This window comes from Mesorhizobium sp. 113-3-9, from assembly GCF_016756515.1.
Lineage (GTDB): Bacteria > Pseudomonadota > Alphaproteobacteria > Rhizobiales > Rhizobiaceae > Mesorhizobium.
Map to the genome: position 1 here is coordinate 7,500,432 of NZ_AP023246.1, position 57,671 is coordinate 7,558,102.

50 protein-coding genes, 1 tRNA gene and 1 riboswitch (1 of these 52 only partly in view) are annotated in these 57,671 nt (G+C 62.9%); of the genes, 21 read left to right on the forward strand and 30 right to left on the reverse strand.

Annotated features, from left to right (window positions below):
* The first annotated feature begins 45 nt into the window (after positions 1–45).
* The 8 genes from MesoLj_RS35800 to MesoLj_RS35835 all read left to right on the forward strand — a co-directional run bounded on the left by MesoLj_RS35800 (position 46) and on the right by MesoLj_RS35835 (position 7,996).
* Complete coding sequence (locus tag MesoLj_RS35800) at positions 46–720, forward strand: response regulator transcription factor (RefSeq protein ID WP_202324615.1); 675 nt, start codon at positions 46–48, stop codon at positions 718–720.
* Positions 721–745: 25 nt separating this feature from the next.
* Positions 746–2,146, forward strand: coding sequence for a sensor histidine kinase (locus MesoLj_RS35805; protein WP_244735254.1), 1,401 nt, complete (start codon positions 746–748; stop codon positions 2,144–2,146).
* A 112-nt stretch (positions 2,147–2,258) separates the two neighbouring features.
* Positions 2,259–3,347, forward strand: a complete 1,089-nt coding sequence (locus MesoLj_RS35810) for a glycosyltransferase family 2 protein (RefSeq protein ID WP_244735255.1) — start codon at positions 2,259–2,261, stop codon at positions 3,345–3,347.
* A 10-nt stretch (positions 3,348–3,357) separates the two neighbouring features.
* Complete coding sequence (locus tag MesoLj_RS35815) at positions 3,358–3,828, forward strand: GtrA family protein (protein ID WP_244735256.1); 471 nt, start codon at positions 3,358–3,360, stop codon at positions 3,826–3,828.
* 102 nt (positions 3,829–3,930) lie between these two features.
* Positions 3,931–5,421: a hypothetical protein gene (locus MesoLj_RS35820; RefSeq protein WP_202324619.1), complete on the forward strand. Its 1,491-nt coding sequence runs from the start codon at positions 3,931–3,933 to the stop codon at positions 5,419–5,421.
* 203 nt (positions 5,422–5,624) lie between these two features.
* The gene (locus tag MesoLj_RS35825; protein WP_202324621.1) at positions 5,625–7,511 is read left to right on the forward strand and encodes an acyltransferase family protein; all 1,887 of its coding nucleotides are present in this window, start codon (positions 5,625–5,627) and stop codon (positions 7,509–7,511) included.
* 97 nt (positions 7,512–7,608) lie between these two features.
* Positions 7,609–7,682: transfer RNA gene (locus tag MesoLj_RS35830), tRNA-Gly, on the forward strand.
* 80 nt (positions 7,683–7,762) lie between these two features.
* Positions 7,763–7,996: a hypothetical protein gene (locus tag MesoLj_RS35835; RefSeq protein ID WP_202324624.1), complete on the forward strand. Its 234-nt coding sequence runs from the start codon at positions 7,763–7,765 to the stop codon at positions 7,994–7,996.
* A 133-nt stretch (positions 7,997–8,129) separates the two neighbouring features.
* On the opposite strand, the gene MesoLj_RS35840 is transcribed toward MesoLj_RS35835, so the two are convergent.
* A complete protein-coding gene (locus MesoLj_RS35840) occupies positions 8,130–8,414 on the reverse strand; it encodes a PRC-barrel domain containing protein (RefSeq protein WP_140775424.1) in 285 nt (94 codons plus the stop codon).
* A 73-nt stretch (positions 8,415–8,487) separates the two neighbouring features.
* Positions 8,488–9,027, reverse strand: coding sequence for an inorganic diphosphatase (locus MesoLj_RS35845; RefSeq protein WP_202324627.1), 540 nt, complete (start codon positions 9,025–9,027; stop codon positions 8,488–8,490).
* A gap of 131 nt (positions 9,028–9,158) precedes the next feature.
* Between MesoLj_RS35845 and MesoLj_RS35850 the strand changes: the two genes are divergently transcribed.
* Complete coding sequence (locus MesoLj_RS35850) at positions 9,159–9,380, forward strand: hypothetical protein (protein WP_202324628.1); 222 nt, start codon at positions 9,159–9,161, stop codon at positions 9,378–9,380.
* A 15-nt stretch (positions 9,381–9,395) separates the two neighbouring features.
* On the opposite strand, the gene MesoLj_RS35855 is transcribed toward MesoLj_RS35850, so the two are convergent.
* The gene (locus MesoLj_RS35855; RefSeq protein ID WP_202324630.1) at positions 9,396–9,596 is read right to left on the reverse strand and encodes a hypothetical protein; all 201 of its coding nucleotides are present in this window, start codon (positions 9,594–9,596) and stop codon (positions 9,396–9,398) included.
* Between the two features lie 144 nt (positions 9,597–9,740).
* Between MesoLj_RS35855 and MesoLj_RS35860 the strand changes: the two genes are divergently transcribed.
* A complete protein-coding gene (locus MesoLj_RS35860; protein ID WP_202324632.1) occupies positions 9,741–9,908 on the forward strand; it encodes a hypothetical protein in 168 nt (55 codons plus the stop codon).
* Positions 9,909–9,998: 90 nt separating this feature from the next.
* Here the strand turns inward: MesoLj_RS35860 and MesoLj_RS35865 are convergent, their stop codons facing one another.
* The 6 genes from MesoLj_RS35865 to MesoLj_RS35890 all read right to left on the reverse strand — a co-directional run bounded on the left by MesoLj_RS35865 (position 9,999) and on the right by MesoLj_RS35890 (position 20,107).
* A complete protein-coding gene (locus tag MesoLj_RS35865; RefSeq protein WP_202324633.1) occupies positions 9,999–10,760 on the reverse strand; it encodes a Stf0 family sulfotransferase in 762 nt (253 codons plus the stop codon).
* A gap of 322 nt (positions 10,761–11,082) precedes the next feature.
* The gene (locus tag MesoLj_RS35870; protein ID WP_140775427.1) at positions 11,083–11,403 is read right to left on the reverse strand and encodes a protamine-2 (modular protein); all 321 of its coding nucleotides are present in this window, start codon (positions 11,401–11,403) and stop codon (positions 11,083–11,085) included.
* Positions 11,404–11,582: 179 nt separating this feature from the next.
* Positions 11,583–16,196 (reverse strand): autotransporter domain-containing protein, encoded by a 4,614-nt coding sequence (locus MesoLj_RS35875; RefSeq protein WP_202324634.1) that lies wholly within the window; start codon positions 16,194–16,196, stop codon positions 11,583–11,585.
* Between the two features lie 435 nt (positions 16,197–16,631).
* Entirely contained in the window at positions 16,632–18,356 is a 1,725-nt protein-coding gene (locus MesoLj_RS35880; RefSeq protein WP_210346664.1) for a sensor histidine kinase, read from the reverse strand.
* 5 nt (positions 18,357–18,361) lie between these two features.
* The gene (locus tag MesoLj_RS35885; RefSeq protein ID WP_244735257.1) at positions 18,362–18,949 is read right to left on the reverse strand and encodes a LuxR C-terminal-related transcriptional regulator; all 588 of its coding nucleotides are present in this window, start codon (positions 18,947–18,949) and stop codon (positions 18,362–18,364) included.
* Between the two features lie 168 nt (positions 18,950–19,117).
* Positions 19,118–20,107 carry a LysR family transcriptional regulator gene (locus MesoLj_RS35890; protein WP_056570074.1) on the reverse strand — a complete coding sequence of 330 codons (990 nt, stop codon included), beginning with the start codon at positions 20,105–20,107 and terminating at the stop codon, positions 19,118–19,120.
* Between the two features lie 309 nt (positions 20,108–20,416).
* Here MesoLj_RS35890 and chvE point away from each other — a divergent pair, with 309 nt between their 5' ends.
* From chvE to araD1, 4 genes are all read left to right on the forward strand, one after another.
* Positions 20,417–21,487 carry a multiple monosaccharide ABC transporter substrate-binding protein gene (gene chvE / locus MesoLj_RS35895; RefSeq protein ID WP_140775431.1) on the forward strand — a complete coding sequence of 357 codons (1,071 nt, stop codon included), beginning with the start codon at positions 20,417–20,419 and terminating at the stop codon, positions 21,485–21,487.
* A gap of 100 nt (positions 21,488–21,587) precedes the next feature.
* The gene (gene mmsA / locus MesoLj_RS35900) at positions 21,588–23,120 is read left to right on the forward strand and encodes a multiple monosaccharide ABC transporter ATP-binding protein (RefSeq protein ID WP_140775432.1); all 1,533 of its coding nucleotides are present in this window, start codon (positions 21,588–21,590) and stop codon (positions 23,118–23,120) included.
* Entirely contained in the window at positions 23,117–24,403 is a 1,287-nt protein-coding gene (gene mmsB / locus MesoLj_RS35905) for a multiple monosaccharide ABC transporter permease (RefSeq protein ID WP_140775433.1), read from the forward strand. The genes mmsA and mmsB overlap by 4 nt, the downstream gene beginning before the upstream one ends.
* Before the next feature lie 292 nt (positions 24,404–24,695).
* The gene (gene araD1 / locus MesoLj_RS35910; RefSeq protein ID WP_140775434.1) at positions 24,696–25,688 is read left to right on the forward strand and encodes an AraD1 family protein; all 993 of its coding nucleotides are present in this window, start codon (positions 24,696–24,698) and stop codon (positions 25,686–25,688) included.
* A 37-nt stretch (positions 25,689–25,725) separates the two neighbouring features.
* Here araD1 and MesoLj_RS35915 read toward each other — a convergent pair whose 3' ends face one another.
* The gene (locus tag MesoLj_RS35915) at positions 25,726–26,820 is read right to left on the reverse strand and encodes a 2'-deoxycytidine 5'-triphosphate deaminase (protein ID WP_202324636.1); all 1,095 of its coding nucleotides are present in this window, start codon (positions 26,818–26,820) and stop codon (positions 25,726–25,728) included.
* Between the two features lie 98 nt (positions 26,821–26,918).
* Positions 26,919–26,996: riboswitch (SAM riboswitch) on the forward strand.
* A 57-nt stretch (positions 26,997–27,053) separates the two neighbouring features.
* On the opposite strand from MesoLj_RS35915, the gene MesoLj_RS35920 reads away from it, so the two are divergent.
* A complete protein-coding gene (locus MesoLj_RS35920; RefSeq protein ID WP_202324637.1) occupies positions 27,054–28,244 on the forward strand; it encodes an O-succinylhomoserine sulfhydrylase in 1,191 nt (396 codons plus the stop codon).
* Between the two features lie 33 nt (positions 28,245–28,277).
* On the opposite strand, the gene MesoLj_RS35925 is transcribed toward MesoLj_RS35920, so the two are convergent.
* Positions 28,278–29,429, reverse strand: coding sequence for a ceramide glucosyltransferase (locus MesoLj_RS35925; RefSeq protein WP_202324638.1), 1,152 nt, complete (start codon positions 29,427–29,429; stop codon positions 28,278–28,280).
* A gap of 298 nt (positions 29,430–29,727) precedes the next feature.
* Between MesoLj_RS35925 and apaG the strand changes: the two genes are divergently transcribed.
* Entirely contained in the window at positions 29,728–30,120 is a 393-nt protein-coding gene (apaG, locus tag MesoLj_RS35930) for a Co2+/Mg2+ efflux protein ApaG (RefSeq protein WP_027146773.1), read from the forward strand.
* A 224-nt stretch (positions 30,121–30,344) separates the two neighbouring features.
* On the opposite strand, the gene MesoLj_RS35935 is transcribed toward apaG, so the two are convergent.
* The 3 genes from MesoLj_RS35935 to MesoLj_RS35945 form a co-directional block, all read right to left on the reverse strand.
* Positions 30,345–31,376, reverse strand: a complete 1,032-nt coding sequence (locus tag MesoLj_RS35935; RefSeq protein WP_140775438.1) for an Hsp33 family molecular chaperone — start codon at positions 31,374–31,376, stop codon at positions 30,345–30,347.
* 100 nt (positions 31,377–31,476) lie between these two features.
* Positions 31,477–32,388, reverse strand: a complete 912-nt coding sequence (gene argF / locus MesoLj_RS35940; protein WP_140775439.1) for an ornithine carbamoyltransferase — start codon at positions 32,386–32,388, stop codon at positions 31,477–31,479.
* Between the two features lie 16 nt (positions 32,389–32,404).
* A complete protein-coding gene (locus tag MesoLj_RS35945) occupies positions 32,405–33,604 on the reverse strand; it encodes an aspartate aminotransferase family protein (RefSeq protein ID WP_140775440.1) in 1,200 nt (399 codons plus the stop codon).
* 357 nt (positions 33,605–33,961) lie between these two features.
* On the opposite strand from MesoLj_RS35945, the gene MesoLj_RS35950 reads away from it, so the two are divergent.
* Positions 33,962–34,480 carry a GcrA family cell cycle regulator gene (locus MesoLj_RS35950; RefSeq protein ID WP_202324639.1) on the forward strand — a complete coding sequence of 173 codons (519 nt, stop codon included), beginning with the start codon at positions 33,962–33,964 and terminating at the stop codon, positions 34,478–34,480.
* Between the two features lie 61 nt (positions 34,481–34,541).
* On the opposite strand, the gene MesoLj_RS35955 is transcribed toward MesoLj_RS35950, so the two are convergent.
* From MesoLj_RS35955 to MesoLj_RS35965, 3 genes are all read right to left on the reverse strand, one after another.
* Complete coding sequence (locus MesoLj_RS35955; protein ID WP_140775442.1) at positions 34,542–35,549, reverse strand: magnesium and cobalt transport protein CorA; 1,008 nt, start codon at positions 35,547–35,549, stop codon at positions 34,542–34,544.
* A gap of 97 nt (positions 35,550–35,646) precedes the next feature.
* Positions 35,647–36,372 (reverse strand): phosphate signaling complex protein PhoU, encoded by a 726-nt coding sequence (gene phoU, locus MesoLj_RS35960; RefSeq protein ID WP_202324640.1) that lies wholly within the window; start codon positions 36,370–36,372, stop codon positions 35,647–35,649.
* Between the two features lie 114 nt (positions 36,373–36,486).
* A complete protein-coding gene (locus tag MesoLj_RS35965; protein WP_140775444.1) occupies positions 36,487–37,752 on the reverse strand; it encodes an ATP-binding protein in 1,266 nt (421 codons plus the stop codon).
* A 221-nt stretch (positions 37,753–37,973) separates the two neighbouring features.
* On the opposite strand from MesoLj_RS35965, the gene ppk2 reads away from it, so the two are divergent.
* Entirely contained in the window at positions 37,974–38,882 is a 909-nt protein-coding gene (gene ppk2, locus MesoLj_RS35970; RefSeq protein ID WP_202324641.1) for a polyphosphate kinase 2, read from the forward strand.
* A gap of 49 nt (positions 38,883–38,931) precedes the next feature.
* On the opposite strand, the gene MesoLj_RS35975 is transcribed toward ppk2, so the two are convergent.
* The 3 genes from MesoLj_RS35975 to MesoLj_RS35985 all read right to left on the reverse strand — a co-directional run bounded on the left by MesoLj_RS35975 (position 38,932) and on the right by MesoLj_RS35985 (position 41,155).
* Positions 38,932–39,678 (reverse strand): enoyl-CoA hydratase-related protein, encoded by a 747-nt coding sequence (locus MesoLj_RS35975; protein WP_202327612.1) that lies wholly within the window; start codon positions 39,676–39,678, stop codon positions 38,932–38,934.
* A gap of 8 nt (positions 39,679–39,686) precedes the next feature.
* A complete protein-coding gene (locus tag MesoLj_RS35980) occupies positions 39,687–40,325 on the reverse strand; it encodes an acyl-homoserine-lactone synthase (protein ID WP_056570040.1) in 639 nt (212 codons plus the stop codon).
* A 98-nt stretch (positions 40,326–40,423) separates the two neighbouring features.
* A complete protein-coding gene (locus MesoLj_RS35985) occupies positions 40,424–41,155 on the reverse strand; it encodes a helix-turn-helix transcriptional regulator (protein ID WP_140775446.1) in 732 nt (243 codons plus the stop codon).
* Between the two features lie 299 nt (positions 41,156–41,454).
* Between MesoLj_RS35985 and MesoLj_RS35990 the strand changes: the two genes are divergently transcribed.
* Positions 41,455–42,267, forward strand: a complete 813-nt coding sequence (locus MesoLj_RS35990) for a transporter substrate-binding domain-containing protein (RefSeq protein WP_446720349.1) — start codon at positions 41,455–41,457, stop codon at positions 42,265–42,267.
* A 65-nt stretch (positions 42,268–42,332) separates the two neighbouring features.
* Here the strand turns inward: MesoLj_RS35990 and MesoLj_RS35995 are convergent, their stop codons facing one another.
* Positions 42,333–42,746, reverse strand: a complete 414-nt coding sequence (locus tag MesoLj_RS35995; RefSeq protein ID WP_056570030.1) for a tellurite resistance TerB family protein — start codon at positions 42,744–42,746, stop codon at positions 42,333–42,335.
* A 173-nt stretch (positions 42,747–42,919) separates the two neighbouring features.
* On the opposite strand from MesoLj_RS35995, the gene MesoLj_RS36000 reads away from it, so the two are divergent.
* Positions 42,920–44,566, forward strand: coding sequence for a lysine--tRNA ligase (locus MesoLj_RS36000; protein ID WP_202324643.1), 1,647 nt, complete (start codon positions 42,920–42,922; stop codon positions 44,564–44,566).
* Here MesoLj_RS36000 and MesoLj_RS36005 read toward each other — a convergent pair.
* The 9 genes from MesoLj_RS36005 to MesoLj_RS36045 all read right to left on the reverse strand — a co-directional run bounded on the left by MesoLj_RS36005 (position 44,532) and on the right by MesoLj_RS36045 (position 54,543).
* Positions 44,532–45,392, reverse strand: coding sequence for a thermonuclease family protein (locus tag MesoLj_RS36005; RefSeq protein ID WP_446720281.1), 861 nt, complete (start codon positions 45,390–45,392; stop codon positions 44,532–44,534). The two genes, MesoLj_RS36000 and MesoLj_RS36005, sit on opposite strands and share 35 nt — an antisense overlap.
* Before the next feature lie 10 nt (positions 45,393–45,402).
* Positions 45,403–46,041: a S24 family peptidase gene (locus MesoLj_RS36010; RefSeq protein WP_056570027.1), complete on the reverse strand. Its 639-nt coding sequence runs from the start codon at positions 46,039–46,041 to the stop codon at positions 45,403–45,405.
* A gap of 125 nt (positions 46,042–46,166) precedes the next feature.
* Positions 46,167–46,712: a thioesterase family protein gene (locus MesoLj_RS36015; RefSeq protein WP_202324644.1), complete on the reverse strand. Its 546-nt coding sequence runs from the start codon at positions 46,710–46,712 to the stop codon at positions 46,167–46,169.
* Positions 46,713–46,777: 65 nt separating this feature from the next.
* The gene (locus MesoLj_RS36020) at positions 46,778–48,997 is read right to left on the reverse strand and encodes a 3-hydroxyacyl-CoA dehydrogenase NAD-binding domain-containing protein (RefSeq protein ID WP_202324645.1); all 2,220 of its coding nucleotides are present in this window, start codon (positions 48,995–48,997) and stop codon (positions 46,778–46,780) included.
* Between the two features lie 13 nt (positions 48,998–49,010).
* Entirely contained in the window at positions 49,011–50,219 is a 1,209-nt protein-coding gene (locus MesoLj_RS36025) for an acetyl-CoA C-acetyltransferase (protein WP_202324646.1), read from the reverse strand.
* A 33-nt stretch (positions 50,220–50,252) separates the two neighbouring features.
* Positions 50,253–51,422, reverse strand: a complete 1,170-nt coding sequence (locus tag MesoLj_RS36030) for an acyl-CoA dehydrogenase family protein (protein ID WP_202324647.1) — start codon at positions 51,420–51,422, stop codon at positions 50,253–50,255.
* Positions 51,415–51,858 (reverse strand): hypothetical protein, encoded by a 444-nt coding sequence (locus MesoLj_RS36035; protein ID WP_202324648.1) that lies wholly within the window; start codon positions 51,856–51,858, stop codon positions 51,415–51,417. The genes MesoLj_RS36030 and MesoLj_RS36035 overlap by 8 nt, the downstream gene beginning before the upstream one ends.
* A 156-nt stretch (positions 51,859–52,014) precedes the next feature.
* A complete protein-coding gene (locus MesoLj_RS36040; protein WP_202324649.1) occupies positions 52,015–53,805 on the reverse strand; it encodes an acyl-CoA dehydrogenase in 1,791 nt (596 codons plus the stop codon).
* Positions 53,806–54,081: 276 nt separating this feature from the next.
* Positions 54,082–54,543: a MerR family transcriptional regulator gene (locus MesoLj_RS36045; protein ID WP_202327613.1), complete on the reverse strand. Its 462-nt coding sequence runs from the start codon at positions 54,541–54,543 to the stop codon at positions 54,082–54,084.
* Between the two features lie 458 nt (positions 54,544–55,001).
* Between MesoLj_RS36045 and MesoLj_RS36050 the strand changes: the two genes are divergently transcribed.
* Positions 55,002–57,671, forward strand: the 5' portion of a protein-coding gene (locus MesoLj_RS36050; RefSeq protein ID WP_202324650.1) for a peptidoglycan-binding protein. It continues 1,368 nt past the right edge of the window; 2,670 of the gene's 4,038 nt are visible here — the first part of the coding sequence; the start codon lies at positions 55,002–55,004; its stop codon lies beyond the right edge, outside the window.

Below are 57,671 nucleotides of genomic sequence, written 5' to 3' on the forward strand. Positions count from 1 at the left end.
CCGCGGCCGCAGGTCCCGACCGGCCGCGGATAAAGGAGAATATTTATGCGCGTCCTGTTGATCGAGGACGAACCGGAAATGGCCTCCGTGCTGAAGGCCGCGCTCGAGCGCCTGGACATCATCGTCGACCATGCCGCGACATTGGCCGATGCCGAGGCGGTGGCGCGTCTGGGCTATCACGACGCCGTGGTGCTGGACCGCCGGCTGCCGGATGGCGACGGTCTCAGCCTCATACCGCGCCTGCGTGCCTTGCACTTGGATGTGCCTGTCATCGCGCTGACGGCGATGAGCGGGTTGGACGACCGGGTCGCCGGGCTCGATGCCGGCGCCGACGACTACATGGTCAAGCCCTTCGCCACGGTGGAACTGGTCGCGCGGCTTCATGCCTTGCACCGGCGCGCGTTCACCTCGCGCGCCAACCAGACGATGGTCGGCCGCCTCACCTATGATTTCCGTCACCGCGAGGCGCTGGTCGAGGACCAGGCGCTCGATCTGCCGCGGCGCGAAAGGCTGGTGCTCGAGACGCTGATCCGCCGGCCGGGCCGAACCATCATGCGCAGCGCGCTGGAGGAGGCCGTCTACGCGCTGGACGACGAGATCGGCTCCAATGCGCTCGATGCGCACATTTCGCGGCTGCGCCGCAAGCTCGACGATGTCGCCGCCGGCATCGATATCCGGGCGATCCGCAACCTCGGCTATCTCTTGCGGGCGGCCTCGTGAAGGAGGTCCGCACGCGCTCGCTGCAATGGATCCTGGTCCGGCGGCTGATCCTGCTGCAGCGGCGACGCTGCTCATCTTCATCGTGCTTTGCGCGGCCGCGTTGTGGATCGCCAATCCGCGCCTTTTGATCGACAACGAGGCTGCTGTCGCGGCGGTCAAGGATGCGGTCGACCGGGACAAGGATGGCAGGCTGATCGTGCGTGAAACGGAGGAACTCACCGCGTTTCGCGAGGGCTTCCCCAATGTCTGGTACATCGTTCGCGATGGCAGTGGCGAGAGCGTGCGCTCGGGCAACGTACCTGACATCTACACCAAAAGCTTCGGCGACCTGCTTGGCGGGGCCGATCACGCCACGATCGGATTCTCCGACAAGGACATGCGGCCGGAAGCCTATATCGAAAACGCTTCGACCAGGGCCGGCACGGTGCAGATCATCGCCGCGACACAGTCGTCGCGCCAGCAGACCGACGGCCTCGAAATCAACATTTCGGCCACCGTCGAAGTCGCTCGCAATCCCGACGGCAGCAGGAACTGGGAGCGCGCCCTGCCGGCACTCGCGGTCGTGATCGCGATCCTGCTTCTGCCGATCATCCTCGTCATGGGCGCGACGACGCTGGTGACGACGCCAGCCGTGGTGCGCCGATCCTTCGTCGGCCTTGTCGAAACGGTCCGCCAGGCCGCGCGCATCGACATCGGCACCCGCGCCATGCAGCTGCCGGTCAAGAACGTGCCGCAGGAGATCGCGCCGCTGGTGCACGCCTTCAATGAGGCTTTGGCCCGGCTGGCGCAGGGTTATGATCGGCACAACCGCTTCGTCACCGACGCGGCGCATGAGCTGCGCACGCCGATCGCCATCCTGCGCACGCGCGCCGAACTCTTGAAGCAGGAGCCGCAAAGCACGCGACTGCTGCATGACATCGAGCGCCTGTCGCATATTGCGCAGCAACTGCTCGACCATCAGCTGCTCGACCGCCCGACGGACCAGCGCCAGATCGTCGACCTCCGCGACCTGGTCAGCCGGGTCGCCGCCGACTTCGCCCCGCTCGCCATCGAGGCCGGCTATGACCTTGCCTTCGAGCCGCCACCCGGCAAGGCCGAGGTGGAGGTTAATGTCCTGCAGATCGAGCGCGCGCTCGCCAACCTGGTGCGCAACGCCATCGAGCATGGCGGCGGCAGCGGCACGATCACGATCGCCATCGACGCGACCGGAGGCATCGAGGTGCGCGACGAGGGTCCGGGCATTCCCGCGGAAGAGCGCGGGAACGTGTTCGAGCCCTTCTACCGCTTGCAGCCGCAGTCGCGCGGGGCGGGGTTGGGACTGAATCTTGCCCGGCAGATCGCGCTGCTGCATGACGGCACGATCCGGATCCTGGCGGGTTCATGGCGCGGCGCCCGCATCCGCATGGAGTTGCCGGTGCGTTCGTGACGGTGCCGAGATGCATGACGGTCGGCCGGCCAATGGCAGTTCTTCCCTCTGATTTATCTGTTTTCTAACCAATTGCCGCTATTGCCATTGCAAGAGCGGGAGCCAGGCTTTGGTGGGAACGGGAAAAATCGGCGCGCACCGCGCGCTCATGCTGTCGGTTGTCGTGCCATGCTATAACGAGCGCGATGGCGTGGCCGAGCTTCACCGACGCGTGAGCGCCGCATGCCTTGAGCAGAACGCTTCCTACGAGATCGTGCTCGTCATCGACGGAGCGACCGACGGCACCCGCGAAGCCATTTTCGAACTGGCCGAAAAGGACGACCATGTCGTCGCCATCGACCTTGCCCGCAACTACGGCCATCAGATCGCGCTCAGCGCCGGGCTGGAATTCTGTCGCGGCGAGCGCATTCTCATTCTCGACGCCGACCTTCAGGATCCGCCCGAACTGCTCAGCGCGATGATGGCCAAGATGGATGAAGGCTTCGACGTCGTCTACGGCCAGAGGGTGAAGCGCGACGGCGAAAGCTGGTTCAAGCGGGCTTCGGCCTCGATGTTCTACCGATTGCTCGGCCGGATGGTCGATGTCGAGATCGCGTCGGACTCCGGAGACTTCCGGCTGATGAGCCGCCGTGCGCTCGACCATCTGAACGCGATGCCCGAACGCTACAGGTTCATTCGCGGCATGGTGAGTTGGATCGGCCTGAACCAGGTCGCCTTTCCATATGAGCGGCACCGGCGTTTTGCCGGCACCACTCACTACCCGCTGAAGAAGATGGTTCTTCTGGCGGTCGACGCGATGACCAGCTTTTCGATCGTGCCTTTGCGGTTTGCCTCGCTGCTGGGGATGATGTTCGGACTGCTCGGCATGGTCGTGCTTGGCTATACGCTGTTCGAATGGTCCAGGGGCAACGTTGTGCCCGGCTGGACGAGCCTTGCCGCGATCATGCTGATCATGGGCAGCGTCCAGCTTCTGGTGCTTGGCATCTTCGGCGAATATCTCGGCCGCATGTACATGGAGACGAAGCGGCGGCCGCTGTACTTCGTCAATGAGATCGTTTCGCGCGACCAGCCCACCAGGGACAGCGACCTACCCATCCATCGCCTGCAGGAGATGGCGAAAGGGTCGCGCCTGGCTGAGGCGAAGGTCGACCGGATGCAACCGAAACGGCGTGGGCGGCATGCGGTCGGCTCTTCCATCTGATGTCTCGCGGATGCTGCGCTTTGGCGCTGTCGGGCTTCTCAACACGGCGCTCGGATATACGCTGATCCTGGCCGGGCTGGCGCTGGGCCTTGGCGATATCGTTTCCAATGCGGCAGGCTATGCCGCTGGCCTCACCCTTGGTTTCTCTCTCAATCGCCGCTGGACGTTCGGACGTGCAGGCGGCTTTCGCCCCGGCGCGGTTGCTCGATACGCGATGACCTTCGTCGTTGCCTACGGCGCCAATCTGGGCATCGTCATTGCCGCCATGTCAGCCGGCTTCATCGAGAACCCGTTCGTCCACCTGGCGGGAAACTGCCTCTACTCGGTCATCTTCTATCTCGGTTCGGCCCGGTTCGTCTTCGTCGGCGCGGATGATCCTGACGCCTTCGCCGCGACGAGCGCGAAATGGCCCGGGAGCCGTGACATGAACCAGGCCACAGCAGTCGTGACGGCGACCCCGTCACCCGGAGCCGTGACATGAACCAGGCCACAGCAGTCGTGACGGCGACCCCGTCACCCGGAGCCGTGACATGAACCAGGCCACAGCAGTCGTGACGGCGACCCCGTCACCCGGAGCCGCAACATGAGCCAGGCCGCTGCAATCGCCACGGCGACGCCTTCGCTGGGCGACGCGCAACGCATCAGGCTGATATTCTGCCTTCTGTGCGCCTGCATCGTGGCTTGTGTGCTCAGCGCCCTTGCCAGCGCGATCCTGCAGGATCCCGACAATTGGTGGCAAGTGAAAGTCGGCCTGGACTTCCTGGAACGCGGGACGTTTCCGCTTGTCGATCCCTATTCCTATACGTTCGGCGGCCAGCCCTGGATCGCCAAGGAATGGCTGGGACAGGTCTTTCTGGCGCTTGCCTACCGCGCGGGCGGCTGGAATGGCGTCGTCGCACTGATCATCGCCACCGTCGGCCTGACGGTCTTCCTGATGGGATGGTTCCTCAGCGCATGGCTGAAGCCGATACTGGCGATAGGGCTGACCTTCGTGATGGCTTTCCTGATCGCCCCGATCTATACGGCACGCCCCCACGTCTTCACCTTGCCGATCATCGTCGCCTGGACGGCAATGCTGTTTGGCGCCGCGCGGGAAGAAAGGGCTCCACCCCTGTGGCTGCTCATACTTGTCGTCTTGTGGGCCAACCTGCACGCCACATTCACCCTGAGCTTCGTCATCGCCGCCTTTGCCGGGCTTGGTCTGCTGGCGCGCTCGGGCCTGTCGAAACCCGTTCTCCTGGCGAAATGGGTGGCTTTCGGCCTGCTCTGCCCAGTCGTGAGCCTGATGCATCCCTATGGCGTGAAAGCCATCCTGGCGACATTCACCGTGGCCTATGGCAACGAGGCGGTGCCACTCATCCTGGAGTGGCGGCCGTTCAATGCCCAGGAGCAGATCTTCGAGGAAGCGGTGATGCTGTTGGCGCTTTTCGGGCTTCTGGTGTCGAGGCTGCGGATCGGCTGGGCCAAGGCGCTATTCGTCGTCTTCGCCTTGCATGTCTATCTCACCCATCTGCGATTTGTGTATCTGCCCTTCCTGCTGATTCCCTTGGTGATCGCCGTCGAGGTCGCACAGCAATACCCTTCGCTCTCAACCACGACCTGGCTGGTGGAAAAGCGTGACGGGCTGGAAAAATTCTTCGCCAACCGGTTCTACGCTGTCTGCGGCACCATGGCCGTCTTGCTGGTCGCGGCGGCAGCAATCCTCGGCAATGCCTATCAGGTGGCACCGAGCCCGAAGACATCCGCCAGCGGTGCCCTCGCATTCGCCGGGGAACACCACCTGTCGGGCAACGTGCTGAATTCCTACAATTTCGGCGGCACACTGATCTTTCACGGCATCAAGACTTACATCGACGGCAGGACAGATCAGCTGTTCCTGGGCGGTTTCACGAAAACCGATGACGCAACAGGGCGCAGCGACGGAAAACCACTGCTCGAGGCCCAGTTAAAGAAATACGCCATTGGCTGGGCACTGCTTACAGCCGACGACACCCGCATCCCCTTCTTCGCGGAGTTGGGCTGGAAGCGGGCCTATGCGGACGATTATGCCGTGATCTACCTGCCCGGCACCTGATCTACAGCGTCCCGAGGGGCCGGCGCAGCCGGCACCCAAACCCCGGCATTCGGCTTGACATGGATATTGCAGTGCAGCAAACTTATGCTGCAAGGCACAGTCCGTGAAAATCACGAGCCACGATTTTTTGTACGACGGGGACATCGCAGCATGAGGAGCATGTCAGGTTCCGAGGCACGAGCCACGGCGTATGGATCGGCCGAATGAACTACAGGCGCGATATCGATGGCCTGCGGGCCGTTGCGGTGCTGCCCGTCGTGCTCTTCCATTTCGGCGTGTCCGCCATTCCCGGCGGCTTCACCGGCGTCGACATCTTCTTCGTGATATCGGGCTATCTGATCAGCGGCAGCCTGCTCGACGATCTCGAGCGCGGCCAGTTCTCGATTGGCCGCTTTTACTGGCGCCGCGCACGGCGCATCCTGCCGGCGCTGACCTTCGTCATCCTGCTCGCGAGCATCGCCGGCTGGTTCATCCTTCTGCCGTCCGACCTTCACGAATACAGTCTCAGTGTGATCGCGGCCTCGACCTTCTGGTCGAACATCTATTTCTGGAAGACGACCAACTATTTCTCCATCGACGCGGAACTGCGGCCCCTGCTGCACACATGGTCGCTTTCGGTCGAGGAGCAGTACTATATCTTCGCGCCGATCCTTGTGTATCTGATCTACCGATACGCCTCGAAGCGCTGGCTGACGATATTGCTGCCGATTACCATCGGCAGTTTTGCCCTGGCGGTGATGGCAACCACGCTGGCGCCGACCGCCGGCTTCTACCTCCTGCCGACGCGCGTCTGGGAACTGGCGCTGGGCGCCATGCTGATGCTTAGAAAGCCCCCGGCACTTGCCAGCCGTCCGCTGACGGAACTGATCGGCCTCGCCGGTTTTGGCCTGCTTGCATTCGGCTTTCTGACGATTTCGGAGAGCGACCCGTTTCCGGGCTACAATGCCCTATTTCCCTGCATCGGGACGGCGCTGCTGATCTATGCGGGCCAGACCCACCCGGACAGACCTGTCCCTGTCGCCACCCGCGTGCTTCAGCTCGCTCCACTGGTCTGGGTCGGCCTCATCTCCTATTCGCTCTACCTCGTTCACTGGCCGATCAATTCGTTCGTCCACTATCTCTCGCTGAAAGCCATCGGCGTGCCGACGATCATCGCAATGATCGTGGCGAGCGTCGCCCTGGCGACGTTCTCCTGGAAATATGTCGAGCAGCCGTTCCGCCGGAAAAGCACCTTCACGGCGCCGCTGCCCATCTTCGCCTTTTCGGCGACGGCGATCGTCCTTTTGTGCGTCGGCGGTTTGGCCGGTGCGCTCGGCAAGGGGTTTCCGCAACGGTTCCCGGACTTCTCGACGGAGCGAGTGCTGGTGGGTGACTGGCGCAATGGCGTCTGCTTCAACGAGGGCGCGAGCCGGATCGAGAACTGGAACCTCGCCGACTGCACCCGAACGCATGGCTTTCCAACCAATGTGCTGTTGTGGGGCGATTCCTTCGCCGCTCACTACGTATCGGGGCTGGAGGCCAACGCGCAGAAAATCCAGGCCAATGTCATCCAGTACACCTACGCCGGCTGCCCGCCCAACCTGAGCTACTTCTCCTATGCCCGGCCGGCCTGCACGCGCTTCAATGAACGGGCGCTGTCGATCATCCGCGATGCCAACATCCAGGCCGTGATCCTGAGTGGCCGGTGGACCGACTACCAGGCCAGGGGCTTCGACGGCCTGCAGAAGACGATCGACCGGCTCAACGGGATGGGCGTCAAGGTCTATGTCATCGGACAGTCTCCGGAATTCATCGCCGACGTGCAGAAAATCGCTTTCTTCGCACGGCGAGAGCACGTGGCGAACACATCCTGGCCGATGGCCATGGATCCGGACATCAACAAACAGGTGCTGCCTTTCGTCAAAGGGGCAACTTTCATCGATCCGCTGGCCTATCTGTGCGGCGCGGCCGGCTGTTCCTACGCAGACGCCGGCACCAGGCAATTTCTCTACTTCGACTACGGTCATTTCTCTTCGGCGGGCGCGATACTCGCCATCTCGAAATACTGGCCGAGCTTTACCGCCAGCAACAAGGTCGCGAAGGCAAAATAAAAACGCAGGCCCGCGCCGGGGGAACCGCTGAAGAGTGCGTTTCGAGAGCCGCTTTGCGATTGCCCGAAGGCCGAACCTCATGGTAACGAGGGCACGCGCGGGTATGATGTAATGGTAGCCTGTCAGCTTCCCAAGCTGAACGCGCGGGTTCGATTCCCGCTACCCGCTCCAAGCTTTCGGCACACCATCCAGACAACAGACGGATAAGGCGGCACTTTTCAAAGCCGCCGCCCAAACAAAGGACGACACCTGTGAGCAAACCAACCGTGGCCGAGGCGACCGAAAATATCTATGCTTCGCTACGGGCGGACAATGCCGACATCGACGCACATATCGCGACGCTCAAGGCAGCGCTGACACGAGAGGGCACAAAAGAGGCTGTGTTCGATCCGACCAAGTTGGCGCAGGGCAACCGCTCGGGCCGCAAATTGATGCAGGCTTATTTTCGGCAGCGCGGCGTGAGCGTGAGGTTTTCAGACCAGTAGGCCGCTCGGGCGATCTCAAGCTCTCCGCTGGGAGTGCTCGGACCGCCCGGCGTTTGCCAATTGGAGTCGGCCGCCTGGCGGAAATAACGGTCTACCGCCAGCCTGGCCGCCGCCATCATTATCTCCGCAACGATCAATCGCGGTGTTCGGGCATGGCCTTCAGCTGGTCCTTCGTCCATGACGTAACGGCATGGACATCTCCATCCTCGTCGCGCATGAAGTCGAGTTCATTCAATGCGACCGCAACGGGCTTTGCCCCGATGCCAAGAAACCCACCGACATCGATGACAATTTGCGTGCCATGGACATGGTCAACGGAGCCGATCTTTTCGTCGGCCGGGCCATAAATGGTAGCACCCTCAAGAATGTCGGGGGTCAGTTCCGAGTCAGCAAGGCGGGTGTGATTCGAGTGGTCCATGTTCTGCTTCTCCGCTTGGGTTGAAATGATCTAACCAGCGAAAAGAGGAACGGTTCCAGCGGTCCCAGGCGGACTACCGCTTGTGTCTGCGCCGAAAAGCCTTGGCACCCTTGCTGAGCGCCTTGGCGGCCTTGCCGGCGTCCTGCCAACCCTTCAGCTTGATGGTCTTGCCCGTGCCCAGCACCGAGGACAGGAAGAACTGTTCGATCTCCTTGCGCAAGTCTTGCGGCACATGGTCAGCGGCCACGGGCCGGTCGGGAGCGTCCTCCTTGCGTGGGCAGAAGATATAGCGGTCGTTTCGGATTACGTTCCCGTCGGGGTCCTTCTGCTTTACCCGCAGCGCACCGAGCAAGTCGCATTGAATGACTATACCAGGTGCCGTTGCCGCCTGATGGATCACCATGCCGTCAAGCGGATCGCCGTCATCGCCGAGGGTGGATGGCACGAACCCCCAATCATAGGGGTATGTGTTGCCCACCGGCAGCGGTCGTGAATATTGGAAGACACCTGTTTTCGGCTCGTAAGCGAGCTTTGCCGCTGCTCCCCTGGGTGTTTCAATAACGACACGAAACAAGTCCCGGGATCTCGTCGGAAGTTTCAGGAAGTTTGTCATAGCTCATGCATCCAAGACCACTATCGCATTAGCACGCGCGAAGAGGCAAAAGGTTCCCCGTTTTGCGGGTCCGCCAGTGGAACCTGCCTTGGACGCGGTTGTTCAACAGTGTCGCGGAAAGGGAGAGTTTGATGGCTAAGGTTTCGCCGCATGCGCTGAAGGGTGTCGGCTACGTGATTTCGACGATGAGTGTCATATTGCTGGCAGTGGTCAGCTGGAAAAGTGCCTCGCAAGATCCGATGCTGGCCATATGCCTGTTCGCCGGCGCCGCGGCATCGGTAATAGGCATGTGCTGCCGCTGGACTTCCTATGCAATTGAAAAGCGCCAGCAAGGTATGCAGCGGATGCCTTGAATCTCCGGGTGACCGTCACTCGATCTCAATGGCTCCGCGCGCTCCCTTTCGGGCCTTCGCCACGACGACAGCCTTCGGTTCTAAAGTCGCCAGGGACATGCGTTGCTCACGCAAACGTGCCGTCTTTGCTTCCCGGGCTTGCCGCTCGGCATCAATCACCAGCTTGCTGGCGCGGTCCGCTCTCTCAATCCTCTCGCGATCAATCCTTCGTTTCAAGAAAGCCTCCTCTGGTCTGACGGCCAAAAAAGCGCGGACTTGAGAAATTGTTCCCGAAAAATAAAATCGCCTTTCGGTGTCATTTGTTATTGCGGCGTTGCAGCTCGAAATGCGGCCTGCACGCCTTGGATACGAGGACCGAAAATGGCTGTTTTGCACGGGCGCGGTGTCGAGCTGGTCTGTGAGCTGTTGAGCGCGGCCGATCACTTGGAGAAGATAAAACCGGAGGACGTCAGGGAGTTGTTGCGCGAAAGCGCCACGGTCCTCGGCGACCTGCTGAAACGCGACAAGCCGGCGCCTCCGCCGAAATAAAAAGCCGCGGACCGGAGCCGGCGGGCTTTTTCATGACAGGCGCTTCCAGAGTGTGCCTGTCCGGCACGATCGGTACGGGATTGGCCAAGCTTAAGCCTGACCGATGCGCATCTGCTTCTTGAGCAGAAACCGGGCAAGGTTGTTGATATTTCGCGGCGCCACCTTCTTGGGAAGATGGGCAAGCAGACCCTTGGACTTTGCGTCGCTCTGGAACCGCTCGGCCCACTCTTCGGTGCGGCTGTCCCGCTGCAACCGCAAATTCGTCCTGAACTCGCAGTTCGGCACTTCAATCGACAACTGCCGGGCCACCGACGCGACATAGGGACGAGGGTCGTCCAACAGATCTTCATAAAACAAATGGTCGTAAGGCAGGTCGGCCATGCGCAGATAAGCCTCCCAGAAAGCATAGCTCTGCCCGATCATGAAATAGGCCTGGCAGATTCCGGCGAAGTCGTATTGCGGAACCCGATCCGCGCCGCCCATCGTGCTTCTCCAGCGACCGGACGCCTTTGCCCGGCAATAGGAGATCGCTTGGCGAAGGCGGTCCCGCCGCTCCAGAAAGACCACACCCATGGCATGGCGCCGGACGCATTCGGCAAGGAAGTCGGCTTCATATTTCGCTTGCGACCAGTGAAGGTGGCGTGGAAACAGCTTGACCGCGAACCTGCCATTTTCGGTCCCGCCACGGTCGATGACGGCGGACAAGAGTTCGTCGAAGGATTTCGGCCTGAGGCCCAACGTGTCCGTATCGAGCCATTCGGCCGACCGTCCCAGTGTTCCCGTACTGTTTGCCAGACTGCCGAGCCATTCGGAGCCACTGCGGGCTTCTGTCAGTATCGCCACGCCCCTCATGCGTGCGGATTACCTCTGGCCTGTGGACCTGTGATCACAATTGCAGAATAAGATTCTTTTCGATGGCCGTCTGGCATGATCACAATCCCCAATAAACAGCGCCCCAACGGGTAACGGCTGATATGGTTCCGCCGATTCTCAGATTAAGCTAAAATACGTGTTAGATTAAGCTAAAATACGTGCCTGGGTCCGTAACAGTTGGTTGATCGGTGCCTAGGGCACCGATTTGCAAAACGCATACATTGGCCCTGTACATTTTGTACATCGTGACGACACCGGCCACGCTGTCGGTGGCCGGCTTGCGTCAGCGAGAGTCCGATTGCTACCAGAGCCATACCCGCTCGCGCCAGCAGCGGACGTGGCGACGACCATGACGCCAGTAACTGCGGCACACCCGTCTCCAGCCGCGACGCCTTCCGCCATGCCGGCGACGATAGCGGTAATGCCCGCGACGATGGGAGACCTGTTCCAGTCCGACCCCGTCATCGCCTTCGAAGACAGCCGGATCCGGCTTGTCCAGTTCATCGAGAATTCCGTTGCCTTGGGGAATACCGGCGACCGCCCGGCCGGTCCCGGCCACGCTCGCAAGCGCCACGGCCCCCGCGACGCCCAGCATTCCAGTGAGAAACAACCGACGTTCCATCAAAAACCTCCAGAGTTGTTGACTATCGGCACCTCGTTCCCTCGCCCAAAACGGGGCTCCAGCGACATGTCGATCGGGTTGAACGCGCGACTGCACTTCTTGTTCCATCAGCCCACTTCGCGCAGGATGAAATCGTGCAGCATCTTGGCGGCCGGCGACAGCGCGCGACGCCGGCGCCCTCAGAATGTCACGCCGAGATCGACCTTGGCACCCTGGTCAACGCCGCCGCCGAACTGGCCAGTATAGGACAGGCCGAGCTTGGCGTTGGGGGCGAGCAGCAGGTCGAGACCGGCCTCGATGAGCGCGCTGTCCCTGCCGATCGGCACGCCAGCGATGGTGAAGCGATCGCCGCCAGCGAAAGTGACGGTCGACAGCGGCTTGATATCGCCGAAGGCATGACGCCAGCCGAGCATGCCGCGCGCGGTGGCGTTGACGCCGCCAAGCGCGAATTCGGTGGAACCGCGCAAGCCGAGCGTGGTGAAGGTGGCATCGGTGGTCGAACCGGCGCTGGCCAACGCCGCTGGGCCACCTTGTTCGGTAAACCCGTTTGTGTGCACGCTGACATAAGCAAGATTGGCGAAAGGCTCGAACTTGAATTGTCCGGCATCGGCCTTGTAGGCGAACTCCCCGAAGATTTGCGCGGTGCCAGCATCATAGTCGGCCGAGAGCGCGTCGGCAAAACCGTCGAAGGCTACCGAGCGCCTGGTCGATATGCTGCTCCAACTGTAGGCGGCGCCGGTGCGGAAAGCGATGGCGCGCCAATTGGTACCGCCATAGAGACCGAGATGATAGTTGTCGCTCTTACCGGTCGAATTGCGATCGTCGGCACCGAAGCTCGAATGGCTGTAGCCGCCGAGCAGACCGACACGCCAGCCGCCGACCGACGTATCGGCGCCGGCCAGCAGGCCGCCAGTCGAGCGATCAAGGGCGGCGGCGTTGCCATCGGAATCCGTGCGGCCCCAAGACCCAAAAGCCTGACCCCAGACGGCGAAACGATCGGTGTCGGCGGCGACCATTTCGGGACCTCCCTCGCCATAGGCCATGATCGGCAGGGCGGCCATGCTGCCGTCGCCGAAGGCAGCAGAGATGCGGCTAGTAGCGGCATCACGGACGAAATGGCCATCTCCCAGCAGCATGCCCTTGGCCGAGGCATGAATCTCGCCCGACAATTGGTCGAGGGCATCTCCAGCGGCAGCCGTGGCGGGTAGCCGCAGGATGGCATCGTAGAGCGGATTGCCGCTGCCCAGGCTCTCGGCGCCGCCGCCGGTGGCCATCTGGTTGGGGGCCTGGCCAACCGAAGCAAAGCTGATGTTATTGCGGTGCAGCCTTAGATAGACGTTATCCGCGTCGTAGCTGAGCGAAGGATCGAGGAAGGCGAAATTGCTGGTCACATTGGCGAAGGTACCGCTGACGCCGCCGGTCGCAGACAGGATCGTGTAGTCGGTCTGAGGTTCGTAGCTGCCTGCGCCAGCCAGCACGCTAACTGTCCCGCCGTTGATCGTGGCCGGCCCGGTCACGTCGAGATGGGAGGCTTGTCCGGCCGCATTCGCGGCGACCTGATAGGTCGAGCCGGTGTTGAATGTGACGGCGCCCACCACCGTCATCGTGCCGATGCCCCCGCCAGAGCCAGATGCGCCCGTGCCGGCGAAGAGGCGGCCGGAGACCGTGACAGTGCCGGTGATCGCGCCGGTGCCGCCGAGCGCAGCACCCGATGCAACCGCGACCTGGGTATTGCTCAAGGCCCCTTCGATGAGCAGCGTTCCACCGGTCACGTTGGTATTTCCGGTATAGGTATTGCCACCGCTCAAGGTGAGCGTGCCCGTGCCCGATTTTGTCAGCCCGACGACCGTGGGTACAAGAATCGCAGGGAGGGTGCTGCTGCCGGGACTGACGATCTGCATGCCATTCCTGATGGCGCCGCTAAAGGTGGTGTCAGTGGCCTGATCCACGGTGAGCAGGCTGGGAGCCCCCATCGTGACCGTGCTGGTGATATCGCCTGCACCCGACAGCGAACCGACCGTCTGCGACGTGATGCCGAGATCGAGAGTGGCGCCGCTTGCGACGAAAAGCGATCCGGTTGGGGCGCCGAGCGTGCCGCCATCTCCAAGGAACAGCCTCCCTGCCTCGATGTTGGTGCCGCCTTCGTATGTGTTGGCCCCGATCACGTAGAGTTCGCCCGCGCCCTGTTTGGTCAGCGCCCCGACGCCCCCCAACGGGGAGGTGATCTCCACCTGATAGCCGTTGGTATCGATAAATGCGCCGCCGGCCTTGATCGTTACATCGCCGGCAGCGAAGTGGCCGAGCAGATCGGCGTCGGCAGCCGTGGCTCGTAAAATGCCTCCATCGAAATTGACTGTCGCGCCATCGAGGCCTTTCCAGATGCCCCTGGTTTCCAATACCCCGCGTGCCCCGGCCGTGCCGTTCAGATTCAGCGTGCCACGGGCGGAGCTTGTGCGCACCATATCGAGCGTGCCGACGCTGACCCTGCCACCATCCGCAATGGTGAGTGTGCCTGCGCCCCGATAGCCGAGGTACAGATAATCCGTCGTCCACACGGACCCACTGCCGAAGACGAGAGCCGTTCCATCACTGCCCGCCGCGTCACCCACATAACTGGTTTCGTTCGCAACCTCACCGCCATTTGCGATCGCCAACGTGCCGCCATTGACGGTGTTGAAGGCAAACGTGCTGTTCCCGGTCAAAGTCAGCGTGCCCACGCCATTCTTGAGCAGCCAAACGGTGCCAGTGCCGGTGGCCGTCATGTATCCGTCGGTGATCGCACCGCCATAGCTTGTGTTGCCGGCCTGATCGACTGTGAGCGAGCTTTGCATGCCGCCTGAAACGGAACTGGTAATGCTGCCGGCACCGGACAGCGCGCCGACGATCTGGTTGGTGCCGGCAATATCGAGCGCGCCGCCGCTGGCGATGGCAAGCGCGCCCGTCGTCGCGCCGAGCGTGCCGGCACCGTCGAGCTTCAGCGTACCGGCCGAGATGGTCGTGCCGCCGGTGTAGGTATTTGCTCCCGAGAGAATGAGCGTGCCGAGGTCGGTCTTGTCGATGCCGCCGCTGCCGGTGAGCGCGGACAAAATGGTCGCGGACATGCCCGCGCCGCCTGCGGTGCCGTCGCCCACGCGGATCGGAACGCTGGATCCGGTGAGATTGAGCGCATCGCCTGATATTTGATAGCCATCGACGAAGAACTGCATCCCGCCGCCCAAATCCAGCGCGCCACCGCCAGCACTGACCGTGACCACGCCCGGTGTGCCCTGGAAGATCATCATGGCCGACGGATCGTAGACGCCGCTCGCGCTGCCGCCCGCGTTCGTCCAGTTGGTTCCGGCGGCGCTCCAGGTGCCTGTGCCGCCGTTGACCATATTGTTGGCCGTGGTCTGCGCGCCGTTCCAGAAACTGTAGGAGCCGGGCGCTACCGCCCCGACCAGCAGGTTGACCTGGTTAGCCACTGAAGTCTGCAGGGCCAGATCGCCGCCAGCATAACCGTTTGGCGTCGCACCAACGGCCATCCCGTTGTCGGTCAGCGCCCCGCCATAGTCGAACAGGCGATACAGACCGTCGCCGAAACCGCCGGCGTCACTCACATCGAGCGTGCCGGCGAGCGTCAGGTTGCCGGCGACGTTGAACAGGCGCGTGTTGCCCGGTGCACCGAGCGAGACATCCAAGACCGAGCCGGCGTCCAGCGCCAGCGACCCCATCGACAGGGTCTGACCGGCGCGGCCCAGCAGGATGCCGCCGGATGCCACGGAAACATCGCCGGCGATCGATCCGGCGCCGCCGAGGCTGCCTCCCGATGCAATCGCAACCGTGGAAGTTCCCAACACAATGGGTCCCCACATGACATTGCCCAGGGATCCATCGACGAGCAGCGTGCCGCCCGTCACATTGGTGGTGCCGGTGTAGGTGTTGTTGCCGCTCAGGGTGAGCGTGCCGGTGCCGGACTTGGTCAGTCCGGTCATGGTGGTTACGCCATTGATTTCGTCGAAGTAGTCCGCGATGACGCCACTGAAAGTGGTATCGGTGGCTTGATCGACGGTGAGCACGCCCGGGTTGAAGTCCGAACGGGTGACGGTACCCGCTCCAGACAGCGAGCCGACCGTCAAAGCCGTGGTATCAAAAAGCAGCGTGGCACCGCTGGCAATGTCGAGCTTTCCCGTAGGCGCACCGAGCGTGCCGTTGCCCTTGAGTTCCAGGGTGCCCGCTTCGATCCGCGTCCCGCCGCTATAGGTGTTGGAACCCGAAAGTGTCAGCGTGCTCAACCCCCGCTTGACCAGCGCGAGCGTGCCGCCACCAGCCCCGTCGGCGATCACGCCACCGAAAGAAGAATCTCCAAGGGCCGAACCATCGATCGTCAGCGCGGCATCCGCCGCGCCGCCGTTTACGATCTGCCCGCTGGGGATGTAATTCGTGATCCGACCGACGGTCGTGCTGAAGCCGTTGAGGTTGAGGAGACCTCCGGCGCTCACTGCCTGACTGCCGAATTCCAGGTCGGTATTCACGGTCGTCGCGTTGGCGGCCCATATGTCGACGACGCCGTCTCCCCCGAGCCTCAACCAGGCGCCATCGATGGCGCCGGTGGCCAGTGCGTTCACGGTGCCATTGAGGACCAGCGTGCCACCGGTAATGGCGTTGGCGACGTTCGCATTCACGACGGCGTCGAAGGTCGGCAATTGCACGAGGCCGCCACTGACGGCGCCGGCCGCGTTCGCATTGAGGACGGCGCCATTGCGGAAGGTCGCGGCAACAGTGCCGCTGAATGTGTTGGCTGCGTCTGCATCCACTTGGCAACCATTGGTAAGGCCGCCGTTGAAATCCGGGGACCCGCTGGTGTACGGCCCGCCTCCCGGGTCACAAGGCTGTTGAGCTTGGACCGTCGAAGGCGCGCAGGCGATGGCGAGGAGCGCGAGGGTCGAGGTCGTGACCGACAGCCTGCGGAGCGAAATGGTCCTCGAACGATTGCCGCGCCCTGCCGCCATTGCCGTGCTCCCTCACGGCAGCCGCCCGCGCGCCGGCGCTAGGGGAGCGCGGGCATGCACCCTCCCCCGCGCCGCCACTGGCGGCACCGCGATTTCATTGATTTGGTCCCGATCCCGAACGGGAGTCGTTGATGATCTTTTCCGCCGGGGCGGCGGACACATCAATCCCGCGTTCGAGGGGGTACCGGCAAAATATCATGGCAAATTAGGCATTTCGCGCTGAACACCTTGACGCAGCGATCAGGCCTTTCGTGCCGCGGCATGGGTCGGAATGGCCAAGGTCAGTTGCGTGCCGCGTCCAGGCGCGCTTTCGATTGCTATTCGTCCGCCCATCTGGTCAGCCCGACGACGTATGTTCGCAAGGCCCCGTCCTTCGCCGGCAGCGCCTGAGGCTCTCTCAGGCTCGAAACCTGTGCCATCGTCCGACAGTATGACGAGAATGGCGCCATCGTCGCCGGGGTTCATCGCGAGTTCGATCCTTGTGGCGGAAGCATGGCGCAAGCTGTTGGCGATACCCTCCTGCAACAGCCGATAGAGGCTGAGCAGCCGCCGCGCGTCGAGGCTCGGCGCCGGAATCGGGAGCGTGCAGCGATAGTCCAGGGTGATGCCGGATCGGGCAAGACGGCCTGCCATGCGCTCCTGGAACATCGCCAGTGCCTCGTCGATCGGTTCGTTGCCCGCGTCGATCGCACTGGCCATGTTGCGCAGGTCATCGACCGAAGACTGCAGTCCCTGCTCGATTTCCCGTGAGGTCAGTCGATTCTCGCGGACATCGAGGAGAAGGTGCGTCAGCACACCGCCGACTCCATCGTGCATGTCGCGCAGCAGACGCTGACGCTCGGCGTCGATCGCGATCAACCGTTCCTGATGGCGCAACAATCGCGAGGAGCGCAGCAGGCTCGCATCCTGCTCCAGCACCTGACGTTCCAGGTCGCTACGCGCCTCCTCTGCCTCCTGATTGAGCCTGTGCCCCTGCAGCGCGATCTCGAACAGGATGCCGAACATCGTCAATGGCGGTGCGAGGACCGACGCCTGCAACGCGAAACCGGTGGGCGGCGGCAGGAGAAACAGGTCGAAACCAATCGAGGCAAGAGCGACAAGCAATATCGCCAGAACCCGGATCGCCGGCCCCGGAGCTGTCCGTCCCATCCGCAGCAAGGCCAAAACGCCATATCCCGACAGCAGGGTCAGCGCCACCGCATCGAGCCAGGGCACAATTGTCGCAAAGCCGACGCCTGCGATCATGGTCCCAAGCAATATGACGAAGGCGACGCCAAAGCAGCCGCAGGCTGCCCACGCCTCGCGCGAGCGCCAGTCGGCAAAGGCGTTCACGGCAAGCGCTGCTAACGTCAACATGAGATATTCCACGCCGTAGCGCAGTAACGGAAACCAGACATAGGGCAGGCTCTCCGCCCCGAAGGTGGTGAGCCAGGCGTCGATGCCAACCGATATGAGCAACAGGCCAGTGATGCACTGGAGCCGCGAAAACCCGTTGACCGGCAACAGGACGAGCAGCGCTGCGCCCATCATCAGTTCCGTCACGACGACCAGCCATACCATGTCGAAACGCTGGAACTTCTCCCGACCGGCCGCCTCATCCATACGGTCGAAAGGTCCTGCATAGGCCGTCGCGGCCTCCGGACAAGGATTTCCCCGGCAGGTGAGCGACCACTCATTGCCCGCCGACGTCTCCGCGCGCGACAGCAGGCTCGCCTGCGCCGGCTGCAGGACCACGGGCTGCCAGCCCGGGATACGCAGCATGGCCGGCCCTGAAAGCCCGGCAGCATAGGCGCCCACCTCGGCCGGCTCGGACGCCAGCAGCGCCCGCGCCGCTGGCAACCGATATTCCTCTAGTGTGCCCACGGGCTGCAAACCGGCGATGATGAGCGCATAAGCGCACCAGAACAGCAGTTGCGCGCCGAGAATGATAGCCAGCGCGCGGCGCCATCCCGTCAGCCGGGGCATGATGGTCACAGCCGTAGCAACCCGCTGCGAAAGGCGCGTACCATGGCCTCGCCCCGATTGCTCACCCTGAGCTTCCTGTAGATCGATTTCACATGATCGCCGATCGTGTACGGCGATATTTCCAGTTCGGCCGCCGCCTGCCGGTTGCTGTACCCGCGCGCCAGAAGCTGGAGCAGTTCGATTTCGCGCGGTGACAGCGGCGGATCGGCATCATCCGATTTCGAATCTTCCCGTTGCCGGCGCAGATGACGCAGCACATAAGCGGCGATGCTGGGCGACAATGGCGCACCACCGGTCAACGCATCGGCGGCCTGCTGGCCGATGTCGAGACTGTCGATATCTTTCAGCAGATAGCCGTCCGCTCCCGCCAGCACGGCCGCCAGCACCGTATCCTGATCGCCCAGCACCGAGAGGACGAGTATTTTCGGCTCAAGACCGCCTCGTGCACGGATTTCCTCGATCAATTCGATCCCGCTTCCATCGGGAAGGCCAAGATCGAGAATAAACAGGTCCACCTTCTCCTCGAGCAGAGCACGCGCACCGGCCAGCGTGCCCGCGATGCCCGCCAACGACAAGCCGTCATGCGCCGCCACGCCGCGTCCGACATGAGCGGCGACGAGCGGATCATCCTCGACAACGACGACGTTCGCTTTCACGTCCCCCTACCCGCCTGTCCTGCAATGGATCTGCCGGGCCATTGTAAACCGATCAATACACCAGATGGCAACCTCTTCACCCGCCGACAATCATGTGGCCACGCATCAACCGACCTCCCGCAGGATGAAATCGTGCAGCATCTTGGCGGCCGGCGACAGCACGCGATTCCTGACCGTGATCAGGCTATAGGGCCTCACCTCGATGTCGAATTCGGTCTGGACGACGTCGATGGCGCCGGCGAGCCCGTCGGGATTCTGAATGAATTTCGCCACCTGCACCGAAACCGGTGCGATGGCGTCGGATTGCGCGACCATGACCAGCGTAAGCAGCAGCGAACTGGTGTTGAGGATCCGGTCCGGCAGGGCGATGTTACGGTTAAGAAAATTGCTCTCCATCGCCTGGCGCAAGGGCGAACCGCCCGACTGGAAGACCCAGTCATAGGCGGCCGTGTCTTCCAGCCGCACCACGCCGCCGCTGGTGAGCGGGTGGCCACGACGCACGATCAGGCAGGCTTTCTCGACGCCGATGACACGCGATTCGAACAGCCGCGGATTGAGGTCGTCGGGGATGCGGGCGATGATGAAATCATGGCGCGTGGCAATCAGTTCGCGCGCCAGCACATTCGAGGTCTCGACCTGCATGGTGATCTCGATGCGCGGGTAGATGCGGCGGATTTCGCGGATCGCCGGTACCGCCAGTTCGATCGCGGGCGCCGTCACGGCACCCAGGAACACGGACCCGCCCTTGCCCGCCTTGAGTTCGGAAATCTCGCGGTCGACCTCGCGCATCTCCAGCAGGATCGAGCGCGCACGCCTAGCCAGCGCCTTGCCGTAGGGTGTCAGCGTGATGCCGCGCGGCAGCCTTTCGCACAGCTTGACCTCGAGCACCGCCTCCATCTCGGCGATCATGCGCGAGGCCGCCGGCTGCGAGATGTTCATGACCTGCGCCGCCGCGCTCACCCGGCCGTGATCGTCGAGAGCGACGATCATGCGCATATGACGCAGGCTGAGACCGCTGCGCAGCAGGGTTTCGCCGTCACCCGGTACGTCGCTGTAAACGTTTGAAACCGCAACCGGATTCGGTAACGTCGCCATGGTTTTCCCTTACCTCCGCTCGCGGCCCATTGGCATTTGCCAGCGACCCGTCACGCGCCATAACATATACCACTTGCGGTATAGCAATCATCAAAGATCGCATTTGACAGTTATGGCAAAAGGGCGGCAACGTCAGTGTGTTCCGAGACGCAACAGTCGCCGACAAAATCGTATCGATTGAAATCAGTGCCTCGGGGCCATGGGAGGATACCGGAGATCGATATGACGGCAGCAGTGCCTTGGCGCTTCTGCACGATTGCGCGGCCCGCGACCCCCGGGGTGCCGCGTCCATCAACCAGGGAGAGTTAAGTGAAAATCATCAAGACACTGGCCGCAGTCGCGGCGCTTGGCATCGCTGCCATGACCTACTCGGCGCACGCAGCCGACAAGGGTCTTGTCGGCGTGCTGATGCCGACCAAGACCTCGCAGCGCTGGATCAATGACGGCGATGCCGTGAAGTCCCAGCTCGAGGCTCTCGGCTACACCGTTGACCTGCAGTATGCGCAGGACGACATCCCCAACCAGCTCAGCCAGCTGGAAAACGAAATCACCAAGGGCCCGAAGGCGCTGATCATCGCCTCGATCGACGGCACCACCCTGTCGGATGCGCTGCAGAAGGCCGCTGACGCCGGCGTCGTCGTCGTCGCCTATGACCGCCTGATCAAGAAGACCGCCAATGTCGACTATTACACCACCTTCGACAATTTCGGCGTCGGCGTGATCCAGGCGAATTCGCTGGTCAAGGGCCTCAAGGAGCGCTTCCCCAACACCAAGCCCTGGAATGTCGAACTGTTCGGCGGCTCGCCCGACGACAACAACGCCTTCTTCTTCTACAACGGTGCGATTTCCGTCCTGCAGCCATTGATCGACGACGGCTCGATCAAGATCAAGTCCGGCCAGACCGGCATGGACAAGGTCGGCACGCTGCGCTGGCTGGCGGCAACCGCCCAGGCACGCATGGATAACCTCCTGTCGGCCAACTATTCGGACGGCAGCCGCGTCGATGGCGTCCTGTCGCCCTATGACGGCCTGTCGCGCGGCATCACCGCCTCGCTGCGCGCCGTTGGTTACGGCACGGAAGCACAGCCCTGGCCGATCGTGACCGGTCAGGACGCCGAGACCGCCTCGGTCAAGCTGATCATCACGGGCGAACAGTACTCGACCGTGTTCAAGGACACCCGCGACCTGGCCAAGGCCACCGTCGAACTCGTCGACAAGGTGCTCTCGGGCGGCAAGCCTGACGGCCTCGACACCAAGACCTACAACAACGACGTCAAGGTCGTCCCCTCGATCCTGCTGACGCCGCATGAGGTCGACAAGTCGAACTACCAGAAGCTGGTCGTCGACTCGGGCTACATCAAGGCCGAAGACCTGAAGTAATTTCGGTTGTAAAGTCAGGGGTCCTGCGCAACGCAGGGCCCCTTTTCGTTCACAAGCGACCCCGGTATTGTTTCTGCCGGCCTCGGAGGAGCTTGCGCCAATGACCTCGACGATTTTGGAGATGCGCGACATCACCAAGACGTTCCCCGGCGTGAAGGCGCTGTCGAACGTCAACCTGCGTGTCGAGGAAGGCGAGATTCACGCCGTGGTCGGCGAGAACGGCGCCGGCAAATCGACGCTGATGAAGGTGCTGTCGGGCGTCTATCCCGCGGGGACCTACGACGGCCAGATCATCTTTCAAGGTCAGGAATGCCAGTTCAAGGGCATCCATGACAGCGAACACAAGGGCATCGTCATCATCCACCAGGAGCTCGCGCTGGTGCCGATGCTGTCGATTGCCGAAAACATCTTCCTCGGCAACGAACACGCCAGATACGGTGTGATCGACTGGGATGCCAACGAGAAGCGCACCAGCGCCCTGTTGAAGAAGGTGGGCCTCAAGGAGGACCCCAAGACGCTGATTACCAATATCGGTGTCGGCAAGCAGCAGCTGGTCGAGATAGCCAAGGCGCTGAGCAAGGACGTCAAGTTGCTGATCCTCGACGAGCCGACGGCGTCGCTCAGCGAAAAAGACAGCCAGGCGCTGCTCGACCTTTTGCTCGAATTCAAGCGGCAAGGCATGACCTCCATCCTGATCTCGCACAAACTCAACGAGATCAACCGGGTCGCCGACAAGGTCACCGTCATCCGTGACGGGCGCACCATCGAGACGCTGGCCAAGAAAGACATTTCGGAAGACCGCATCATCACCTCGATGGTCGGCCGTTCGCTCGACGACCGCTATCCGCCGCGCGAGCCCAAGATCGGCGAGGTCGTGTTCGAAGTGAAGAACTGGTCGGTCTATCACCCGCTCCATGCCGAACGGCAGGTGATCAAGGGCATCGACATCAACGTGCGCAAGGGCGAGGTGGTCGGCATTGCCGGGCTGATGGGCGCTGGCCGCACCGAATTCGCCATGAGCCTGTTTGGCCGCTCCTATGGCCGCCGCATCACCGGCGAGGTGCTGCTCAAGGGCAAGCAGATCGATGTCTCGTCGGTGAGCAGGGCGGTCGAACACGGCATCGCCTACGTCACCGAGGACCGCAAGACTTACGGTCTCAACCTCATCGACCATATCAAGCACAACATAACACTCGCCAATCTCGGCGGCGTGTCGCGCCACAACGTCATCGATGATCTGCGCGAGCTGGCCATCGCCAACGACTATCGCAAGAAAACGAACATCCGTGCATCGAGCGTCTATCAGATGACCGGCAATCTTTCGGGCGGCAACCAGCAGAAGGTGGTGCTGTCGAAGTGGCTGTTCGCCGACCCGGACGTGCTGATCCTCGACGAGCCGACACGCGGCATCGATGTCGGCGCCAAGTACGAAATCTATACGATCATCGCGCGCCTTGCCTCGGAAGGTAAGGCGATCGTGGTCATCTCGTCGGAGATGCCGGAATTGCTTGGCATCACCGACCGCATCTACGTCATGAACGAAGGGCGCATCGTGGGCGAAATGCCCGCGGCGGACGCAAGCCAGGAAAAAATAATGCGCGCCATCGTTCGGGGAGAAGGAAAAGCAGCATGAGCACCGAAAGCGCCCCCGCCCCGCAAGGCAACGTCACTGACGAACAGCGTCCACGCATCGCCGTCTCGGCGCTGACGGCGAACCTGCGCGAATACGGTCTGATCATCGCGCTGATCGTCATCATGCTGTTCTTCCAGTTCACCACGTCGGGAACGCTGTTCAAGCCGGTGAACCTCAGCAATCTGGTGCAGCAGAACTCCTTCATCATCGTGATGGCGCTGGGCATGCTGCTGGTGATCGTTTCCGGCTATATCGACCTCAGTGTCGGATCGGTCGCGGGCTTCATCGGCGCGCTGGCGGCAAACATGATGGTGATCTGGCAGCTCGGACCGCTCAGCAATCCGCTGGTGGTTTCGATCGTCTGCCTGATCGTGGGCGGCCTTATCGGCGCGGCGCAAGGCTACTGGATCGCCTATCACCGGATACCGAGCTTCATCGTGACGCTGGCTGGCATGCTGATCTTCCGCGGCATCTGCCAGGCGCTGCTGGGCGGCGGATCCTCGGTGGGGCCCCTCCCGGACGGCTTCAAGGCGCTGAGCTCCGGCTTCATCCCGGACGTGATCGGCCCGCTGACGCTGATCCCGCCGACGGTGAACGCCGCCGGCAAGACCATCATGGGCAGCGGCCTGACGCTGCATATGACGACGGTCGTGCTGGGCGTGATCGCCGTGCTGGCCTATGCCTATTTCGGGCTGCGCACCCGGCGCAAGCGCGAGCGCCATGGCTATGAAGCCGAACCCTTCCCCCTGTTCGTCGTCAAGACGCTGGTCGCCAGCGCGCTGGCGCTGTTCCTGGTCTATGAGTTCGCCAGTTACAGGGGGCTGCCGGTGGTGCTCCTCGTCATGGGCGTGCTGATCTCGCTGTTCGTCTTCGTCACCAAGCGTATGACCATCGGCCGCCGCATCTACGCAATGGGCGGCAACGCCAAGGCGGCGCAGCTGTCGGGCATCAACACCGAGCGGCTGACGCTCTACGTGTTCATCAACATGGGCGTGCTGTCGGCACTCGGCGGCCTGATCATCGCGGCCCGCCTCGGCCAGGCCGTGCCGGCGGCGGGTCTGGGCTCGGAGCTCGACGTCATCGCCGCAGTCTTCATCGGCGGCGCCTCGGCGATGGGCGGCGTCGGCCAGGTCATCGGCGCGGTGGTCGGCGGCTTCATCATGGGCGTGATGAACAACGGCATGTCGATCATGGGCGTCAACGTCGACTGGCAGCAGGTGGTCAAGGGCCTGGTGCTGCTCGGCGCCGTGATCTTTGACGTCTACAACAAGAACAAGGCCTGACAGGAGCAATTCCAGGAAAAGCGCATCACGGTTTTCCCCACAGGAATTGCACAGAAACAAAATACCGGGAGCGGCTCGGTTCCTCAAAGCCGAACCGCTCCCGCGAGGCAACAAGGAAGGCATACGGGTCTAGATCGCGATGACGCCGGCAAATAGTCGGCATCAAGAAGTCCCCCAGGGGATCAAGCCCGCGAGCGCAATCCGGACGAAGAATTTCACCCGTGGCGCGGCGAGGTCCGAGCCGCGCAGGTCAAGGTTTGTCAAAAGGCAAGCAGATAAGAGAGGATTGATCATGCTGATCTCGCAGATTCTCGACGACGCCGAGACCATTCGTGTCGTGGCCCGCAGCGGCGGCAAGACCCGGATCATCAACGGCGCCCGCAGCGTCTATTCGCTGGCGATGGAAGCTGCCCGCACCGGCGTCGGCCTTGCCACACTGATCGAGCGCAAGGGGCTTGGCGAGACGATCGATCTCGACGCCGCCTACAAAAAGGGGCGGCTGTTGTCGCCGATCAACCATCCCGATCCGGCTCACCTGCATCTCACCGGCACGGGCTTGACGCATCTCGGCTCGGCGGCGACGCGCGATTCCATGCACAAGAAGCTCAGCACCGATGGCGAGGAGCAGCTCACCGATTCCATGAAGATGTTCCGCATGGGCCTGGAGGGCGGCAAGCCCGCCAAAGGCCAGGTCGGCGTGCAGCCGGAATGGTTCTACAAGGGCAACGGCACCATGGCCGTGGCCCCAGGTGCGGCACTCCTGTCACCGGCCTTCGCCAAGGACGCCGGCGAGGAACCCGAGGTCGCCGGCATCTACGTCATCGGCGACGACGGCGCGCCCTTCCGTGTCGGCTTCACGCTGTCGAACGAATTTTCCGACCACGTGACCGAGCGCGTCAACTATCTCTTCCTCGCCCATTCCAAGCTGCGCAATGCCTCGTTCGGGCCGGAGATCCTGATCGGCGACCTGCCTTCCGACATCCGCGGCACATCGCGCATCGTACGCGACGGCAAGATGCTGTGGGAAAAACCGTTCCTGTCGGGCGAAGCGAACATGTCGCACACCATCGCCAATCTCGAACATCACCATTTCAAATATTCGGCGTTCCGCCAGCCGGGCGACGTGCATGTGCATATGTTCGGTACCGCGACACTGTCCTTCGCCGACGGGGTCAAGACCGAGGCCGGCGATGTGTTCGAGATCGAGGCGGGGGATTTCGGCCTGCCGCTGCGCAATCCGCTGGAGATCGAAAAGCCGGTGAAGGTGGTTGTAAAGGCGCTGTGAGTGGTGATCTCCCCCCTCGTGGGGGAGATTGGCAGTATCAGCGCGCGGTGCGAAAGTGCTTGGACAGCTTCAGGCCTTGCGCCTGGTAGTTGGAGCCCAGATCGGTGCCGTAGAGCGCCTGCGGGCGCTTCAGCATGTGCTCGTAGACCAGCCGGCCGACGATCTGGCCATGGTCGAGGATGAACGGCACTTCATGGCTGCGCACCTCCAGCACGGCCCGGCTGCCGGTGCCGCCGGCCGCCGAATGGCCGAAGCCCGGGTCGAAGAAGCCGGCATAGTGGACGCGGAATTCGCCGACCAGAGGGTCGAACGGCGTCATCTCGGCGGCATAGAGCGGCGGCACGTGCACCGCTTCCTGGCTGACGAGGATGTAGAATTCGTCGGGGTCGAGCACCAGTTCGCCCGCGCCGCTCTTGTGGATCGGCTCCCAGAAATCGACGACATCCTGCGCCGCGCGCTTGTCGACGTCGACGAGACCGGTGTGATGCTTGCCGCGGTAGCCGACCAGCCCGTCACTGTCGCCATTGAGATCAATCGACAGCGCGATGCCGCCGCCGGAAATGTTAGGCGGCTCGGTGGCGACCAGCATTTGCGCGCGATGGAGTTCGTGCAGCTCGGCTTCCGAGAGCAGCGCATTGCCGGTGCGGAAGCGGATCTGCGACAGGCGTGAGCCGGTGCGCACCACGATCGGGAAGGTGCGTGGGCTGACCTCCAGATAGAGCGGACCATTGTAGCCGGCGGCGATCTTGTCGAACTCGTGGCCTCGGTCGGTCATGACACGGGTGAAGATGTCAAGCCGCCCGGTCGAGCTCTTCGGATTGGCCGAGGCGGAAATCTCCGCCGGCAATGCCAGGCTTTCGAGCAAGGGCACGATGTAGACGCAGCCGGTCTCCAGCACCGCGCCGTCGGCAAGATTGATCTCGTGCAGCTTCAGCCGGTCGAGCTTCTCCGAAACCTTGTGATTGGGGCCGGGCAGGAAGGAGGCCCGCACCCGCCAGGCCCTGTCGCCGAGTCTCAGATCGAGACTGGCCGGCTGGATCTGGTCGGCATCGAGCGCGCGCGGCGACTTCAGCGCGCCGGACTGGAACAGCGCCGAAATGTCCTGATCGGGAAGAATGCCCGTCTCTCGCAAGGCTTCGCTCCTAGAGGGCAGGCTTTGTCGGAACCCGCTTGGTACAAACCTCTTAATGAAGCCGGCAATTGACGCAAGCGTGGGACGGGTCTAAAGGGTCGTTATCCCGTGGTGATTTGGCCGGTCGGCTTGCAGCCACGTTAAACAAGTCGCTAAAGGACCGTTGGGCCGCAAGGCCGTATGGACCGGTTGCGACTTTCGCGGCCGGTTTTTTTGTGTCTGGAACAAAAGCGATGAGCACCAAGAAGCGCAACTGGAAGCCTCAGACAGCCCTCGTGCATGGCGGAACCCTACGTTCCGGCTTCGGCGAAACCTCCGAGGCGATGTATCTGACGCAGGGCTATGTCTACAAAACGGCGCAGGCGGCCGAAGCCCGTTTCAAGGGCGAGGAACCGGGTTTCATCTATTCGCGCTACGCCAATCCGACCGTCGACATGTTCGAAAAGCGCATGTGCGCGCTCGAAGGCGCGGAGGATGCGCGCGCCACGGCGTCGGGCATGGCCGCGGTGACGGCGGCCCTTCTGTGCAGCGTCAAGGCCGGCGACCATATCGTGGCGGCGCGCGCGCTGTTCGGCTCCTGCCGCTGGGTGGTCGAGACGCTGGCGCCGCGATACGGCATCGAGGCCACGCTGGTGGACGGCACCGACATCGCCAATTGGGAAAAAGCGGTCAGGCCAAACACCAAGCTGTTCTTCCTGGAAAGCCCGACCAACCCGACACTGGAAGTGGTCGACATATCAGCCGTCGCCGCGCTTGCCAATTCAATCGGCGCGCGGCTTGTCGTCGACAATGTCTTCGCCACGCCTTTGCAGCAAAAGCCGTTGCAGCTTGGCGCGCACATCGTCGTCTATTCGGCGACCAAGCACATTGACGGCCAGGGCCGCTGCCTCGGCGGTGTGATCCTGTCGGACAAGAAGTGGATCGACGAGAACCTGCACGACTATTTCCGCCACACCGGCCCCAGCCTGTCGCCCTTCAATGCCTGGACGTTGCTGAAGGGCCTGGAGACGCTGCCGCTGCGCGTGCGCCAGCAGACCGAGAGCGCCGGCAGGATCGCCGATTTTCTCGCCGAACAGCCGCAGATTGCTCGTGTCATCTATCCCGGCCGCGCCGACCACCCGCAGGCCGATATCGTCAAGAAGCAGATGTCGGGTGGCTCGACGCTGATCTGCCTCGATGTCAAGGGCGGCAAGCAGGCAGCCTTCGCCCTGCAGAACGCACTCGACATCGTGCTGATCTCGAACAACCTTGGCGACGCCAAGAGCCTGATCACCCATCCGGCGACGACGACGCACAAGAATTTGAGCGATGAGGCCCGCGCCGAACTCGGCATCGGGCCTGGTACGTTGAGGTTGTCGGCCGGCCTGGAAGACACTGACGACCTTCTGGAAGACATCGCCGAGGCGTTGAAAGCCGCCAAATAGCAGGCCGTCCAGGCAGCGTCGCCTGCGGCGGGTTCAGGCTCGCGACGGTGCCTCTTCAAGTTCGGCTACCTTGGTGCCGATGGTCATCGCATTGCCGCGCCAGTCGACGGCGCCGCCGAGCCAGCCGCGTGCCCACATCGCCGGCAGGATCAGGTCACGCACCACGATCGCCGCGACCATGCGCGGCGACAGGTACCAGCCCTTGGACCAGCACAGTGCACATTCAGGGAAGTAGAAGGCCGCCAGCACAGCGACGGCCGTCAGCGGCAGGCTGAAGCCGGCGCTTGCCGCCGCAACCAGCGCAAGCACCAGCGGCACCACCGCGCCGGTCAGGATTTCAGGCGCGAAGAACAGCGGAAAGGTGACGCGGCGCAGGCGCGCCCAGCGGGCCTGGCGCGACCAGATCTCGCCAAGCGTGCGCCGGCCAAGCGGCTGTTCGAAGGGCGAAGCGACGAGATTGACGCGCAGGCCGAGCCCATTGACCAGCTTGGTCGCGGCGGCGTCCTCGGCGATTTCGGCGGCCAGCGCGCGGATGCCGCCATTGGCATCCAGCATCGGCTTGTTCCAAAGCATGCTCTTGCCCTGGGCAAAGCCAAGGCCGAGCGCCTCACCGGCATACTGCCAGCGGGCCTGCAGGGTGTTGAGGAAGGCGCATTCGACCTCGGCCCAGAAGCCATCCGGCCGCGAGCCGATCGGCGTCGAGCAGACAAGGCCCGTGTTTGGCCGCCACGCCGCCATCAGATGCTGGATGTAATCCCCGGGCATCAGCACGTTGGAATCAGCCAGGATGACCCATTTGTGCCGCGCGGCTTCCCAACCCTTGACGCAATTGTTGAGCTTGGGATTGGCGCTGACGCGATCGTCACCGATCAACAGCCGGGCCGGCAGCTTGGGGAAACGGGCAATGGCTTGTCTGATCAACCCGACCACCGGATCATCGGCATGGGCAACGCAGAAGATCAACTCGTAGCGCGGCCAGTCGAGCGAGAAGGCGCGCTCCAGCGTCTCGTGCGTGAACGGCTCGACGCCACGCGACGGCACGACAATCGACACCGGCTGCGATTTGCCGGCTGGCGGCGAGATCGTAGTGCGCCGTTTCAGCTGTGAGGCGGCCAGCGCGATGCTGGCAGCGTTTGAAAGGATAAGAGCAGTCGAAAGCGAGGCGGCTATGATAGTGAGTTCCATCGAGATCTGGGCGCTCCAGAAGAGACGGGCCGCGGTGTGGCCGCTTTCAACAGTTCGACAGAGCGCCGAGTCGCTCGGTTCGCGCACACCACCATTGTCATGTGTCACTTAAATGACATTCTTTGCCGGCACCTGCCTTTCGAGGACGAGCGCGACAAGACGCGCACGTTGACCTCCTCGCCTGGAGGGCCGAAAGTTTTGTTTGTTTGAGCATGATCTTTGGACAGGCGGAAACCGTTTGGCCGGGAAAACCGGTCCACTTTTCGGGATCATGCTCGATATCGTTTTGGAGCCGCTTATGTACCGCGCCGTCACGCGCAACATCGAAGTGCAGGTCAGGCCGTTCTATCTCGAGGACCGTTCGGATCCTTCCGAGAACCGCTATGTCTGGGGCTACCAGATAACGATCGACAATCAGTCGGACGAATTCGTGCAGCTTCTGTCGCGCTATTGGCACATCACCGACGGCGCCGGCCGGGTCGAGGAAGTGCGAGGCCCCGGCGTTGTCGGCGACCAGCCCGAACTCAATCCCGGCGACAGCTATCAATACACGTCGGGCTGCCCGCTCTCGACGCCGTCAGGGATCATGGTCGGGCGCTATACGATGCGCAACAAGCGCGGCGAGACATTCGACATCGCCATCCCGGCCTTTTCGCTGGATCTGCCGGGAACGAGACGGACGGTGAATTAGGGCAGTCAGGCGATTAGCGAAGTCATCGGCGACAGCGTCTTTCTCCCCGTCACTACAAGGGGAGAAATGCCCGGCAGGGCAATGAGGGGCGGCGCCGAACTGATGAGATTATCTTTCACGCACGTGGCGGGTCTACGCGCGGCCACTTTGCCAAAGTTCGCGCTGCCCCTCATCCGCCTGCCGGCACCTTCTCCCCGATAGTGGCGGGGAGAAGGAAGCTTCCTTTACTGCGCCGCGAATTCCGCCGGGTCGAAGTCATATTGCTTCGAGCAGAATTCGCAGGCGACGTGGATGCCGCCGTCCTCGGTCGAGTCCTTGATCTCCTGCGCGGAGAAGCCCTCGAGAATGCCGCGGATCTTGTCACGCGAGCACGAGCACTGGTCGGCGACGGGGACGCCGCCGAAGACGCGCACGCCATGCTCATGGAACAGGCGATAGAGCAGCCGCTCGGCACCGATCGTCGGATCGATCAGCTCTGTCGGTTCGATGGTGCCGAGCAGCGCCAGCAATTCCTGCCAGGAATTGTCGGCCGGATCGTGGATCTCGTCGCGCGGATCGCCGTCGCCGCCGGGCAGGTCCGGAACGCGCATGCGCTCGGGGGACTGCGGCAGGAACTGCGCCAGGATACCACCGGCACGCCACTGTTCGCGCGCGCCACCAGGGCCTGGCGTCAAAAGCTTGGCGACAGAGAGCCTGATATCCGTCGGAATCTGTTCCGACTGGCGGAAGTAGGTGCGCGCCGCGTCCTCCAGCGTCTCGCCGTCGAGTTGCACGATGCCCTGATAACGCTGCGTGTGGGCACCCTGGTCGATGGTCAGCGCCAGCACGCCGCTGCCGAGCAGCGTCTGCTGGGACGTCTCGCCTGCCGCGACGAGGGCCTCGAGCCTATCGGCATCGAAGCGCGCATAGGCGCGCAGCGCCGAAGGCGTCGTGAAATCCGCCACCAGCATGTCGACCGGCCCGTCGGTGCGGGTCTGCAGGATGAACTTGCCCTCGAATTTGAGCGAGGTGCCGAGCAGCACCGTCAGCACGCAGGCTTCCGCCAGCAGGCGGGCGACCGGCTCGGGATAGTCGTGGCGGCTGAGGATGGCGTCGAGCATCGGCCCGAGCTGGACCGTGCGACCGCGCACGTCGAGCGGACCGACCTCGAAAGGCACGACATGGTCGTCGCCGGCATAGCCGAACTCGCCGAGTTTGGGGTGATGTTCAGTCACTTGATGCGTTTCCAACATGACAAAGCTCCAGGGCGCGGCCATGCCGCCCCCTGGGGTGCATGCGTCCAAACGCGCTTGATTTGCGTGATGCGGCGCAGATAGGCATCGCGCCCCCGCAGATCAAGCGCCCAGACACTTCATCTCAAGCACCAAGACACCAGGCGAGCACCGCCTTCTGGGCGTGGAGCCGGTTCTCGGCCTCGTCGAAGACCACCGAATGGGGTCCGTCGATGACCTCGTCGGTCACTTCCTCGCCGCGATGCGCCGGCAGGCAGTGCATGAACAGCGCGTCCTGCTTGGCATGCGCCATCAGCTTGGCATTGACCTGATAAGGAGAGAAGACGTTGTGGCCGCGGGCGCGATGCTCCTGGCCCATCGACACCCAGCAGTCGGTGACGACGCAATCGGCCTGGTCGACGGCTTCCTCGGGCGAGCGGGTGAAATGCAGCTTGCCGCCATGCGCCTTGGACCAGTCGACATGCTTCTGCGCCGGCTCGCTGCCTTCGGGAACGGCGACGTTGAGGTTGAAGCGGAACCGCGCAGACGCTTCGAGCAGCGAATGCAGCACATTGTTGCCGTCGCCGGTCCAGGCGATGGTCTTGCCGGCAACCGGACCGCGATGCTCCTCGAAGGTCATGATGTCGGCCATCAGCTGGCAGGGGTGAGTGTCGTCGGTCAGCCCGTTGATCACCGGCACGGTTGCGTTCTCGGTCAGTTCCAGCAACCGCTCATGCGAGGTGGTGCGGATCATGATCGCGTCGACATAGCGCGACAGCACCTTGGCGGTGTCGGCGATGGTTTCTGAGCGGCCGAGCTGCATTTCGGTACCGGTCAGCATGATGGTCTCGCCGCCAAGCTGGCGCATGCCTACGTCGAAGGAAACGCGTGTGCGGGTCGACGGCTTGTCGAAGATCATCGCCAGCACCTTGCCTTCGAGCGGCTTGGTCCGCTCGCCGGCCTTCAGGCGCGCCTTTCGCACCACCGCGTCGTCCAGCATGAAGCGCAGGTCGCCCTCGGAAACGGTGGAAAGATCGGTAAAATGGCGAACTGACATCAGCAATATTCCGGAATTACTTCGCGGCGGCCACGGCAATGGCGTCCGCCAGGCCCTTGGCACCAGCGCGGATGCGGTTGAGCGCTTCGTGGATCTCGGCGTCGGTGACGGTGAGCGGCGGCAGCAGGCGGATGACGTTGTCACCGGCCGGAACCGCCAGCAAATGCTGGTCGCGCAGCGCCATGTTCACCTTGGTGTTGGGCATGGCGCATTTGAGGCCAAGCATCAGGCCGGTGCCCCTGATGCCTTCGATGACATCGGGAAACTCGTCCGCGATCGCCGCCAGGCCTTGCTTCAGCAGCAATGCCTTGCGCTGGACATCCTCGAGGAAGCCGTCTTCGAGCACCACGTCGAGAACCGCATTGCCGACAGCCATGGCCAGCGGATTTCCACCGAATGTGGTGCCGTGCACGCCCGACGTCATGCCGACCACGGCCTCGTCGGTGGCCAGGCACGCGCCCATCGGGAAGCCGCCGCCAATGCCCTTGGCGATCGCCATGATGTCGGGCGTCACGCCCGTCCACTCATGCGCGAACAGCTTGCCGGTGCGGCCGATGCCGCACTGGACCTCGTCGAAGATCAAGAGCAGGCCGTGCTGGTCGCAGAGCTGGCGCAGCCGCTTCAACGATTGTGTGGGTACCGGGCGGATACCGCCCTCGCCCTGCACCGGTTCGATGAGGATCGCGGCGGTTTCCGGCGTGATCGCCTTCTCGGCGGCATCGATGTCGTCAAAGCCGACCTGGTCGAAGCCTTCGACCTTGGGTCCGAAGCCTTCGAGGTATTTGTACTGGCCACCGGCCGCGATGGTCGCCAGCGTGCGGCCATGGAAGGCGCCTTCGAAGGTGATGACGCGGAAGCGCTCGGGATGCCCCTTGACGAAGTGGTAGCGCCGCGCCGTCTTGATCGCGCATTCCAGCGCCTCGGCGCCGGAGTTGGTGAAAAACACCTTGTCGGCGAAGGTGGCATCGGCCAGGCGCTCGCCAAGCCGGCTCTGTCCCGGGATCTCATAGAGGTTGGAGACGTGCCAGAGCTTGCCGGCCTGCTCGGTCAGCGCCGCGACCAGATGCGGATGGCTGTGGCCGAGCGAATTGACCGCGATACCGCCGGCGAAATCGAGATATCGCTCGCCCTTGTCGGTAACCAGCCAAGTGCCTTCCCCGTGGTCGAAAGCCAGGGGTGCGCGAGCAAAGGTCTCGTAAAGCGCCGAACCGCTCATTATATGCGTCTCCGGTACCGGAAAATCAAAAAAGCCGCCAAAGCGGCGGCCTTGTGCGGCTTATCGTGTTTTTCGGCCATGAAGTCAACGAAAACGTCGCGTAGTGCGCGCGGCAAGCCCTCCGACGTGACGCCGGCTCATAAGCGACCGGGCAAGTTGGGGAAAACCGAAAAAACCGATTCGTGTTGCACTTGGGACTCTTGTCACCGAGTCAGCGCATAAGGTAATTGTAATCGAGAAATAACTAGATTTCGTGCGGCGGACCTAATCACCAGATATATGTGGTGTCTGCCCCAGCAGTGGTGCTGGGTCGGGAGTGGATTCCGATTGCCGCACGCTTAGCAGGAGCGCGGTCTCATGAACTGGACTGACGAGCGGGTCGAACTTCTCAGAAAACTGTGGTCGGAGGGTCTGAGCGCAAGCCAGATTGCCGCCCAGCTTGGAGGGGTGAGCCGCAATGCCGTCATCGGCAAGGTCCACCGGCTGAAGCTGTCGGGCCGCGGTCGTGCAACGGCGACGCCGGCACGCCAGAAGAAGGCGACACAGGGCTCGACCGTCCAGAAATCGGTGGCGCGCGCCGCAACCACGGCTCGCCATGTCACGACATCGATCGGCGCGACCGCCCTTCAGACGCAATTCGACGCCGAGCCGGTGGCGCGACACTATATCCGCCCGGTCGAGAATGTGGTGGTACCGATCTCACGGCATTTGCAGCTCGTCGAGCTGACCGAGCGCACCTGCAAATGGCCGAATGGCGATCCGCTGTCGGAGGACTTCAACTTCTGCGGCAACGAAGCCGCCGAAACCGGTCCCTATTGCAAATACCACGCCCGCGTGGCCTTCCAGCCGGCGGCGGAGCGCAGACGCAATCGCTGAGCGCGGAGTAGTGAGTAGTGAGTAGTGAGTTTCACTACTTACTAATTTCTACTGACTCACCTCACAGCCATCCATTCTTGCGAAACCGCCAGTAGAGAAACGCGCAGATCGCCGCGATGGTGGCCAGCACCATCGGGTAGCCATATTCCATCTTCAGTTCCGGCATGTCGGTGAAGTTCATGCCGTAGATGCCGGCGAATGCCGTTGGCACCGCCAGGATGGCCGCCCAGGAGGCAAGTTTCTTCGAGATCGCCGTTTCCTGGCTCTGACCGACCAGCAGGCTTGCCTCGAACGCGAAGGCCAGCACCTCGCGCAAACTGTCGATCTTTTCCTGGACGGTGCGGATGTGGTCGGTTACGTCGCGAAACAGCGGGTGCATGGCTGAATGGATTTGCGGCAGGTCGGCGCTGGTCAGCCGGCGGCAGACTTCCACCAGCGGCAGCGCTGCATTGCGCAGGCGCAGGAGATCGCGGCGCAGCATATAGAGCCGCTCGATGTCTGGACCGGTCATCGGCTTCAGCAGGACCTTGTCCTCGATCGCCTCGACCTCGTCCTCAATCTGCTCGAGCACGGGCATGTAGTTGTCGACGATGAAATCGAGAATGGCATAGAGGACGAAATCCTCGCCCTTGGCCAGTGAATGCGGGCAGCTTTCCCAATGCTGGCGAACGGCGGCGTAGGAAGTCGACGGGCCATGCCTGACGCTGACGATATAGCCCGAGCCAACGAACAGATGCGTCTCGCCGAAGGTCACCCGTCCTTCGATCAGCTGCGCGGTGCGGGCGACGATGAACAGCGCGTCACCATATTGCTCGAGCTTGGGCCGCTGGTGCGGATGCTCGGCATCCTCGATCGCCAGTTCGTGCAGATGGAACTGTGCCTGGACGCGCAGCAGAAGGTCACGGTCCGGTTCGAGCAGCCCGATCCAGACGACGTGTCCCGATTTCTTGGCCCAGTCGCCGGCTTCCTCGATCGGAATATCGGCGATACGCCGCCCGGCGGTGTAGACACTGGAGGCGATGATGCCTGACGTTGGCGCCGCGGGCTTGAACTCTCGGACATATTCCATCGCAGCCTCCTGAAGGCAGGACCTTTATCAAGGCCTGAGAAGCTTAACGCCGGGATAGTTTAGCGCAATATGATCTAGCGTTCGAGAGGAAGAGCGTTCATTTCGCCGGCACCGTCGCGGAAAGACTTATCTTGTCGGTCTTGTCGCCTTTCGGCCGCTCGGCCGGCATCTGGTCGCCCGTGACGATGTAATAGATGGTTTCGGCGATGTTGGTGGCATGATCGCCGATGCGCTCGATGTTTTTGGCGCAGAACAGGAGATGCGTGCAGGGCGTGATGTTGCGCGGATCCTCCATCATGTAGGTCAGCAATTCGCGAAACAGCGACGTGTACATAGCATCGATCTGGTCGTCGCGATCGCGCACGAAGCCGATCTTGTCGACCGAGCGCGAGGCATAGACGTCGAGCACTTCCTTGAGCTGCGTCAGCGCCAGGTTTGCCAGGGCCTCTAGGCCGCGAAACAAGCTGGTTGGCTGGCGGCCGTCGATGACGGCGACCACGCGCTTGGCGACGTTCTTGCCGAGGTCGCCGACCCGTTCGAGATCGGCGGAAATGCGGATGGCGCCGACGATCTCGCGCAGGTCCGTCGCCATCGGCTGGCGCTTGGCGATGATGATGATCGCCTTGTCGTCGATCTCGCGCTGCCCATCATCGAGCACGGCGTCATCGCGAATGACTTTCTGGGCCAGTCCCGGATCGGCATTGACCAGAGCGGCGACCGCCTGCTCGACCATGCGCTCGGCATGGCCGCCCATAGCGGCGATGCGCTTCGACAGATATTTCAGCTCCTCGTCATAGGCGCTCATGATGTGTACGGACTGCATGAATGAAATGCCTTCCCACGGGTTCTTTGCTTTGAGTCGTTTCCTCGAATCCCCGCTGATACGCTAGCGGGATGACAGAAAAAAGAAACGGTCCAGGGGAAAACTAGGGCGAGATCAGTGCGTCGGCAAATGAACCGAGAAGGCGGCGCCCTTGCCGACCTCGGATTTGATCGTCAGCCTGGCGTTATGGCGTGTCAGAATATGCTTGACGATCGACAGGCCGAGGCCGGTGCCTTTCTGGGTCCGGCTGGTCTCGGCATCGATGCGATAGAAGCGCTCGGTGATGCGAGGAATGTGTTCCTCGGGAATGCCGGGGCCGAAATCCCGGATCGTCACGTCGATGCCGGGTTCGGAATCGAGGTCGCCGCGCGCGATCGACACCAGGACGCGGCCGCCCGACTGCCCGTATTTGCAGGCGTTTTCCAGGAGATTCTCGAAAACCTGGAACAGCTCGTCGCGATCGCCCGGCACATTGAGAGGCCCCTTGGCGAAATCGCGCTCGATGGCAACGCTGTTTTCGCGGGCAAGCGGGGCCAGCGAATCGATGACGCTGTCGACGGTCTGGCGCAGGTCGACCTCCGTCCCGGGCTTCAGATAGGGTTTCATCTCAAGCCGAGACAATGACAGGAGGTCGTCGATCAGCCGCGCCATGCGGCCGGTCTGGTTCTGCATGATCTGCAGAAATTGCTCGCGCGCCGCCGGATCGTTGCGGGCAGGTCCGCGCAGCGTCTCGATGAAACCGGCGATCGAGGCCAGCGGAGTGCGCAACTCGTGGCTGGCATTGGCGATGAAGTCGGCGCGCATGCGGTCGATCCGCCGCGTCTCGCTCTGATCCTTGAACACCAGCACATAGAGATCGGTGCGGTGCCCGACCGAGGACGCGCTGACCCGGTAGGCCCGCTCGACCGGCAGCTTCTCGGTATAGTCGACGACATCCGAGGCGAGGGCACCCGACAACACGCTGTCGAGCAGGGTCTGCATTTCCGGCGCCCGGAATTTCAGTGGCAGCGATATGCCCGGTGCGATCCCGCCAAAGGCGGCAAACGCGGCGGCGTTGGCATGGACGATGGTGGCGGCATGGTCGAAGATGATGAGCGGGTCGGCGACGGCCGCCGCCAGATATTCGCCCGACAGGCGCTGCAGGCCGATCGTCTCGATCGCGGCGGCACCCTCGGCGGACTGGCGCAGGCCCGCGGCCGGCAGCATAGCCGCCGCAAGCAACAAGAGCAGCGCTGGTATCAGCACGTAGGCGGAAATGCCCGCGAAGGCAAAGGCGATCAGAACCGCGGCGACACCGGCAGCGAGCAGCCAGCGGCTGTTCCACAGCCGGGCGGCCAGGATTTGCGCCATGCCTTTCTGCCCTGCGTCCAGATCAGTCATTCCCTCGCGCGCCCGCCCCCATGCCGTCCCACCGGTCGTGCGGCAGCGGAAACTTCCGCTGGACCGCTCCGCGCATGATCCCGTAAATCGGGAATCGATTCTCGGAAAGGATCATGCGCAAAATCAAAAGTCCTGCAGCGTCGTTTGCGCGTCCAGACGGACGCGCGGTCTGTAGTGGCTCCCAATAGCATGAGTCCGAAAGCTGGAAAGGGTTCGTCAGCATGAAAAAAGCCAAGGAAAGTTCCGCCGCGCCACCTTCGGGTCCGCTGAAGATCACGATCGACGGCAAGGAACACGAGTTCGACATCGAGAATCCCGAGCTTCCGGACTGGGTCGAGGACAAAAAGCTGACCGCGGGCGGCTACCCCTACGACAAGAAGATGAAAAGCGACGAGTACGACGAGACACTCGAAAAATTGCAGATCGAGCTCGTCAAGGCGCAGGCATGGCTGCAGGCGACCGGCAAGCGGGTGATGGCGCTGTTCGAGGGCCGTGACGCCGCCGGCAAGGGCGGCACGATCTTCGTGGTGCACCAGTATCTCAACCCACGCACGGCGCGCAACGTGGCGCTGACCAAGCCGACCCAGCCCGAGCTGGGACAATGGTACTACCAGCGTTATGTCGACCACTTCCCGACGTCGGGCGAGTTCGTCACTTTCGACCGCTCGTGGTACAACCGCGCCGGCGTCGAGCCGGTGATGGGCTTCTGCACGCCCGAACAGCACGAGAAGTTTCTCGACGAGACGCCCCATTTCGAACGGATGATCGTCAATGACGATATCCATTTCTTCAAATTCTGGCTGAACATCGGCCGGGAAACGCAGCTCGAGCGTTTTCATGACCGTCGCTACAGCCCGCTGAAGAGCTGGAAGTTCTCGCCTATCGATGTCGCCGGCATCACCAAATGGGATGATTACACCAAGGTGCGCGACACCATGTTCGAGCGCACCCACAAGGCGTTCGCGCCATGGATCATCGTGCGGGCCAATGACAAGCGCCGCGCCCGGCTGGCGGTGATGCGGCGCATCCTGTTGTCGCTGCCCTATGAGGGGCGCGATCTCGATATCATCGGCAAGGAAGACAAGAAGATCATCGGCGAAGGGCCGTCATTCCTGGGCAAGGAAGGCTGAGTTCCCCGTGCCGCGTGGCCTCCACGCGGCACGGCATTCTTCACGATCCTCAGGCCGCCAGCCTTGCAATGCGCTGCAGGCGCCGCAGCGTGGCATCGTCCTGCAATGCCTGCTGGAACAGCGATATCTCCTGGTCGATGCGGTCGCACAGCGCGCCGGTGTTCCCCTTGAGCAAGCCACGGGTCTGCAGCAGGGCAGCGACCGGCTTCTTGACCAGCTGCCTGGCCCTGCCGAGCGTCGCCTCCTCCACGCCGTCATGCACGATCTCGGCGACGAGGCCGAGCGCCCTTGCATCCTCGGCGTGGAGCGTGTCGCCGAGGCAGAAGAAGCGGAAGGCGCCGGCATAGCCGAGCTTCTGCGGCGCCAGGATGCTGGTCGCCGCGTCCGGCACAAGGCCGAAATCGACGAACGGCACCCGGAACGTGCTTTCATTGGAGGCTATCACCATGTCGCAGTGGAACAGGATCGTGCAGCCGACGCCGACGGCATCCCCGTCGACGCAGGCGAGGATAGGCTTGGGGAACGTCGCCAGCGTGCGGAACATGTCGGTGACGGCCGCGATGAGCTTCTGATGCTTGGTGGCGTCGAGGAATTCGGAGAAGTCGCCACCGAGGCAGAAGCAGCCCGCCAGGCCACGCAACACGACGACACGAACCTCATCATTGTCGGCGGCTTCGTGGAACGTCCTAGCAAGGCTTTCATAGGCCCTTCTGTCGAGCACCGGCCGGCCGTCATTCGACGACACGGTGACGATCAGTGTGTGGTTGCGCAGTTCTGGTTGCGGGTGCATGGCCATCTCCGATCTCATGACGCCCTCCTTTGGCCGAACATGTCGGGATATCCCCTGGCCAGAACAGGCGCATGATGATTGCGGCGCGAACGCACCACGTCCAGCGTGTGCTCGGTGAAGGAGAGCAGTGTCGCCACGACCTGCTGATTTCCGTAGGTGCGCTGGTAGCCCAGCGGTGTCGCCAGGAAATGCAGTTGCAAGGCGCGTAATACCCACATCGGCTCGAACTCGATGATCACCTTGTCGACGCCGCGCTTCAGCCCCCACTCGACGAAGCCGGCGATCAATTCGGTACCGACGGTCGAGACGCCGCGACGGCCATCGCGAAAGCCGGGAGCCACCGCATAGCGGGTCAATTCCCAGATGTTTGGGCCCGATGGCGGCGTTCCCTCGGAAAGGTCGGTCAGGACTTCGGTCAGCAGATGGGGCCGCGTGGTCGGCAACATCCTTTGATAGCCTGCGATTTCGTTGCCTCTGATGACGATCTGATGTACCGCCTCGTCGTGGTCGAACTGGTCGACCTCGAATCCATCCGGGCGCCGCAGGTCCTCCCACCCCATTTCTTCGACAAATATCTGGTAGCGCAGCCGATGGACGGCCTCCCAAAGGTCGGGACGTTCCATCAATTCCTGAGTTGTAAGACAAAAAAGCATGCCGTCGTCTCCTGGGTTTAAGAGGAAGATACGGCCGTGCTTCAGTGAGAAAATTGCGTGATCACGTAGGCAAGAATTTCTAGGTCGGCACGGCCGACCTAACTAATGTAGCCGCGCCTTATCGCTTCGGCGACAGCCTGAACCCGATTGACGGCACCGAGTTTGCTTTTGGCGTTAAGAAGATGTTTCTCCGAGGTGTGCTCCGAGATGCCGAGGATTTGCGAAATCTCCCACTCGGACTTGCCGACAGCCGCCCATTGCAGGCATTCGCGCTCGCGCGGAGTCAACTCGATATGGTCGATGGTCTTGGTCGCCATGGTGTGGAGTTGCATGGCGCGGCCAACGGCATAGGTGGACACCAGCGACACCAGGCCGAATTCATCCGCCGACAGCTGCACGGCCTCGCCACCCAACGACACCATGACGATCTGGCCGTCGAGTGTGATCAGCGGAAAAGCCAAGCCGTCGCGCAGCTTGAAGGCGCCGGCATCGCCCATCACTTCGCCGCTGCTCTTGTCGACGCGAATGCCCTCGGCGGCTTCCCGCCACTGGAACGGCGCCTGCAGCTGCTTCATATGGCTGACCACGGGATCGTGATCGACATAATTGCGCGACACGTAGCGCTCCAGCCATTCGACAGGCCAGTCGCAGAGCAGCACATGCTGCTTTTGCTGCCCGGTCGGCGTGCCTGGTTGCGGAACGGTTCCGGCCATAAGCGCGGTCAGACCGAAATCCGACGTTATGCCCAGCAGCTTCTCGCAAACCGCCGCCGCCGTTCCGGCGTGCTGCAGTTGGTCTATATATTCCAGCGTACGATCGAATTGACCCATCGCAACATCAACCCCATGTTGCCTTATGCATTGAGACCGATGGTCCATGCCTTGTCTGCACTTTGCCACCGACCACGGATTGCAATCGCACTTTTCCGGTTGTGGTTCTCGACCCTGGTCCCCCCAACCAAGGCAGCCACCGCTGTTTGCAAACGTGTTAAATCATATCCCGAAATCGGCGCGTTGAAATCAAAAACCATTGTGCCTGTATCATTTTCGTACCAAAACCAGTGCGAAAACGAGTGCGGCGGAGTTCTATCGTGGCGTTCCAATGGCGGTTCCTGGTCCTGGCGTCGCTGCTGATCGCGGCGCTGCCGCTGGCTTCCGGGGCGCGCGCGGCGGAACCGCAGGTGCCGGTGCTGTGGGACGCCAAGGAACGGTTGCCCAAGCCGGATCTTTCGGCCCTGCCACGGCTGCGGTTCCTGACGACCACGGATTTTCCACCCTTCAATTTCCTCGACGGCGCGGGAAAGCTGTCCGGTTTCCACATCGACCTGGCACGCGCCATCTGCGCCGAACTCGGCATCATCGACAAATGCCAGATCCAGGCATTGCCCTGGGCCGAGCTCGAAGGGGCGCTTGAGAAGGGCGAGGGCGAAGCCATCATCGCCGGCATCGCCGCAACGCCGCAGGCGCGCCAGACATATGCCTTCTCACGCTCCTATCTGCAGTTTCCGGCGCGTTTCATCATGCCGAAGGGCAAGGCGTTGACGGAACCGGTCTTCGACAAATTGCACGGCAAGCGCGTCGGCGTGATCGCCGGCTCGGCGCATGAGCGCATGCTGCGCGACTATTTCAACACGGTCCAGATCGTCTCCTTCGACAGACCGGAGGCCCTCTACGCCGATCTCAAGGCAGGCAAGATCGATGCGGCCTTTGGCGACGGCATGCGCTTCGCCTTCTGGCTGGGCGGCTCGGATGCCGCGGGCTGCTGCCGCTTTGCCGGTGGTCCCTATCTGGCGCCCGAATATCTGGGCACGGGCATGGCCGTCGCCACACGGGCGGACAATCCGGCGCTGGCCGCCGCGATCGATTACGCGCTGCAGGAGATTTCGATGAAAGGCACCTTCGCCGAATTCTACCTGCGCTACTTCCCGGTCAGTTTTTTCTGATCCGATCCCGGTCAGTTTTTTCTGATCCGGTCCTGGTCGGTGTTTCTGATCCGCCCGTAACGCCGTCAGGTCAGCGTGCGAAGCCGGGCCTTGGCGGCGCGGCCGATGGCGGCGACGGTCAGTGTGTCGAGATCGAGCTGCCGGCGGATCAACTGCAGCACGCGCACTTCCTCCATGCGCATTTCGAGATCGACGGCCGCCACTTCGAAGGCCGCGGCATAGGCGGTGTCGCGCAGGCGCTCCGGCAGGGCTTCGGCGACTTGGGCCAGGACACCCTCCAGGCCGTCCTTTTCATGCAGCAGCTTCTGGCAAGCCTGGGCGACGGGAACCAGCCGGTCCTGCTTGAAATCCTCGAAGACCGGCCATGAGCGGACAACATCGCCGATCCGGGCCAGTTCGACATCGGTCATGTCCCGATCTGACGCCGAGGTGATGACCATCAGATAGATCAGGGCTTCATGCGGGGTGGGCGACGGCATTCTTTGCTCCATGAACGGGCTCCGAAGGTAGGAACGGGCGCCAAGGGCCGCAAGGAAAAAGCGCCGCAATCGTTGACGCTCCGGCCCCGCGCGCCTAGAGACCGGTTGAAAATCGACACCGCGGCCAAACCAGCGAAATGATCTGGCCGGCGAATAATTTGGAAAACAGAACCATGGCGGGATCAAACATCCTCGATCTCAATCCCGAACTGCTGACGGCTGCGGCCGAGAGCAAGGCGTGGCCGTTCGAGGAAGCCAAAAAGATCATCGAGCGCTACAAAGGCGCCGACTTTCCCGAAACGATCCTGTTCGAGACCGGATACGGCCCGTCCGGCCTGCCGCATATCGGCACGTTCGGCGAGGTAGCGCGCACATCGATGGTACGCCACGCGTTTCGCGTCCTGACGCAAGACAAGGTCGCGACCAAGCTCTTGTGCTTCTCCGACGATATGGACGGCATGCGCAAGATACCTGACAGCGTGCCGGATCGCGCCGCGCTTGAGCCGTATCTGCATATGCCGCTGTCGTCGGTGCCCAATCCGTTCGGCGGCGACTACGCGAGCTTCGCCGATCACAACAACGCGATGCTCTGCCGCTTCCTCGACACGTTCGGCTTCGACTACGAATTCGCCAGTGCGACGCAGTACTACAAGTCGGGCCGTTTCGACGCGATGCTGCTTCGCGCCGCGGAGCGCTACGACAAGATCATGGCGGTGATGCTGCCGACGCTCGGACCTGAGCGGCAGGCGACCTACAGCCCGTTCCTGCCGATTTCTCCGAAGAGCGGCCGCGTGCTTTACGTGCCAATGAAGCATGTCGATGCCAAGGCCGGCACCATCACCTTCGACGACGAAGGCACCGAGACCACGCTTTCGATCACGGGCGGCAGGGTGAAGCTGCAGTGGAAGCCGGATTTCGGCATGCGCTGGGCGGCGCTGGGCGTCGATTTCGAAATGTTCGGCAAGGACCACCAGACCAATGCCGTGGTCTACGACCGCATCTGCGACATACTGGGCGGGCGCGCGCCGGAGCATTTCGTCTACGAACTGTTCCTGGACGAGAACGGCCAGAAGATCTCGAAGTCGAAGGGCAACGGCCTGACCATCGACGAATGGCTGACCTATGCGCCGACCGAGAGCCTCGGGCTCTACATGTACCAACGGCCGCGGCAGGCCAAGAAGCTCTATTTCGATGTCATCCCGCGGGCCGTGGATGAATATTACACCTTCCTCGCCGCGTACCCACGGCAAGACTGGAAGGAGCGGCTGGGCAACCCGGTCTGGCATATGCATGACGGCAATCCGCCCGCCATCGACATGCCGGTGCCGTTCTCGCTGCTGCTCAACCTGGTCAGTGCTTCCAATGCGCAGAACAAGGATGTGCTGTGGGGCTTCATCTCACGCCACGCCGCCGGCGTGACGCCGGCCACCCATCCCGAACTCGATAGGCTGACGGGCTATGCGATCCGCTATTTCGACGACTTCGTAAAGCCGACGAAAACATTCCGCGCCGCCGACGATGTAGAGCGTGAGGCACTGCAGGCGCTGGACGCAGCGCTTGGCACGCTGCCGGCGGACGCCAGCGGCGAAGCGATCCAGAACGCTTCGCTCAACGTGGCGCGCAAGATCGAGCGCTATCAGGATCATTCCAAGCAAAGCCCGGAAGGCGGCCCAGGCGTGTCTGGCGCCTTTTTCCAGATGATCTACCAGGTGCTCATCGGGCAGGAGCGCGGCCCGCGCTTCGGATCTTTCGCCGCACTCTACGGCGTCGCCGAGACCCGCGCGCTCATTCAGCAGGCGCTGGCTGGTCAGCTGGCTTGAGGGCGCCGTCGACCTCTTCCAGGATCGAGCCCGGCGCCTGAGGCGCCGGGGCGGGCGCGGCGGGCATCGCCGATATACCGGCAAGATCCGGCGCCGGCCCGAAAATGCCCTTCTTGCCGCTTTGCGCCTTTTCGCCGGCCTCGACATAGGGCCCGCCCTTGGTGGCACGCGCCCAGCCGTTTTCGACCAGCCACTGGCCGACGTCCTGCTTGCCGATCCGGCATTCCGCCGCGATCCGGTCGCGCCCACCTTCGGGCGGCACCGTGCAAACCACCGCGCGGCCGCGCAGAAAGGCCCGGAACGCGCTGCGCGCGCGAATGCCGCACGGCCAGGATTTGCCGTCGGTGGTGCAGGCTTCATCCTGCGCGACGACATCGATGCCGGAAACCGCGACTGAATAGCCTTTTGCCTCGATAAGGCCGGCGGCCGGCGCGACCGGCTGGAACAGCTTCGTGCCGTTCCAGTCGTCGGGCATCTTCGGCTTTGGCGGCATGGCCAGCGCCAGCTTGCTCAGCGGCTCGCGCGGCTCGACCCGCTCGATTTCCCCGGCGGGCAGTTCCGGCAGCGCGACGACCTGCGGATCGATCGCCCGCGAATGCACCGCCGGCTTTGCCGGTGGCGCAGCGGCAGGCGCTGGGATGGCTGACGTAGCCGGCTCCTCCGGCCCGGCATCGGTGCCTGCCTGAGAGATCGTATCAACGCCAGGATCGATCTGGTCCACCGTAACGGTGCCTTCATTTCCTTTCAGCGTGCGGCCGCCGGCGACGACCAGGGCCGCCATCACCGGAACCATCACAACCGCCAGGGCAAGATGAGGAAGCCGCACCAGCTCGGACCTACTGACTCGCCCAGACAATCCGCGCCACCCATTCGACATCGCGCATGGGGATGTCGCGGTCGGGATGATCGGGATTGAGGGAGACCAGCGCGATCGACTTGACGGTCTGGCGCTCGAGCACCTTGGCCATCACCTCGCCTGACGTGGTCTTGACGACGACGCGATCGCCCTTGCGGGTGGCCGCGCCCGGCTCGACGATGAGGACATCACCATTGCGGTAGAGCGGCAGCATGGAGTCGCCTTGCACCTGCAGCGCATAGGAGCTTTCGGTCGACTGCGCCGGCAGTTCGACCAGATCCCAGCCCTGCCCTGCCGGAAAACCGGCATCGTCGAAAAAGCCGCCGGCGCCGGCCTGGGCAAAACCAAGCAAGGGCACGGATCGCCGGTAGGCGGGCGCGGCGCCCATGCGGCCTTCGATAAGCCCGGTGAATTCGTCGAGTGAAGCACCCGTCGCCTCGATGATCTTGGCCAGCGATTCGGTCGAAGGCCAGCGCGGCCGACCGTCGGACGACAGGCGTTTCGATTTGTTGAAAGCAGTCGAATCCAGCCCCGCGCGTCTTGCCAAACCTGAAGCCGAAAGCGAATAGCGCTCGGCGAGAGCATCGATGGCGGCCCAGACGCGGTCGTGCGAGAGCATGTCGTGCTCTCCTTCGAAACAGGAAAAAATGCCTGTTCGTTCTAGTCCGCGAAGGCCGCTTTGTCCACCAGCACCGCTCACACGGCACACATTCGTGTCGACCCTGGACATTGGGATCCCCGGGATCAATTGGCCACCTTGGCGAGGGTGCGCAAACCCTGGTGCGACTCCATGAAAATCCGTTCCGCCTCCGTAGGCTGTCGTGGATCGACTGTGCGACCAAGGGCTGCGACAACCTCGGCAATGTCGAGGAAGCGGCGAGCCTTGCGGTCATAGACGCCGGCGGTCGTCAGGATCAAAGCAGCCGTCTCGCCATTGTCGAGGACGAAGCGGTGCTTGCCGATGACCTGGGTGCCTTCCCAGGTCTCGATCGAGGACACCACTTCGAAGCGGCGCCACAGCCTGATCTCGCGGGCGTAGACCGCCTGCAGCCCGCCCATCATCGGCGCCCAGCCGTTCTTGCGCGCCAGCGTGATCAGTCCGGCGCGGACAAAGAGATCAATGCGGCCTAGATCGGCCAGCATCATGTAGCGCGCATTGTTGAGATGGATGTTGAAATCGATGTCGGTCGGCAGGCAGCGAAAGGCCAGCCGGCCTTCACCGCCCATCACATAGGGGCCACGGCTTCGCGCCGTGGCCAGCATGCGCGCCATACGCGCCCAGACATACATTACAGCGCCGCGCGTCCTGTTGGACGCGCAAAGGACGCTGTAACACTTTCAACTCTACCCATGCGTCAGGCGGCTTGCTTCACGTCGCCCTTTGCGTAGGGGTCGAAGCGTTCGTAGAAGGTCTCGCCCTTCTCGGCCATGTCGATGAGAAGCTTGGGCGCCTTGAATTCGGCGCCATACTTCTTCTGCAGCCCCTTGGCGATCTTGACGAAACGCTTGGCGCCGATGCCGTCGATATAGGACAGTGCGCCGCCGGTATAGGGCGCGAAGCCGAAGGCCAGGATCGACCCAACATCGGCCTCGCGCGGGTCTGTGACGATGCCCTCTTCCATCACCCGTGCCGCTTCCAGCGCGATGGTGACGAGCAGCCGCTGCTGCAGTTCCTCGTAGTCGACTTTCTCGGGCTCGAGCTGCGGATAGAGGTCCTTCAACCCCGGCCACAGCTTCTTCTTGGCGGGCTTGGCCGGATAGTCGTAGAAGCCCTTGCCGTTCTTGCGGCCGAAACGGCCGTGGTCGTCGACCATGGTGTTGATCAGCGCCATCTGCTTGTGGTCGACGGCCTTGTCGCCGAGATCCCTGATGGTCTGCTTCATGATCTTCTGGGCAAGGTCGATCGCCGTCTCGTCGGTCAGGGCCAAGGGACCGACCGGCATGCCGGCCGCCTTTGCCGCATTCTCGATCATCGGCGCGGGCACGCCCTCGATCAGCATCTTGTAGGCTTCCGACATGTAGCGCAGCACGCAGCGATTGACGTAGAAGCCGCGCGTGTCGTTGACGACGATGGGCGTCTTCTTGATGGCACGGACGAAATCGATCGCGGTCGCCAGCGCCTTGTCGCCGGTCTTCTTGCCCAAAATGATCTCGACCAGCATCATCTTGTCGACCGGCGAGAAGAAGTGGATGCCGACGAAATTCTTCGGCCGCGCCGAATTCTTCGCCAGCGAGGTGATCGGGATGGTCGAGGTGTTGGAGGCGAAGATCGCCGACGACTTCAGCACGGCCTCCGCCTGTTCGGTGGCGGCTTTCTTGACGGCCGAATCCTCGAACACCGCCTCGACCACCAGATCGCAGCCGGCGAGATCGGCATAGTCGGCCGTGGGCGTGATCAGCGACAGGAGCTTGTCCTTCTCCTCCGGCTTGGCGCGACCCTTCTTGACCTGATCCGAGACCAGGCTGTCGGAATGCGCCTTGCCCTTCTGAGCGGACTCGATATCGCGGTCGAGCAGCACCACCGGGATGCCGGCGTTGGCCGTGACATAGGCGATGCCGGCACCCATGAAGCCAGCGCCGAGAATGCCGATCTTCTTGAATTTGGTTTCCGGCACGCCGGCCGGGCGGCGCGCGCCCTTGTTCAGTTCCTGCAGCGACACGAACAGCGAGCGGATCATCGCCGCCGCTTCCCTGGTCCGCATGATCTCGGTGAAATAGCGCTGCTCGATCCTGAGCGCAGTGTCGAACGGCACCAGCAGGCCTTCATAGACGCATTTCAGGATGGCGGCGGCGGCCGGGTAGTTGCCATAGGTCTCGCGACGCAGGATGGCGATGGCCGGCGGCCAGAGATTGAAGCCGGCCGGCGAATAGATCTGGCCGCCGGGCAGCTTGAAGCCCTTCTCGTCCCAGGGCTGGACGGCTTTCAGTCCGTTCCTGATCATGGCCTTTGCGGTCTCGACCAGTTTGGCCGGCTCGGCGATCTCATGGATCAGGCCCATGGCCTTCGCCTTCTGCGGCGACAGATTCTGGCCGGAGGTCAGCATCTGCAAAGCCTGTTGCTGATCGGTCAGCCGCGGCACGCGCTGGGTCCCGCCGGCACCGGGGAAGATGCCGACCTTGACTTCCGGCAAGGCCATCCGGACCTTGTCTGAATCAGCGGCAACGCGACCGTGGCAAGCCAGCGACAATTCGAAAGCGCCGCCCATGCAGGTGCCATTGATCGCCGATACCCAGGGCTTGCCCGAAGTCTCGAGCTTGCGCCACAGGCCGCCCATGCGGCCGGCATTGTCGAACAGCAGCTTTGCAGCCTTCTCCGGATCCTTGTCTTTCTCCTTGGCAAAGACCGCCAGCATCTTCTGGAGCATGGTGAGATCGGCACCGCCGGAGAAGCTGTCCTTGCCCGAGGTGATCACCGCACCCTTGATGCCGGCATCGGCCACCACCTGGTCGATGATCTTGTCCAGCTCGCCCATCACCTCCTCGGTGAACACGTTCATCGAGCGATCCGGCATGTTCCAGGTGACGAGCGCAATGCCGTCAGCGTCGGTGTCGAGGGTGAAATTGATATAGCTCATTGTTCTCTCCCCGTCAGACGCGTTCGATGATCGTTGCGGTGCCCATGCCGGCGCCGATGCACAGCGTCACCAGCGCGGTGTTGAGATCGCGGCGTTCGAGTTCGTCCAGCACCGTGCCCAAGATCATCGCGCCGGTGGCGCCGAGCGGATGGCCCATGGCAATGGCGCCGCCATTGACGTTGATCTTGTCGTGCGGGATGTCGAAGGCCTGCATGTAGCGCAGCACCACCGAGGCGAAGGCCTCGTTGAGCTCGAAGAGGTCGATGTCCGACAGCTTCATCTTGGCGCGCTTCAGGAGCTTCTCGGTGACGTCGACCGGGCCGGTCAGCATCAGCACCGGCTCGGAACCGATATTGGCGAAGGTGCGGATGCGCGCGCGGGGCTTGAGGCCCATGGATTTCCCGGCCTTCTTCGAGCCGAGCAGCACGGCGGCGGCACCATCGACGATGCCGGACGAGTTGCCGGCATGGTGGACGTGGTTGACCTCTTCCACCTCGGGGTGCTTCTGCACCGCGACCGCGTCGAAGCCGCCCATTTCACCGGGCATGACGAAGGACGGGTTGAGCGATGCGAGCGACTGCATGTCGGTCGAAGGCCGCATGTGCTCGTCATGGTCGAGAATGGTCAGGCCGTTCTGGTCCCTGATGGGGATGACCGAATTCTTGAAGCGGCCGTCGGCCCAGGACTTGGCGGCGCGCTTCTGGCTCTCGACCGCATAGGCGTCGACGTCGTCGCGCGAGAAACCGTATTTGGTGGCGATCAGGTCGGCCGAGATGCCTTGCGGCACGAACCAGCCGGGCAGGCCGACCGACGGGTCCATGAACCAGGCGCCGCCGGAGGCGCCCATGCCGACGCGCGACATGGATTCGACACCACCGGCGATGACGATCTCATCGGCGCCCTGCGCGATCTTGGCGGCGCCGAAATTGATGGCGTCGAGACCCGAGGCGCAGAAGCGCGAGATCTGCATGCCAGGCGCCTTGGTGTCGTAGCCGGCCTCGAAGGCGGCGGCGCGCGGAATGACCGAACCCGCCTCGCCGACCGGATCGACGCAGCCGAAGATGATGTCGTCGACCGTACCGGTGTCGAGCCCATTGCGGTCGCGCAACGCCTCGAGCGTCTTGGCGGCAAGCCGCACCGCCGGCACTTCGTGCAGCGATCCGTCCTTCTTGCCCTTGCCGCGCGGCGTGCGCACGGCGTCATAGACATAAGCCTCAGCCATTATCTTGCTCCTTGGGTTTGCCGGTCGCCACGCTCAGAGAGAGCGTCCGATCAGCAATTTCATGATCTCGTTGGTGCCGCCGTAGATGCGCTGGACGCGAGCGTCGCGGAACATGCGGGCGATCGGATATTCATTCATGTAGCCATAGCCGCCATGCAATTGAAGGCATTCGTCGACGACTTTTCCCTGCAGGTCGGAGAGCCAGTATTTGGCCATCGAGGCCGTCACCGGATCGAGGCCGCCATTGATGTGGCGGGTGACGCAATCATTGTAGAAGACGCGGCCGATGGTCGCCTCGGTCTTGAGCTCGGCCAGCTTGAACTGGGTGTTCTGGAAGTCGATGATCGCCTTGCCGAAGGCCTTGCGTTCCTTGACGTAATCGATGGTCAGCGCCAGCGCCCGCTCGATCATGGCGATGGCGCCGGTGCCGATCTGCAACCGCTCCTGCGGCAATTGCTGCATCAGCTGGATGAAGCCCTGGCCTTCCTCGTGGCCGAGCAAATTGGAGGTCGGCACGCGCACGTCGTTGAAGAACAGTTCCGACGTGTCGTTGGCCTTCAGGCCGATCTTGTCGAGGTTGCGGCCGCGCTCGAAACCCTCGACCTCGTCGGTCTCGACGACGATCAGGGAGGTGCCCTTGGCGCCCTTTTCCGGATCAGTCTTGGTGACGACGATGATGAAGTTGGCGAGCTGGCCGTTGGTGATGAAGGTCTTGGAACCGTTGATCCTGTACTGGTTACCGTCTTTCTCGGCCCGCGTCTTGACGCCCTGCAGGTCGGAGCCGGCGCCAGGCTCGGTCATGGCGATGGCGCCGATCAGCTCGCCGGTGGCGAGCTTCGGCAGCCACTTCTTCTTCTGCTCCTCCGAACCGTAATGCAGGATGTAAGGCGCGACGATCGCATTGTGCAGGCCGATGCCAAAACCGTCGACGCCGACATGGCCGATCGCCTCGATGATAGCGCTCTCATGCGCGAAGGTGCCGCCGGAGCCGCCATATTCCTCCGGCATCGAGGCACAAAGCAGGCCGGCGGCACCCGCCTTCAGCCAGCTCTCGCGGTCGACCATCTCGTTCTTCTCGAACTCGTCGTAGCGCGGCGCGATCTCCTCCGCCATGAAGCGGGTTGCCATGTCGTAGAGCATGCCGACCTCGTCCGCCGCCCAGGCGGGCTTGGGGAGAGACAAGATGTTGGCCGGATCACTCATTGTCAGCTCGCTCCGTGGTGGTTCGTGCTTCGACTAGCCGAAGGTCAAATTCGCCTTGCTCGACAAGCCGCAAATTGCTCCAGGAATTCACTTCAACCCAAATGTAGTCGCTCAATGGCCGCTTGCGGTCGAGTTCATAGGCTCGAAGGTGGAGCAGACCGACTGTATCATTGAATCGGCTTGCCCTGGCCGGCTCCATCACGAACAATTCGTTTAGGTCGTGCTCTCCAATGTCCGTTCGGGCAATGTCGAAAGCCAGTTCGAAATTCGAGACCACTTCCTCATACAGAGCCAGATGTTCATCGGCGCCGATCTTTTCGACGAAGGCCAAAGCGCTCGGAATATCAAAGCGTACATCCGGCAGCCCAGCTTCCGCGATCATACGTTCAAACCCGGCATGCAGGACAAGAAAATCGAGATCGATAGCCGAAAGCATCCGTCGATCCTGATCCGATCGTCTGGCTTCGGGAATACGCCAAAGCCATTCGTGGACCAAGGCCCTTACGGACTTAGCCGGGTCGCTCCGGTTCCAGTTCGAGCCAAACACATAGACCGGTTCCTCTGTCGGTCGTGACATCGACATCGGGCGAACTCAGAACGCTTCCGCCGGCAGGGCCATCAACGTGTCGGCACCGCTTGAGATGCGGGCAAGGTGCGCCGACGTCTCCGGCATGATCCGCTCCATGAAGAAGCGCGCCGTCACCACCTTGTTGTCATAGAAGGACTGGGTGCCGTTGGCGCCGGTCTTACCCTGTGCCACCTTGGCCATCTGCGCCCACATGTAGCCCAGCGCGACAAGGCCGAAGAGATGCATGTAGTCGGTCGAGGCCGCACCGGCATTGTCGGGCTTGGCCATGCCGTTCTGCACCAGCCACATGGTTGCCGCCTGCAGGTCGTTGAGGCCCTTCTTCAGTCCCTTGGTGAACGGCGCCATCTTCTCGTCGGCGCGGTTTTCCTCGCAGAATTCGCCGACCTCCTTGAAGAAGGCCTGGATGGCGCGGCCGCCGTTCAGGCCGAGCTTACGGCCGACGAGGTCGAGCGCCTGGATGCCGTTGGCGCCTTCATAGATCATGGCGATGCGGGCATCGCGCACGAACTGGCTCATGCCGTGCTCTTCGATATAGCCGTGACCGCCGAACACCTGCTGGGCCATCACCGCATGGTCGAAACCCTTGTCGGTGAGCACGCCCTTGACCACCGGCGTCATCAGCCCAGTGTAATCGTCAGCAGCCTGGCGGTCCTTGTCGTCGGCGGAGCGATGCGCGATGTCGGACTTGATCGCCGTCCACAACGCCAGCGCGCGGCCAGCCTCGTTGAAGGCCTTCATGGTCATCAGCGAGCGGCGGATGTCGGGATGGACGATGATCGGGTCGGCCTTCTTGTCCGGCGCCTTGGCGCCTGACAGCGAACGGCCCTGCAAGCGGTCCTTGGCGTAGGCGACGGCGTTCTGGTAGGCAATCTCCGACAGCGACAGGCCCTGCAGGCCGACGCCGAGGCGGGCTTCGTTCATCATCGTGAACATCGCCTTGAGACCGCCATTCTCCTCGCCGAGCAGCGTGCCTTCGGCCTCGTCATAGTTCATGACGCAGGTCGAATTGCCGTGGATGCCCATCTTCTCCTCGATCGAGCCGCAGGAGAGCGTGTTCTTCTCGCCCGGATTGCCCGATGCGTCGAGCTTGAGCTTCGGCACGATGAACAGCGAGATGCCCTTTACGCCTTCCGGGGCGCCCTCGATGCGTGCCAGCACGAGATGGACGATGTTGTCCGACATGTCGTGCTCGCCGGCCGAGATGAAGATCTTCTGGCCTGATATCCTGTAGGTGCCGTCGCCGTTCGGCACCGCCTTGGTGCGCAGCAGGCCGAGATCGGTGCCGCAATGGGGCTCGGTCAGGTTCATGGTGCCGGTCCAGGAACCCTCGACCATCCGGGGCAGCCAGGTCGCCTTCTGCTCGTCGGTGCCGTGGGTGATGATCGCCGCGATCGCGCCCTGCGTCAGGCCCGGATACATCATCAGCGCCATGTTGGCCGAGACCATGTACTCGGAGACCGCCTGGTGCACCATGTAGGGCAGGCCCTGGCCGCCGAACTCGACCGGTGCGGCCAGCCCCATCCAGCCACCCTCGCGATACTGGTCGAAGGCCTCCTTGAAGCCTTTCGGCGTCGTCACCGAGCCGTCGTCGTGACGCACACAGCCCTCCATGTCGCCGACGCGGTTGAGCGGATGCATGACATTTTCGGCGAGCTTGGCGCCCTCGGCGAGGATCGCCTCCAGAACGTCGGGCGTGGCGTCGGCAAATCCGGGAAGGTTGGAATAGCGCTGATAGCCCAGCACCTCGTTGAGTACGAACAGCGTATCCTGAACCGGAGCCCTGTATGTCGGCATGCTTCTTCTCCACCCTGCGGACCTGGTCCGAAAGCCCCCGAATTCATGTCAGGGCAGCATGCGGACCCATGTTGAAGCCGGGATAGCAAAAATTGACGTTTGCGTAAACGTCAATTTTTTCGATGCGACAAGATTGCCGCCCCTAGCCAAGCCTGGTGAGCCTAGCGGCGCAACATCGTGCGGGCCAGCGGAGAGATAAGAGAGGCAGATGCACAAAGCGAAAAAGCCGCGTGGCAGAGCCACGCGGCTTGATAGTGCCGGAACCGGCAGCTTTGTCTAGCTTGCGACGCTCGCCTGCGGCGCCGTGCGCTCGGTCAACATCTGGCGTACCGCCGACATCGAGCCGGAGAGCTCGTTGATGGCGTCGTCGATCAGCGCTCGCTGCTTCTGCAGGCGGGCAAGCTGCTTCTCCGACTTGTCCAGCGCCAGCCGCAGCTGCTTGGTGTTGGAACCGGTCGGATCATAGAGGTCCATCATCTGCTTGACGTCGCGCAGCGAGAACCCGACCTTGCGGCCAAGCAGGATCAGCTTCAGCCGGGCCCTGTCGCGGCGTGTGTAGAGACGGGTCGAACCGTCGCGCTGCGGGTTGAGCAGGCCCTTGTCTTCGTAGAAACGCAGCGTGCGCAGCGTCACGCCGTATTTCTTGGCCATTTCGCCGATGCGGACGAGATCCTCACCGGCTTCGACAGATATATTATTGGTATTGGCGGCGGTCTCGCCGGCCGAGATAAGCTTCATGGTCACTGGCTTTCCCCGTCTGGTGGCGTCGCGGTCCTGGACCATGCGTCGCCTGACTGGAAGCGGGGGCGTGCTTCCGGCCGTGGTTTCGACAAACAAAATCGCAAACAGCACACTCAAATGCGCCTTTTACGTTTACGTCAATTCTATACCGATAGCCGCCTCATGACGCAAGGGGCGTTCTATGACGGTGCTTTTTGCCGCACCGCGGGCAGCGACAGCCAACTTCTTGCAACTTCTTAAGCTTGGTTAACGCGTTGTTTACCACGTTGAGGGAAATGTGGGCGCGTCGGCTACCCGTGTTTATCCTGTATCGAATTTTTCACGGTTTTTCGGAGCGCGGGTGAACCCCCGGGAAGCTTGTCTTCCACCGTGGCATGGAAGCGCGGTCGCCTTCGTTCCGGCAGGGACTTGGGGAGCTGGCCGCAAGCCGGCCAATCTGAAAGACGGACGCACCGATGAACAGCAAGCGGTCCTACCTCGATACACTCAACGCCGGCAGGCAGCGCAGGCCGCAGACCACGCTCGAGCAGCTGAACCGCTCGCTGGAGACGCTGGAGCAGCGATTGGGGCAGACCCGCGAGGAGGTGACGGCACGTCCGGCTCCGCGCCAATACGGCGCCGACCCGCGCTATCCCGCCACGGACCCGCGCTACCCCGCCGCGCAGCCAACCAGCCAGCAACGCTGGTACGAGGATCCGCAACCGGCACCACGCCCGCAGAGCCCGGCGCCAGCCCCTTCATTCGACCAGAATTACCAAGCCATCGCCCGCGACATCGACCGCGTGCGCGGCCAGGAAGACAGTGTCGCCATGGTCGGCAAGATCGCCGGCGAACTGCGCGGCATGCGCGAGGAACTGCGCCACCAGATGACGGCAGGCCTGCAGCGCGAATTCGATGCACTGCGCAAGGATATCGACCGCGCCTTCCAGGCGAACGCCAAGCCCGGCGCGGCAGGCAAGGGCAGCGCCGAACTCGGCGTCGAGTTCGAACGGCTTTCCGGCGCCATCAAGTCGCTGTCGGAGAAGAGCGACGACAGAAGCGTCAATCTGCTGCGGCTGGAGCTCGAGCAGGTCAAGGCAGCGCTCGACACGCTGGCGCGCGAAGAGAGCGTGCAGAAGGTCGACCGCCGCTGGGACGAGTTCGACCGCCGTTGGACGGCTTTCGAAGACCGCGTTGACGCCGACCAGCGCAAACGTTCCGACGATCCCGCCCTTGCGGCGCTGACCGACCGGCTGGAGCAGATCAGCAACGCCGTCAACAACCTGCCGGAATCGCTGTCGTTGCGCTCGCTCGAGGAAAAGGTCCGTACGCTGGCCGGCGCTGTCGATCACTTCGCCAGCCAGCAGCAGGACGATCGCGGCGGTGACACGCTTGCCATGATCGACGAGCGGCTGGACGAGATCTCCCGCGCCATCGTTGCCTCGACCGTCGCGGCACAGGCCAATTCGGTCGACCACGAAGCCTTCGACCGCATCGAGAAGCGCATCGACTCGCTCGCCCGGCAGATCGAGGAAGTGGCACAGGATCGCCCAGGCGACGCGGTCATGGATCGGCTGGGCACGCTATCGAGCCGGGTCGACGAACTTGCCGGCCGCGCCAACCTTCCCGAACACGCGATGGAACGGCTGGCCAAGCAGATCACGCTCATCGCCGACAAGATCGACCAGGCGCCGGCCATGCCCGACGCCGACTACATCTTCCAGGGGCTCGAGCAGCGCTTCGACGTGCTATCCGGCATGATGGAACGCCGGCAGGGCGACGCCATCGAACAGGGCAACATGCTGTTTCGCGATCTCGAGCGACGCCTGGACGAGGTTGCCGACCGGCTCGACCAGCGCATCGTGCCGCAAATCGACAGTGCCGGCATCATGGAAGCCATCGACGCACGCTTCACCGCGCTCGCCACGCGCATGGAGACGCGCGCTCCCGATCCGGCCGGCGAAGCGGCGATCCGTGGACTGGAAAGCCGGCTCGAGGACATCTCCAGCCGGCTCGACGCTTCGGCGGCCCAGGTGGCCGGCATCGACCCGGCGCTGATCCGCAGCCTGGAAGCGCAGGTGGCCGGCCTGTCCGCCCATCTTTCCAGGCCAAGCACCCCGCTACCGGAATTCGAGGACATCAGCCCGCGCCTCGATGAGATCGAGAAAGCGCTGGCCGGCACCCGTGATTCCATCCTCGGCGCGGCACGCGAAGCGGCCGAGAACGCGGTGCGTTCGCTGGCCGGGTCGAGCGCCAACACGACTGCCGTTTCCGGCCTCGCCCAGGACCTGAAGACGCTGGAAACACTGACGCGGCGTTCCGACGAGCGCAATTCGAGAACGTTTGAAGCCATCCACGACACATTGCTCAAGATCGTCGACAGGCTTGGTTCGCTGGAGACCAGCGAACCGTCCGAGGCGGTAAGCGAGCTTCTGGACACGCGATCGGACGAAGCGGTCGGCAAGCGCCGCACGCGGACCGCCAAGATGGCTGTCGAGGCACCGTCCCTGGATATCGACGAGCCGATGCCACTGACCGGCGACATGGCCGATCTCGACGGCCGCGCCGCCGCCATATTGCGCAACGAGCACGGTGCGCGCGGCGACCTGGGTACGCGCACGCCGGCGGAGGCCGCCGCGGCTGCCGCCATCGCAGCCCTCGGGTCCGACACCATCGCCGAGAAAGACCAGCCGGCAGGCCGCAAATCGATGTTCGGCGGGCTGGCACGCGCCTTCAAGGGCAAGAAGGCGGCTGATATTCCGCCACTGGCCGGCTCGGCGCCGAGCAGCGATATCCCGAGTGTCGATCTCGACGAGCCCCTCGACCCGAAAGTGGCCAATCGCCCGCTGGAGCCGGGTTCCGGTGCGCCTGACCTCAATGCCATCATGAAGCGGGTGCGCGACGAGCGTGGTCAGCCGGCCAAGCTCAGCGAAGGCGACGCCGCGAAATCGGACTTCATCGCCGCAGCACGGCGCGCGGCCCAGGCCGCCGCGGCCGAGGCCGACGCCTTGAAGCGCCAGTCGACGATGAAGGGACCGGTGAAGGCACTCAGGATCGGCGACCTGCTCAAGGCGCGGCGCAAGCCGATCCTGATGGCGGCGGCCGCGATCATGCTGGCGCTTGCCGGCCTGCAGCTCGGCAAGGCG

Excerpts from the sequence above, each read along its gene's own strand:
- MesoLj_RS35800 (WP_202324615.1), top strand. The coding sequence starts at position 46 with ATGCGCGTCCTGTTGATCGAGGACGAACCGGAAATGGCCTCCGTGCTG.
- MesoLj_RS35805 (WP_244735254.1), top strand. The coding sequence starts at position 746 with ATGGATCCTGGTCCGGCGGCTGATCCTGCTGCAGCGGCGACGCTGCTC.
- MesoLj_RS35815 (WP_244735256.1), top strand. The coding sequence starts at position 3,358 with ATGCTGCGCTTTGGCGCTGTCGGGCTTCTCAACACGGCGCTCGGATAT.
- MesoLj_RS35820 (WP_202324619.1), top strand. The coding sequence starts at position 3,931 with ATGAGCCAGGCCGCTGCAATCGCCACGGCGACGCCTTCGCTGGGCGAC.
- MesoLj_RS35825 (WP_202324621.1), top strand. The coding sequence starts at position 5,625 with ATGAACTACAGGCGCGATATCGATGGCCTGCGGGCCGTTGCGGTGCTG.
- MesoLj_RS35840 (WP_140775424.1), bottom strand. The coding sequence starts at position 8,414 with ATGGACCACTCGAATCACACCCGCCTTGCTGACTCGGAACTGACCCCC.
- MesoLj_RS35845 (WP_202324627.1), bottom strand. The coding sequence starts at position 9,027 with ATGACAAACTTCCTGAAACTTCCGACGAGATCCCGGGACTTGTTTCGT.
- MesoLj_RS35850 (WP_202324628.1), top strand. The coding sequence starts at position 9,159 with ATGGCTAAGGTTTCGCCGCATGCGCTGAAGGGTGTCGGCTACGTGATT.
- MesoLj_RS35860 (WP_202324632.1), top strand. The coding sequence starts at position 9,741 with ATGGCTGTTTTGCACGGGCGCGGTGTCGAGCTGGTCTGTGAGCTGTTG.
- MesoLj_RS35865 (WP_202324633.1), bottom strand. The coding sequence starts at position 10,760 with ATGAGGGGCGTGGCGATACTGACAGAAGCCCGCAGTGGCTCCGAATGG.
- MesoLj_RS35870 (WP_140775427.1), bottom strand. The coding sequence starts at position 11,403 with ATGGAACGTCGGTTGTTTCTCACTGGAATGCTGGGCGTCGCGGGGGCC.
- MesoLj_RS35880 (WP_210346664.1), bottom strand. The coding sequence starts at position 18,356 with ATGCCCCGGCTGACGGGATGGCGCCGCGCGCTGGCTATCATTCTCGGC.
- MesoLj_RS35890 (WP_056570074.1), bottom strand. The coding sequence starts at position 20,107 with ATGGCGACGTTACCGAATCCGGTTGCGGTTTCAAACGTTTACAGCGAC.
- mmsA (WP_140775432.1), top strand. The coding sequence starts at position 21,588 with ATGACCTCGACGATTTTGGAGATGCGCGACATCACCAAGACGTTCCCC.
- mmsB (WP_140775433.1), top strand. The coding sequence starts at position 23,117 with ATGAGCACCGAAAGCGCCCCCGCCCCGCAAGGCAACGTCACTGACGAA.
- araD1 (WP_140775434.1), top strand. The coding sequence starts at position 24,696 with ATGCTGATCTCGCAGATTCTCGACGACGCCGAGACCATTCGTGTCGTG.
- MesoLj_RS35920 (WP_202324637.1), top strand. The coding sequence starts at position 27,054 with ATGAGCACCAAGAAGCGCAACTGGAAGCCTCAGACAGCCCTCGTGCAT.
- MesoLj_RS35925 (WP_202324638.1), bottom strand. The coding sequence starts at position 29,429 with ATGGAACTCACTATCATAGCCGCCTCGCTTTCGACTGCTCTTATCCTT.
- apaG (WP_027146773.1), top strand. The coding sequence starts at position 29,728 with ATGTACCGCGCCGTCACGCGCAACATCGAAGTGCAGGTCAGGCCGTTC.
- MesoLj_RS35935 (WP_140775438.1), bottom strand. The coding sequence starts at position 31,376 with ATGGCCGCGCCCTGGAGCTTTGTCATGTTGGAAACGCATCAAGTGACT.
- argF (WP_140775439.1), bottom strand. The coding sequence starts at position 32,388 with ATGTCAGTTCGCCATTTTACCGATCTTTCCACCGTTTCCGAGGGCGAC.
- MesoLj_RS35945 (WP_140775440.1), bottom strand. The coding sequence starts at position 33,604 with ATGAGCGGTTCGGCGCTTTACGAGACCTTTGCTCGCGCACCCCTGGCT.
- MesoLj_RS35950 (WP_202324639.1), top strand. The coding sequence starts at position 33,962 with ATGAACTGGACTGACGAGCGGGTCGAACTTCTCAGAAAACTGTGGTCG.
- MesoLj_RS35955 (WP_140775442.1), bottom strand. The coding sequence starts at position 35,549 with ATGGAATATGTCCGAGAGTTCAAGCCCGCGGCGCCAACGTCAGGCATC.
- phoU (WP_202324640.1), bottom strand. The coding sequence starts at position 36,372 with ATGCAGTCCGTACACATCATGAGCGCCTATGACGAGGAGCTGAAATAT.
- MesoLj_RS35965 (WP_140775444.1), bottom strand. The coding sequence starts at position 37,752 with ATGACTGATCTGGACGCAGGGCAGAAAGGCATGGCGCAAATCCTGGCC.
- ppk2 (WP_202324641.1), top strand. The coding sequence starts at position 37,974 with ATGAAAAAAGCCAAGGAAAGTTCCGCCGCGCCACCTTCGGGTCCGCTG.
- MesoLj_RS35975 (WP_202327612.1), bottom strand. The coding sequence starts at position 39,678 with ATGGCCATGCACCCGCAACCAGAACTGCGCAACCACACACTGATCGTC.
- MesoLj_RS35980 (WP_056570040.1), bottom strand. The coding sequence starts at position 40,325 with ATGCTTTTTTGTCTTACAACTCAGGAATTGATGGAACGTCCCGACCTT.
- MesoLj_RS35985 (WP_140775446.1), bottom strand. The coding sequence starts at position 41,155 with ATGGGTCAATTCGATCGTACGCTGGAATATATAGACCAACTGCAGCAC.
- MesoLj_RS35995 (WP_056570030.1), bottom strand. The coding sequence starts at position 42,746 with ATGCCGTCGCCCACCCCGCATGAAGCCCTGATCTATCTGATGGTCATC.
- MesoLj_RS36000 (WP_202324643.1), top strand. The coding sequence starts at position 42,920 with ATGGCGGGATCAAACATCCTCGATCTCAATCCCGAACTGCTGACGGCT.
- MesoLj_RS36010 (WP_056570027.1), bottom strand. The coding sequence starts at position 46,041 with ATGCTCTCGCACGACCGCGTCTGGGCCGCCATCGATGCTCTCGCCGAG.
- MesoLj_RS36015 (WP_202324644.1), bottom strand. The coding sequence starts at position 46,712 with ATGTATGTCTGGGCGCGTATGGCGCGCATGCTGGCCACGGCGCGAAGC.
- MesoLj_RS36020 (WP_202324645.1), bottom strand. The coding sequence starts at position 48,997 with ATGAGCTATATCAATTTCACCCTCGACACCGACGCTGACGGCATTGCG.
- MesoLj_RS36025 (WP_202324646.1), bottom strand. The coding sequence starts at position 50,219 with ATGGCTGAGGCTTATGTCTATGACGCCGTGCGCACGCCGCGCGGCAAG.
- MesoLj_RS36030 (WP_202324647.1), bottom strand. The coding sequence starts at position 51,422 with ATGAGTGATCCGGCCAACATCTTGTCTCTCCCCAAGCCCGCCTGGGCG.
- MesoLj_RS36035 (WP_202324648.1), bottom strand. The coding sequence starts at position 51,858 with ATGCTTTCGGCTATCGATCTCGATTTTCTTGTCCTGCATGCCGGGTTT.
- MesoLj_RS36040 (WP_202324649.1), bottom strand. The coding sequence starts at position 53,805 with ATGCCGACATACAGGGCTCCGGTTCAGGATACGCTGTTCGTACTCAAC.
- MesoLj_RS36045 (WP_202327613.1), bottom strand. The coding sequence starts at position 54,543 with ATGAAGCTTATCTCGGCCGGCGAGACCGCCGCCAATACCAATAATATA.